Source organism: Thauera sp. 28 (assembly GCF_000310145.2).
Lineage (GTDB): Bacteria > Pseudomonadota > Gammaproteobacteria > Burkholderiales > Rhodocyclaceae > Thauera > Thauera mechernichensis.
In genome coordinates, this window is the sequence record NZ_AMXA01000009.1 from 57,672 (window position 1) to 115,342 (window position 57,671).

The 57,671-nt window shown below is 64.2% G+C and carries 43 protein-coding genes, 3 tRNA genes, 3 rRNA genes and 2 riboswitches (2 of these 51 cut by a window edge); of the genes, 21 read left to right on the plus strand and 28 right to left on the minus strand.

What is annotated here, in order from left to right; translation table 11 throughout:
- Together C662_RS08845 and C662_RS08850 are read left to right on the plus strand one after the other, a co-directional pair.
- Window positions 1-77, plus strand: partial view of a sulfotransferase family protein gene (locus tag C662_RS08845; protein WP_157354489.1) — the final stretch only. The gene continues 1,054 nt to the left of window position 1, outside the view; the window shows 77 of its 1,131 coding nt (coding positions 1,055-1,131); its start codon lies off the left edge, out of view; it ends in the stop codon at window positions 75-77.
- A gap of 11 nt (window positions 78-88) precedes the next feature.
- Window positions 89-682: a hypothetical protein gene (locus C662_RS08850; RefSeq protein WP_232433247.1), complete on the plus strand. Its 594-nt coding sequence runs from the start codon at window positions 89-91 to the stop codon at window positions 680-682.
- Window positions 683-838: 156 nt separating this feature from the next.
- On the opposite strand, the gene C662_RS08855 is transcribed toward C662_RS08850, so the two are convergent.
- From C662_RS08855 to C662_RS08865, 3 genes are all read right to left on the minus strand, one after another.
- Window positions 839-1,843: an EDSAP-1 family PEP-CTERM protein gene (locus C662_RS08855; RefSeq protein WP_232433248.1), complete on the minus strand. Its 1,005-nt coding sequence runs from the start codon at window positions 1,841-1,843 to the stop codon at window positions 839-841.
- 231 nt (window positions 1,844-2,074) lie between these two features.
- On the minus strand, window positions 2,075-3,166 hold the full coding sequence (locus tag C662_RS08860; protein WP_002927625.1) for a nitroreductase family protein: 1,092 nt from the start codon (window positions 3,164-3,166) through the stop codon (window positions 2,075-2,077).
- Window positions 3,153-4,046: a ThiF family adenylyltransferase gene (locus C662_RS08865; RefSeq protein WP_002927626.1), complete on the minus strand. Its 894-nt coding sequence runs from the start codon at window positions 4,044-4,046 to the stop codon at window positions 3,153-3,155. The genes C662_RS08860 and C662_RS08865 overlap by 14 nt, the downstream gene beginning before the upstream one ends.
- 68 nt (window positions 4,047-4,114) lie before the next feature.
- Between C662_RS08865 and C662_RS08870 the strand changes: the two genes are divergently transcribed.
- Genes C662_RS08870 through C662_RS08880 form a run of 3 tightly spaced genes read left to right on the plus strand, consistent with a single transcriptional unit; the run spans window position 4,115 to window position 7,341 of the window.
- Window positions 4,115-5,356, plus strand: a complete 1,242-nt coding sequence (locus C662_RS08870; RefSeq protein WP_002927627.1) for an ABC transporter permease — start codon at window positions 4,115-4,117, stop codon at window positions 5,354-5,356.
- Window positions 5,357-5,362: 6 nt separating this feature from the next.
- Window positions 5,363-6,577, plus strand: coding sequence for an ABC transporter permease (locus C662_RS08875; protein ID WP_002927630.1), 1,215 nt, complete (start codon window positions 5,363-5,365; stop codon window positions 6,575-6,577).
- Window positions 6,578-6,579: 2 nt separating this feature from the next.
- Complete coding sequence (locus C662_RS08880; protein ID WP_002927632.1) at window positions 6,580-7,341, plus strand: PEP-CTERM/exosortase system-associated acyltransferase; 762 nt, start codon at window positions 6,580-6,582, stop codon at window positions 7,339-7,341.
- A gap of 87 nt (window positions 7,342-7,428) precedes the next feature.
- On the opposite strand, the gene C662_RS08885 is transcribed toward C662_RS08880, so the two are convergent.
- The 4 genes from C662_RS08885 to C662_RS08900 form a co-directional block, all read right to left on the minus strand.
- Window positions 7,429-8,541 carry a PEP-CTERM sorting domain-containing protein gene (locus C662_RS08885; protein ID WP_002927643.1) on the minus strand — a complete coding sequence of 371 codons (1,113 nt, stop codon included), beginning with the start codon at window positions 8,539-8,541 and terminating at the stop codon, window positions 7,429-7,431.
- A gap of 223 nt (window positions 8,542-8,764) precedes the next feature.
- Complete coding sequence (locus C662_RS08890) at window positions 8,765-10,657, minus strand: propionate--CoA ligase (protein WP_002927644.1); 1,893 nt, start codon at window positions 10,655-10,657, stop codon at window positions 8,765-8,767.
- A gap of 97 nt (window positions 10,658-10,754) precedes the next feature.
- Entirely contained in the window at window positions 10,755-11,954 is a 1,200-nt protein-coding gene (locus tag C662_RS08895; RefSeq protein WP_002927646.1) for a GGDEF domain-containing response regulator, read from the minus strand.
- 26 nt (window positions 11,955-11,980) lie between these two features.
- Entirely contained in the window at window positions 11,981-12,976 is a 996-nt protein-coding gene (locus C662_RS08900) for an oxidoreductase (RefSeq protein ID WP_002927648.1), read from the minus strand.
- 173 nt (window positions 12,977-13,149) lie between these two features.
- On the opposite strand from C662_RS08900, the gene C662_RS08905 reads away from it, so the two are divergent.
- The 3 genes from C662_RS08905 to C662_RS08915 all read left to right on the plus strand — a co-directional run bounded on the left by C662_RS08905 (window position 13,150) and on the right by C662_RS08915 (window position 15,668).
- Window positions 13,150-14,019, plus strand: a complete 870-nt coding sequence (locus C662_RS08905) for an HDOD domain-containing protein (RefSeq protein ID WP_002927650.1) — start codon at window positions 13,150-13,152, stop codon at window positions 14,017-14,019.
- Window positions 14,020-14,125: 106 nt separating this feature from the next.
- Window positions 14,126-14,701, plus strand: a complete 576-nt coding sequence (locus C662_RS08910; protein WP_002927652.1) for a LemA family protein — start codon at window positions 14,126-14,128, stop codon at window positions 14,699-14,701.
- A gap of 64 nt (window positions 14,702-14,765) precedes the next feature.
- Complete coding sequence (locus tag C662_RS08915) at window positions 14,766-15,668, plus strand: hypothetical protein (RefSeq protein ID WP_002927655.1); 903 nt, start codon at window positions 14,766-14,768, stop codon at window positions 15,666-15,668.
- 42 nt (window positions 15,669-15,710) lie between these two features.
- Here the strand turns inward: C662_RS08915 and C662_RS08920 are convergent, their stop codons facing one another.
- Window positions 15,711-17,636, minus strand: a complete 1,926-nt coding sequence (locus C662_RS08920; protein WP_002927658.1) for an ATP-binding cassette domain-containing protein — start codon at window positions 17,634-17,636, stop codon at window positions 15,711-15,713.
- A gap of 187 nt (window positions 17,637-17,823) precedes the next feature.
- Here C662_RS08920 and C662_RS08925 point away from each other — a divergent pair, with 187 nt between their 5' ends.
- The 3 genes from C662_RS08925 to C662_RS08935 all read left to right on the plus strand — a co-directional run bounded on the left by C662_RS08925 (window position 17,824) and on the right by C662_RS08935 (window position 20,675).
- Window positions 17,824-19,851, plus strand: a complete 2,028-nt coding sequence (locus C662_RS08925; protein ID WP_002927660.1) for a site-specific recombinase — start codon at window positions 17,824-17,826, stop codon at window positions 19,849-19,851.
- A 17-nt stretch (window positions 19,852-19,868) separates the two neighbouring features.
- Window positions 19,869-19,943: transfer RNA gene (locus C662_RS08930), tRNA-Arg, on the plus strand.
- A gap of 72 nt (window positions 19,944-20,015) precedes the next feature.
- Complete coding sequence (locus tag C662_RS08935; RefSeq protein ID WP_002927664.1) at window positions 20,016-20,675, plus strand: HAD family hydrolase; 660 nt, start codon at window positions 20,016-20,018, stop codon at window positions 20,673-20,675.
- Window positions 20,676-20,691: 16 nt separating this feature from the next.
- Here C662_RS08935 and C662_RS08940 read toward each other — a convergent pair whose 3' ends face one another.
- The 6 genes from C662_RS08940 to C662_RS08965 all read right to left on the minus strand — a co-directional run bounded on the left by C662_RS08940 (window position 20,692) and on the right by C662_RS08965 (window position 30,247).
- Window positions 20,692-21,501: a S1 family peptidase gene (locus tag C662_RS08940; RefSeq protein WP_002927667.1), complete on the minus strand. Its 810-nt coding sequence runs from the start codon at window positions 21,499-21,501 to the stop codon at window positions 20,692-20,694.
- Window positions 21,498-22,400 carry a transglycosylase SLT domain-containing protein gene (locus C662_RS08945; protein ID WP_002927668.1) on the minus strand — a complete coding sequence of 301 codons (903 nt, stop codon included), beginning with the start codon at window positions 22,398-22,400 and terminating at the stop codon, window positions 21,498-21,500. The genes C662_RS08940 and C662_RS08945 overlap by 4 nt, the downstream gene beginning before the upstream one ends.
- A gap of 176 nt (window positions 22,401-22,576) precedes the next feature.
- Window positions 22,577-25,360, minus strand: coding sequence for an XrtA/PEP-CTERM system TPR-repeat protein PrsT (gene prsT, locus C662_RS08950; RefSeq protein ID WP_002927669.1), 2,784 nt, complete (start codon window positions 25,358-25,360; stop codon window positions 22,577-22,579).
- A gap of 17 nt (window positions 25,361-25,377) precedes the next feature.
- A complete protein-coding gene (gene prsR, locus C662_RS08955; RefSeq protein ID WP_002927670.1) occupies window positions 25,378-26,742 on the minus strand; it encodes a PEP-CTERM-box response regulator transcription factor in 1,365 nt (454 codons plus the stop codon).
- Between the two features lie 33 nt (window positions 26,743-26,775).
- Window positions 26,776-28,818 carry an XrtA/PEP-CTERM system histidine kinase PrsK gene (gene prsK / locus C662_RS08960; protein ID WP_002927677.1) on the minus strand — a complete coding sequence of 681 codons (2,043 nt, stop codon included), beginning with the start codon at window positions 28,816-28,818 and terminating at the stop codon, window positions 26,776-26,778.
- A 46-nt stretch (window positions 28,819-28,864) separates the two neighbouring features.
- Window positions 28,865-30,247: a TIGR03013 family XrtA/PEP-CTERM system glycosyltransferase gene (locus tag C662_RS08965; RefSeq protein WP_002927680.1), complete on the minus strand. Its 1,383-nt coding sequence runs from the start codon at window positions 30,245-30,247 to the stop codon at window positions 28,865-28,867.
- 257 nt (window positions 30,248-30,504) lie between these two features.
- Here C662_RS08965 and C662_RS08970 point away from each other — a divergent pair, with 257 nt between their 5' ends.
- Window positions 30,505-30,954, plus strand: coding sequence for a MaoC family dehydratase (locus C662_RS08970; protein ID WP_002927682.1), 450 nt, complete (start codon window positions 30,505-30,507; stop codon window positions 30,952-30,954).
- Between the two features lie 142 nt (window positions 30,955-31,096).
- Here the strand turns inward: C662_RS08970 and rrf are convergent.
- The 5 genes from rrf to C662_RS08995 form a co-directional block, all read right to left on the minus strand.
- A 5S ribosomal RNA gene (rrf, locus tag C662_RS08975) occupies window positions 31,097-31,210 on the minus strand.
- A 118-nt stretch (window positions 31,211-31,328) separates the two neighbouring features.
- Window positions 31,329-34,215 (minus strand): 23S ribosomal RNA (locus tag C662_RS08980).
- 311 nt (window positions 34,216-34,526) lie between these two features.
- Window positions 34,527-34,602 (minus strand) — tRNA-Ala (locus tag C662_RS08985).
- A gap of 27 nt (window positions 34,603-34,629) precedes the next feature.
- Window positions 34,630-34,706: transfer RNA gene (locus C662_RS08990), tRNA-Ile, on the minus strand.
- 77 nt (window positions 34,707-34,783) lie between these two features.
- Window positions 34,784-36,320 (minus strand): 16S ribosomal RNA (locus C662_RS08995).
- Together the 16S, 23S and 5S rRNA genes with 2 tRNA genes alongside form the textbook arrangement of a ribosomal RNA operon.
- A 535-nt stretch (window positions 36,321-36,855) precedes the next feature.
- Window positions 36,856-36,944, plus strand: a riboswitch (glycine riboswitch).
- Window positions 36,945-37,078: riboswitch (glycine riboswitch) on the plus strand.
- 55 nt (window positions 37,079-37,133) lie between these two features.
- On the opposite strand from C662_RS08995, the gene gcvT reads away from it, so the two are divergent.
- The 4 genes from gcvT (at window position 37,134) to C662_RS09015 (ending at window position 43,386) form a co-directional block, all read left to right on the plus strand.
- Window positions 37,134-38,225 carry a glycine cleavage system aminomethyltransferase GcvT gene (gene gcvT, locus C662_RS09000; RefSeq protein WP_002927684.1) on the plus strand — a complete coding sequence of 364 codons (1,092 nt, stop codon included), beginning with the start codon at window positions 37,134-37,136 and terminating at the stop codon, window positions 38,223-38,225.
- 98 nt (window positions 38,226-38,323) lie between these two features.
- Window positions 38,324-38,710 carry a glycine cleavage system protein GcvH gene (gene gcvH / locus C662_RS09005; RefSeq protein WP_002927686.1) on the plus strand — a complete coding sequence of 129 codons (387 nt, stop codon included), beginning with the start codon at window positions 38,324-38,326 and terminating at the stop codon, window positions 38,708-38,710.
- Between the two features lie 2 nt (window positions 38,711-38,712).
- Complete coding sequence (gene gcvP / locus C662_RS09010) at window positions 38,713-41,607, plus strand: aminomethyl-transferring glycine dehydrogenase (RefSeq protein ID WP_002927691.1); 2,895 nt, start codon at window positions 38,713-38,715, stop codon at window positions 41,605-41,607.
- Window positions 41,608-41,769: 162 nt separating this feature from the next.
- Complete coding sequence (locus C662_RS09015) at window positions 41,770-43,386, plus strand: glycoside hydrolase family 17 protein (RefSeq protein WP_002927693.1); 1,617 nt, start codon at window positions 41,770-41,772, stop codon at window positions 43,384-43,386.
- Here the strand turns inward: C662_RS09015 and C662_RS20030 are convergent.
- Window positions 43,321-43,716 carry a hypothetical protein gene (locus C662_RS20030; RefSeq protein WP_232433249.1) on the minus strand — a complete coding sequence of 132 codons (396 nt, stop codon included), beginning with the start codon at window positions 43,714-43,716 and terminating at the stop codon, window positions 43,321-43,323. The genes C662_RS09015 and C662_RS20030 overlap by 66 nt on opposite strands.
- 256 nt (window positions 43,717-43,972) lie before the next feature.
- Here C662_RS20030 and C662_RS09020 point away from each other — a divergent pair, with 256 nt between their 5' ends.
- Entirely contained in the window at window positions 43,973-46,585 is a 2,613-nt protein-coding gene (locus C662_RS09020; RefSeq protein ID WP_198291887.1) for a glycosyltransferase, read from the plus strand.
- A 9-nt stretch (window positions 46,586-46,594) separates the two neighbouring features.
- Here C662_RS09020 and C662_RS09025 read toward each other — a convergent pair whose 3' ends face one another.
- From C662_RS09025 to C662_RS09060, 8 genes are all read right to left on the minus strand, one after another.
- A complete protein-coding gene (locus C662_RS09025; protein ID WP_002927696.1) occupies window positions 46,595-47,932 on the minus strand; it encodes an SLC13 family permease in 1,338 nt (445 codons plus the stop codon).
- 52 nt (window positions 47,933-47,984) lie between these two features.
- Window positions 47,985-49,241, minus strand: coding sequence for a 6-phosphofructokinase (locus C662_RS09030; RefSeq protein ID WP_002927697.1), 1,257 nt, complete (start codon window positions 49,239-49,241; stop codon window positions 47,985-47,987).
- A 145-nt stretch (window positions 49,242-49,386) separates the two neighbouring features.
- Complete coding sequence (gene adk, locus C662_RS09035) at window positions 49,387-50,040, minus strand: adenylate kinase (protein ID WP_002927699.1); 654 nt, start codon at window positions 50,038-50,040, stop codon at window positions 49,387-49,389.
- A 90-nt stretch (window positions 50,041-50,130) separates the two neighbouring features.
- Window positions 50,131-50,901 (minus strand): 3-deoxy-manno-octulosonate cytidylyltransferase, encoded by a 771-nt coding sequence (gene kdsB, locus C662_RS09040; RefSeq protein WP_002927701.1) that lies wholly within the window; start codon window positions 50,899-50,901, stop codon window positions 50,131-50,133.
- A gap of 14 nt (window positions 50,902-50,915) precedes the next feature.
- Complete coding sequence (locus C662_RS09045) at window positions 50,916-51,119, minus strand: Trm112 family protein (RefSeq protein WP_002927703.1); 204 nt, start codon at window positions 51,117-51,119, stop codon at window positions 50,916-50,918.
- On the minus strand, window positions 51,100-52,098 hold the full coding sequence (gene lpxK / locus C662_RS09050) for a tetraacyldisaccharide 4'-kinase (RefSeq protein ID WP_002927705.1): 999 nt from the start codon (window positions 52,096-52,098) through the stop codon (window positions 51,100-51,102). Before lpxK ends, C662_RS09045 begins: the two co-directional genes overlap by 20 nt.
- 10 nt (window positions 52,099-52,108) lie before the next feature.
- A complete protein-coding gene (locus tag C662_RS09055) occupies window positions 52,109-52,534 on the minus strand; it encodes an ExbD/TolR family protein (protein ID WP_002927707.1) in 426 nt (141 codons plus the stop codon).
- Window positions 52,535-52,546: 12 nt separating this feature from the next.
- Window positions 52,547-53,155, minus strand: a complete 609-nt coding sequence (locus C662_RS09060) for a MotA/TolQ/ExbB proton channel family protein (RefSeq protein WP_002927711.1) — start codon at window positions 53,153-53,155, stop codon at window positions 52,547-52,549.
- A 366-nt stretch (window positions 53,156-53,521) separates the two neighbouring features.
- On the opposite strand from C662_RS09060, the gene xseA reads away from it, so the two are divergent.
- From xseA to tal, 4 genes are all read left to right on the plus strand, one after another.
- Window positions 53,522-54,841, plus strand: coding sequence for an exodeoxyribonuclease VII large subunit (gene xseA, locus C662_RS09065; RefSeq protein ID WP_002927714.1), 1,320 nt, complete (start codon window positions 53,522-53,524; stop codon window positions 54,839-54,841).
- A gap of 204 nt (window positions 54,842-55,045) precedes the next feature.
- Window positions 55,046-55,630: a superoxide dismutase gene (locus tag C662_RS09070; RefSeq protein WP_002927715.1), complete on the plus strand. Its 585-nt coding sequence runs from the start codon at window positions 55,046-55,048 to the stop codon at window positions 55,628-55,630.
- Between the two features lie 96 nt (window positions 55,631-55,726).
- Window positions 55,727-56,506, plus strand: coding sequence for a pseudouridine synthase (locus tag C662_RS09075; protein WP_002927716.1), 780 nt, complete (start codon window positions 55,727-55,729; stop codon window positions 56,504-56,506).
- Between the two features lie 142 nt (window positions 56,507-56,648).
- A protein-coding gene (tal, locus tag C662_RS09080; protein ID WP_002927717.1) for a transaldolase crosses the window boundary here: on the plus strand, window positions 56,649-57,671 show its 5' portion. Its footprint extends 54 nt past the window's final position; the window shows 1,023 of its 1,077 coding nt (coding positions 1-1,023); its start codon is at window positions 56,649-56,651; its stop codon lies off the right edge, out of view.

Sequence of the window (57,671 nt, forward strand, 5' to 3'; positions counted from 1 at the left end):
AGTCGATTCGGGAGCGGTTTGCGGACTACATGAGCACCTTCGACCTAGGGCCGGGCAAGCCAGCCAGCTCTGGTTGAGGCTTCGTCGCATGAGACGCTGGACTCGCATGGCCCTGCCCCCAAAAGCCCTCGACCGGCTGGCGGTACTCACACCCTGCACCATACTGCTGAGCGCCGGGCTGGCACTGGCTGCAGCCCCCTTCGAAAGCGCCGTCCTGCCGACGGCGGGTCTGGCCAGCCTGTGCATCTGCACGCTGCTGGCGCACGCCTGGCGACGCGCCCCGGAGCTGGCTTGCCAGCGCACCGGATCAGACGTCCGCTGGGTCAAAGCCCACATCATCACTCACGTCGTCCCAGTGGGATTCGCGTTTGCGCACTTGAGCACGGGAACAACCCCGGCACCGGACCCAGCATGGATCGTCGGATTCGCGCTGTTCTTCTACTCGGGGCGGCGCACCTGGCTTGCACTGGAACAGGCGTTCAAGCGCCCGCTCTACGTCATCTTTAGACGCGGCAACAGCGCCATGCTGATCACCACCACCACGCTCGCGGTCGTTGCGCAGCTCGCCGACGCCAACGCGATCAGCAGCTTCGTCGCGCGTGTCCTATCGATCTACCTGGTCATTCACCTCGCCCTTACCGGCCTGGCCGTTGCCCGTATCGATCGCGATCTGGGGCGATGAACGAAACAGGGGGGCCGGTCCGAACGGGGCACAAGGACGTACGAACAACTGCGCACGCACCGCGAACGCAAAGAAGCCGCGGCTCCCTGAGGAACTCGCGGCTTCTTCCACTTGGCGACCTTGCTTCAGGCTGCCAAGCCAGCACCGATCACAGGATCAGGCGGCCACTTTCTCTTCGCGACGACGACGCAGGCCACCCACACCCAGCGCAGCCAGCGCGCCGCCGAGCAGCACCAGCGTACCGGGTTCCGGCACCTGGGTGACGTTGACACTGGTCAGCGCCGCCAGCGTGAGCGAGTAGCGACCTTCCGTCAGACCCTCTGCTCTCAGCGAGAAGTTGGTGCCAGCCGTGCCCAGGCTGTGCTGAGCGGTCTCACTCGCCGGGCCAACACCCAGGGTAATGTTCAGCGACTCGCCCTCAGCAGCCGTACAAGTCAGGCCAATGCCGCACAGCAGGCCGGTACCGGCGCCGTTCGGGCTCCAGACGACGAGCGGGGCACCTTCACGCGACAGCGTGAAGTTCGTCGTCAGGTTGGCTTGGGCCAGACCCGAGGTGAAAGGCGGGATGAGCGTGACATCGGCCTTCATCTCCGGATTGGCGACAAAGCTCAGGTTCATCACCGCCAGGTTGGTGTCGATCACGAAATCGAACGTCCAGGTGGTGTTCGACTGGATGTTCGACGATGCCTGACCTGCACCCGAAACCAGAAGCTCGGCCTCGGCAACCTGCTGGCTTTCCGACGGGAAGCCATTCACCAGTTGGGCGGTGCTGATCTCGGCGTTCGAGTTGGCGTAGGTGCCGTTACCCTGACCGAGCAGCGTGTAGTCGTTGTTGGCGCGCGTGAGGCTGCTGCCCGGCGCGTTGGCGGCATTGACTGCCAGCACCGGCGGCACGGCGCTGCAGTTTTCCAGCAGGCTGCTGCAGGATGCGGCAAAGGCCTGGGTCGAACCGTTCAGCGTGGCGGAATCTTCCACGTTGAAGGTGAAGTTCGGGCTCAGGTTGGTGATGACAGCGCCAGTATTCTGGTTCACAAAACCGATCACCAGGTTGCTGACATCCAGCGACGAACCCGCGTAGACACTCGCCGAGGCCTGGCCCGCCGCACCCATTGCCAGGGCTGCCACCAACGCCGTCGCGAGCGATGTTTTCTTAAGTTTCATAATGTCCTCCGTTATTCAAGTAGTACCGCAGGTATCGAGCGCTCGCGATCAAAGCTACCTTGCCAGCACTGCCGAACCGCTCGGACAACATAAAGCAATCAGCATGCCAGATTTACAAACCCCTTTTCTTTCATCCACTTGAGAAAGCGGCATTACTCAAGCAAACCCTCCAGGCATGATGAGTGTAAAAATTCCCGACACTCACTCGACCAGCCTGAAGGCATGGTGGACCTAGCCCGGAGCCTCCGGGCGCTCGCCAAGCAAGCGTGCCAGGGGCAAGCGCAGCGAGCGCGCATGCGGCGTTGCCGAGCGGCCCACGCGGCAGAAGAACATGAAGGCATCGTCGGACGCAGCCGGGACCAGTTGCTCGAACCGCTCGGCGAGTCGTGCAGCCGCAGCATCGATGCCAGGGTGGGCGGAAAACGAACGTCCGGCACGCGCGTACCAGCGAAAGATGACCGGCGTCATCTCAGGCTGCAGGTGCAGCCCCTGCGCCTCCGCCGCCAGCCACAGCCGCTGCATCGCCACGCCGGCGGCGAGGTAGTCCTCGATACCTTGGGGCGAGCGCGGCGGCAGCAAGAGGATATGGGCAGCGCAGCCGAGCGCAGGCAGCAGGTCAAGCTGGATGCGCGGCGCCACGGTGCCAAACAGATAGCGGTTGAAGAAATCCACCCGTTGCCAGCTCTGCATCACCCAGCGCATCAGCTTGGCGGTGGCGGGATCAACGCCGACCGCCTGATCGGGGATGCGATCGTCGCTGTACCGGGCGTTCCATTCAATGATGCTGCGATGAACCTCGAAGGCCTCGGGCGTGGTCAGCCTGATATGAGCGTTGGCCCACAGCAACCTGCCGACGGCCAGACGCTCGGCGAAGCGCTCGAACAGGCGCAGCCTGAAGGCCGGGCCAACGGCATCGACCAAGGCAGCACGCTGAGCGTCGGTGAGCGGCGTGGTGCGCATCGGCCGGCGCTGAACGACTCGGGTTTCGATGTAGCGCGCGAGCGGATCGGGCTCCACACTGGCATCGGCGAAGAAGCGCACATCGTAAACGGGGGCATCGTCCGCGCAACCGGGCCGGACGGACCATTCGGTGCGCAACCCTTCGCAGCTGGCCGCCAGGCGCAGGGTCTCGAGCAGCGCGCCATGGGCAATCTGGCTGGCACGACCATCGAAATCATAGAGGACGTGGTCGCGGGTATCGAACCCACGCACCACCACATGGCCCTCGGCCGGGATCTCGAAGCGCCACGGTTGGGTGTTGTCGCCACTGGGCGCCCAGCGCGCGCGTTCGAGAATGCGGTGCAGCTGTTCACGACTTGCCATGCTTGAGCGCCTCCTGCTTCATGCGTTGTAGCTGCATGCGACCAAGCCAGAGGCCGATGCGCTGCAGCGGATTGCGATGCCCACCCGGGCGCCAGGTGCGCTTGAGACGGCTCTGGTAGGCATCGAACTGATACCCCCAGGGCGCCTTGAAGACCTTGCCGCGGCCGAGCAACAGTTTCAAAGCCTCGACTGCGGTGATACCGGCGCACAGCTGGCATGCGGCGATGGTCGAAGGCCCCTTGCGCGCAGCCAGGTCAACCCGCGACGGATCGGCCAGGTAGGCGCGCTGGAGCATGCCCGGCGACAGGCCAAGCAGGAATCGCAGCGCCATCTCATCCTCATCGCAGCCCTCGAGACCAAAATAGTCCTCGAACGACATGCTGTCGGGCGCAAACACGAGCACGGCAGCCCCCATGCCGAGCGGGGCTGCCGTCACCGCTGGAATGCCGCGACGATGACAGGCGGCGAAAACGGCTCGCCGAGCGGCAAAGGCAAAGAAATCCAGACCGTCGACGTAGAGGTCGACGTCCTCCAGGAAGGCATCGAGGCTATCCTCGCCGACTCCCTCGGGAAAGCAGCGCAGATCGACAAGGGGATTGATGTCGCGCGCCATGCGCGCCAGGGCATCAACCTTGGGTTCGCCCAGCGTGCTCATCATCGCGCCGGCCTGGCGATTGAAGTTGACGATGTCGAAACGGTCAAAGTCGGCGATGCTGAATGCACCGATGCCAAAGCGCGCGAGGGTGAGCAGATGAACGCCACCAACCCCCCCCATGCCGGCAATGGCGATGCGCCGCGAGCGCAAGGTCTGCTGCTCGGCCTCGGTCACCCAGCCGATGTTGCGCGAGAATGCCGCGCTGTAGTCGAATTCTGGCCGCATCTCGGCCCCCTCGTTCCAAGTCCGCCGAGAGGCTATCATAGACTTACTTTTCGACCACACGAACGAGCATGCTCAACGAAGCCGCAAATCGCGCCGCGCGTGCGACGCTGGTCGCAGCGCGCAACCTGTTCCGGCAGCGGCGGCGGGCATTGCTCGCAATGCTCATCATCTGCGGTGGGGTGGTCACCTTCGTGCTGGCGGGCGGATTCATCCACTGGCTGCTCGACAACATGCGCGAGTCGACCATCCATTCGCAGCTCGGCCACATCCAGGTCATCCGTCCGGGCTATTTCAAGAAGGGGCTGGGCGACCCCTACAGCTACCTGCTGCCGTCGGGCACGGAAGCGGTGAGCGCGCAGCCGCCGCAGGGCATGGTCACGATCACGCCACGCTTGTCCTTCAACGGTTTGCTCAGCAGCGGCGACAACACCATTTCATTCATGGGCGAGGGCATCGACCCCGAGCGCGAGGCATTGGTGGGGCGCTCCATCCGCATCGTCGCCGGCAGCAACCTGGACGGCACGAATGACAACACCGTGCTCGTGGGGCGCGGGCTGGCTGCCAACGTCGGCGTCCAGCCCGGCGACACCGTGGTGCTGCTGGCGACCACAGCCGAGGGCGGACTCAACGCCGTCGAACTGACGGTGGCGGGCCTGTTCGGCACCACCGTCAAGGCCTACGACGACGCAGCGCTGCGCGTGCCGATCGAGACTGCACGCAAGCTCATGCGAGTCGAGGGAGCGACGAGCTGGGTCGTGCTGCTCGAACGCACGGCCGACACGGACGCTGCACTCGCATCATTGAAGGCGCGACTCCCCGCCAACGAGTTCGAACCGATTCCCTGGTACGACCTGGCTGACTTCTACAACAAGACCGCGGAGCTGTTCACCCGCCAGGTCGGTGTGGTGCGCATCCTGATCGCGCTGATCGTGGTGCTGAGCATTTCCAACACCTTGTCGATGGCGGTTGTCGAGCGCACGGGAGAAATCGGCACGGCAATGGCGCTGGGCGTGCGCCGTGCGGGCATCCTGCGCATGTTCCTGACCGAGGGGGCGCTGCTCGGAGTGATCGGCGGCGCAGTCGGGGTCGGTCTCGGCTTTCTGCTCGCCACCGCGATTTCGGCAGTGGGCATCCCGATGCCCCCCCCGCCGGGCATGGAGACCGGTTTCACCGGCCGTATCTCAGTTCCCCCGACGCTGGCATGGGAGGCCTTCCAGCTCGCCTTTGCGACCACCCTGCTCGCGAGCATCCTGCCAGCCTGGAAGGCATCGCGGATGAACATCGTCGACGCACTCCGCCACCAGAGGTAAGGCCGCATGCTGATCCGGCTCGCCATCCGCAACCTGCTGCGCCAGAAGATCCGTACCGCGATGACGCTGGCCGCGATCATCTTCGGCGTATCCGGCCTGATCGTGTCCGGCGGCTTCGTGCAGGACATCTTCGTGCAGCTGGGCGAATCGATCATCCACTCGCAGACCGGGCACGTACAGGTGTTCCGCAAGGACTTCCGCGAGAAGGGTACCCGCCAGCCGGAAAACTACCTCATCCCGGACCCCGAGGCCCTGGCCGCACGCATCACTGCGTTGCCCGAGGTCAAGGAGGTCTCGATGCGGCTGAGTTTTGCCGGTGTGCTCAACAATGGCCGGCGAGACCTGGGCATCGTTGGCGAAGGCATCGAACCCGACAAGGAAGCACGCCTGGGTACCGCGCTGGAGATCCTCGCCGGCCGCCAGCTGCGGGATGACGACCTGTTCGGCGCAGTCATCGGCCAGGGGGTGGCGCACGCCATGAGCCTGGAGGTAGGCGACTCCATCGTGCTCGTGCTCAACACGGCCGAAGGCGCGGTCAACACGCTCGACTTCGAGGTGGTCGGCATCTTCCAGAGCTTCTCGAAGGAGTTCGATTCGCGCGCCGTGCGCGTTCCGCTCGCCGCCGCACGCGAGCTGCTCTACACCGACGGCGCCAACATGCTGGTGACGACCCTGCACCGCACCGAGGACACCGCGCGCGCCTATGCGGCAGTAGCCGCGCTGGTCGACCCAGCTCAGTTCGAGGTCTTCGACTGGAAGATGCTGTCGGACTTCTACGAGAAGACGCTCGGGCTCTACGAGCGCCAGTTCGGTGTCCTGCAGGGCATCATCCTGGTGATGGTGCTGCTGTCGGTCGCCAACAGCGTCAATATGGCCGCATTCGAGCGCCAGGCCGAATTCGGCACCATGCAGGCGCTCGGCAACCGCAGGCGCGACATCTTCCGCCTGCTGGTCGTGGAGAACACGGTTCTGGGGCTGGCCGGCGCCGTGCTCGGCGCGCTGATCGGCATCTTCCTGGCGGTGACCATCTCGGCAATCGGCATCCCGATGCCGCCGCCGCCGAATGCCAATGTCGGCTACACCGCCATGATCCGCGTCGTGCCCTCCGTCGTGCTGGGTGCATGCCTCGTCGGCCTGGTCGCCACCACTCTCGCCGCACTCTTCCCGGCACGACGCGTCGGCGCCACGCCGATCGTCGACCTCCTCAGACAAGGAAACTGAACATGGCTCTCCTTGACCGCTTCAACCTGGGTCACGGCTTCAAGAAGTACTTCGAGCTGATCCCGGCGACCGACCAGGCGACGCGCGATCTCGTGTTCGGCATCCGGCACGAGGTCTACTGCTCCGACCTGCACTTCGAGCCCGAGCGCCCGGACAAGCGGGAGATCGACACCTACGACGCGCACAGCCTTCACTGCCTGCTGCGCACCCGGGACGAACCGCACGAACCCGTGGGCTGCGTACGCATCGTGCTCACCGACCCGGACGATCCCGCCAAGCCCCTGCCATTCGAGCACACCTGCGCCGAGGTGCTCGATCGCCGCATCATCGACCCGGCCGCCCTGCCCCGCGGCCGCATTGCCGAGGTTTCCCGTCTCGCCGTGCGCTCGCGGTATCGCCGCCGGCGCGGCGAAGACCGCGAGGCAGCGCCGATCAACGACGACGACTTCGGTTCGCGCGAACAGCCGCGCTTCCCCTACATCCCGATCAGCCTGTACATGAGCGCCATCGCACTGGCGCACCGTCACGACATCGACACCTTGTTCGTACTCACCGAACCGCGCCTGGCCAGCCACTTCGCCAAGCTGGGCGTGGACATCCGCCGCATTGGCGACGCGGTCGAACATCGTGGTGCGCGCGTCCCCTCGGTACTCGACGTCAATAGCGTGATCAAGAACATGCGTTTCATCCTGCGCCCGATCTGGCGTGTCGTGCAGCAGGAAGTCGATGCCGGTCTCGAGCGCGCTCGATCAACTACCGCCTGAGCTGCACAAACCCAGCTGTCCAAAAGGAACGGGGCGCCAGAGCGCCCCGTTCCTCAATGATGTCGGCCCACGAACTCGTTGGGATGTTCAGCCCACCAGCTTGCGGCGACGCAGGCTCGCACCCACACCGAGAAGCCCAAGGCCCATCAGTGCCAGCGTCGCCGGCTCTGGGACATTGTTGAAACTCGACTTCGACGACGCCAGGAAGAGTTGCTCGAAGCCGTTGTCGATCTGCAGGTTTTCACAGGTCACGGCTGCGATCCGAGGATCGCAGCCGAGCCACAGCTCGAGATGCATGCTGTAGCTGGCAAGGTTAATGGTGTCGTCGGCCTTGAGCACATTCAACCACTCGTTGAGCAACGGAAGTTCGCCGACATAGGCGACCTGGTTGGCGCCGAGGTTGTGACTGAACCGCTCGATGCCCGCCGCATTCGAACAGGCGACCACCGGATTGCCCGGCTGCGTCGTATCCAGACAGACATCCCCACCGGACAGCACGTAGTCGGTGGGCAGGCCAGCCGCCGGAGTGAGACCCGGGGCAGACAGGTCACCCGGGTTGTAGAGCGCTGCATCGCCGTTGAGCTGTGCAGGCGAGAGCGTGCCGTAGTTCCGGCCATCATTGCTCAGATAGAGGTGACGCCCATACAGATCGCCATTCCCATCAGTCAGCCAGAGCTTGGCCCAGATCGCAAGATTCTGGTCTGCACGCGTCTCGTTGTTGTTGAACAGGAACAACGGATTGCCGCCATCGAGGAAATTGACCAGGGACTGCACGTTGGCATCCCAGGTCGCGGCGTACCTGGTGGTGATGTCCGCAGTGTTCTGGTTGGTCGGAGCAGTCATCTCGACCGGTCCGTTGGTCGACGCAAAGGGCCCCTGGGAGCCACTTGGCGTACCGTAGGCATGCTCGAAACCGTCCGCATTGGTGGTGACGTCCGAGCCCGAAGCGCCCGTGTAGATGACGACGAGATCCTTGATTGCACCGGGCGTCGAGGCAATGTAGTAGGGGTTGCCCGGCCCCGTGCCACCACCATTGATTTGTGCATACTCGAATGCCGCGATCGGCATGGAGTACACGTTGGTGTTGCCGTAGGTAACGTAACCGACCCCCGCAAGGTCGAGCAAGGCAGCCTGCGCACCACCCACAGCGGCAAGGCCGAACAGGCCGGCAATAGTCTTATGCAGAATTCTGGTTTTCATAGCGTCCTCCGCTCACCCAAGTTCGAGAACCTTACGATTCGGTAACGGTTCAGCAAATTTCGGGCCATAGACGCCAATCCATTGTTTTCAATAAATTACCCAAAACAGGCACCCCATCACGAGAGCGCCGCTGTAAAAAAGGCCGACACCCGCGTTGCGGATGCCGGCCCCTGGACCACACGCCGTCGCCACGCTCATTGGCAGCGCGGCCTGCAAGCTTTACTCAGCCTTTCAGCGCCACCTTGATCTGCTCGAGCGTGCTCGGGTCGTCGATGGTGGTCAGGTCGCCCGCGTCGCGGCCTTCGGCCAGCGCCTGAATGGAGCGGCGCAGCATCTTGCCCGAGCGCGTCTTGGGCAGGCCGTTGATGAAGTGCACTCGGGCTGGACGGGCGATGGCACCGAGGCTCTCGTCCACCTTCTTCATCACCTCCTTCTCGAGCGCAGCGCGCTTCTCGGCGGTGTCGACCGTGCTGGCGTCCTTCACCACCGCGAAAGCCATCGGCATCTGGCCCTTGAGCTCGTCGTGCACACCGACCACGGCAACCTCGGCGATCGCCGGGTGGGTCTGCACCGCCTCCTCGATCTCGCGGGTGCCGAGGCGATGGCCGGCGACGTTGATGACGTCGTCCATGCGGCCGAGGATGGTGTAGTAGCCCTTGTCGTCACGAATACCCCAGTCGGAAGAAGAGTAGACGACCGGGTCCTGGAAGGTGGAGAAGTAGGTCGACACAAAACGTTCGTCCTGGCCCCACACGGTGGACAGGCAGCCCGGCGGCAGCGGCGGCACGATGCCGACGATGCCCTTCTCGTTGGCGCCGCACTCGCTGCCATCCTCGCGGAAGATGCGCAGATCGTAGCCATACACCGGGAAGGCGGGCGAGCCGAGCTTGATCGGGCTGTCTTCCACGCCGCGGCAGATGGCGAGCATCGGCCAGCCGGTCTCGGTCTGCCAGTAGTTGTCGATGACCGGGATGCCGAGCTCACGCATGATCCACTCGTGCGAGGTCTCGTCGAGCGGCTCGCCGGCCAGGAACAGGTGCTTGAGCGAGGACAGGTCGTACTTCTTGAGGAAGGCCGGGTCCTGCTTCTTGAGCACGCGCACCGCGGTGGGCGCCGAGAACATGACGCTGACCTTGTACTTCTCGACGATCTGCCACCAGATGCTCGCGTCCGGACGCAGCGGCGTGCCTTCGTACATGATTGTGGCCATGCCGCCGATGAGCGGGCCATAGATGATGTAGCTGTGACCGACCACCCAGCCGATGTCGGAGGTCGCGAACATGGTCTCGCCGGCTTCGCCGGTGAAGATGTGCGGCATGGTCGAGGCGAGCGCGACCAGGTAACCGCCGGTGTCGCGCTGCACACCCTTGGGCTTGCCAGTGGTGCCGGAGGTGTACAGGATGTAGCTCGGCTCGGAAGACTCCAGCCACACGACCGGCACCTGGGCATCCATGTGCCGGGCGCGCAGTTCGGCGTAATCGACGTCACGGCCCTCGACGCGCGGGAAGCCCTTGTCCAGGCCGCGGTCGACGATCAGCACCTTGGCCGGCGGGAATTCGGCCAGCTTGCAGGCCTCGTCCACGAGGTGCTTGTAAGGCACCGGCTTGCCGTTGCGCATGCCGGCGTCCGAGCTGACCATCAGCACCGGCTTGGCGTCATCGATACGAGTGGCGAGCGAGCCGGCGGCGAAACCGCCGAACACCACCGAGTGGATGGCACCGATGCGTGCGCAGGCGAGCATCGCGAAGGCCGCCTCGGCGATCATCGGCATGTAGATCAGCACGCGGTCTCCGCGCTTGACCCCGAGGTCCTGGTAGATCGCCGCCATGCGCTCGACCTCGCGCTGCAGCTCGGCGAAGGAATACACCTTCTCTTCGTTGGTCTCGGTCGAGATGTACACCAGCGCGCGGTCGTTGGGGCGCGTGGCGGCGTGGCGGTCCACTGCGTTGAAGCAGAGGTTGGTCTCACCGCCCTTGAACCACTTCACGAACGGCGGCTTCGAAAAGTCGCAGATCTGCTCAGCGGGCTTGTTCCAGTGCACGAGCTGGGCCTGCTCGGCCCAGAACCCGTCGCGGTCTTCGATGGAACGGCGGTGGAATTGCTGGTAATCGGTCATTGCTTCCTCTCCCTTCTATTTTCCCTGTACTGCAAATGACGTGTTGCCTGCACCGCAGCGCCGGGACAGCGCAGCGAAACCTGCGACCACTCCTGCTTCAGATGGAGGTCCGGGTGGACTCCCCGTCATCATCATCACCATCGGCTGCGCTTCTGTTCTTGAGGGCATCGAGATGCCTGAGCGGCAGTCCGCAGTGAGTCTTTGATTCTATCAATTCGAGCAGCGGCATCAGCGCCGCGATGATCTCGGGCAACTGGCGCTCGACCTCGTCGCGCGCACCCGCTCGCACCTGCCTGAGCGCGCCATCGATGCTGACGAGGCGGCCGAGCGCACGCTCGATGGAGTCGGCATCCACCTCGCCGGCATCGGCGACCACGCGATTGCCCCCCGCGGCGCGCGCGGCCGCGGTACGCTCGAGCGCCAGGCCCAATAACTCGCTGACCGCACTGCGCCCGTCCACCACGGCGTTGGCAACGCCTATGCTGAGCGTGATGCGGATGCGCTCCTCGCGGTAGCCCATCACCAGCTTCTCGACGCTGCTGCGCAGGCGCAGCGCAAAGGCACAGCTCGAAACGCGATCGATGCCGGGCGACAGCAGTGCGAACTGCGAGGCCGAGTGCTGCGACAGCGTGTCCTCGGCGCGAATACGCCCGGTGAGCATCTTCGACAACTTGCGCACGATGAGTTGCACGACGTGCGCGCCGTAGCGATCGACAAGCTCGTCGAACTGGTCGAGCTCGATGACCAGAGCGGCAATGTCGGTCTGGCGGCGCAGCGACTCGGCCTCCACCTGACTGGCACGATGCTGCAGGTAGCCCTCGCTTGCGAGCCCGGTTTCCGGGTCAACCGGACTCTGGCGGGCGAGCGCGGCACGGCTGCGTTCGAGCTCGAGCTGGGCCTTCGACAGGCGCACCAGCGAGGTCAGGGTGGCGAGGAGCTCGACACTGCCCGCCCCTTTGGTGACGAAGCCGTTGGCACCCAGGGTGAGCGCCCGCTCACGGGCAGATTCGTCCTCGTCGCCGGAAATGATGACCACCGGCAGCTCGCGTACCCGCGCCACCTTCGATGCCCGGATGCGCTCGAGCAGGCCGTAGCCATCCAGGCGCGGCATTCCGATATCGGTGAGCACGAGATCGATGCCCGGATCGACCAGCAATGTCTCCCATCCGGCTTCGCCGTCGGGCTCCTCGCGCACTTCGAAGCGGCCGCGAATGAGCTTGACGATCGTCGCCCGCACCATGCGCGAGTCGTCAACCACGAGGATGCGTGGCAGCTTGTCGTCTTCGCTCGTCACCACCTCGCCCCCGTTTTACCTGTGCCCGCTCAGGCGCCGATGCGGACGACAGTGCGGCCCTTGACGCGGCCCTGGATGAAATCGTCGAAAGCCGCTGGCAAGGCATCGAAGTCGATCGTGCGAGTGACTGCCGCGAGATGACGCGGCTTGAGGTCGGTTGCGAGGCGGTCCCACACGCGCTGGCGGGTCGGAAAACCCATGTAGCCTGAATCGATGCCGAGCAGGCTGACGCCGCGCAGGATGAAAGGGAACACCGTGGTGTCGAGCTTGAAGCTGGCCGCATTGCCGATGCTCGCCACCGTGCCCGCCTGCTTCATGGTCGCCAGCACCCAGTGCAGCACCGGACCGCCGACGTTGTCCACCGCCCCCGCCCACTGCGCGGCTTCGAGCGGGCGCACCTTGTCGAGATCGATCTCCGATCGCAGCTTGATCTCGGCCGCACCGAGCATCTTCAGGTAGTCGGCCTCGGCCTCCTTGCCGGTGAGTGCGACCACGTGGTACCCGAGGTTGGCCAGCATGTCGATCGCCAACCCGCCGACGCCACCGGTGGCCCCGGTGACGATGACCGGGCCGTTGGCAGGCGCGAGGCCGTTGTCCTCCATGCGCACCACGCCGAGCGCGGCGGTGAAGCCCGCCGTACCAAGGGCCATGGCTTCGAACAGGTCCAGCCCTGCAGGCAGGGGCACGACCCAGCCCGCGGGCACGCGCGCATATTCCGCATAGCCGCCGTGATGCGCGACACCGATGTCGAAGCTGGTGGCGATGACCTTGTCACCGGCCTTGAAGCGCGCATCGGCGCTGTCCACAACCTCGCCACACAGGTCGATGCCGCCCACGCAGGGAAAGCGCCGGATGATCTTGCCCGCCCCGGTAGCCGCCAGCGCATCCTTGTAGTTGATGCTAGAGTAATGGACGCGGATGGTCACCTCGCCAGCGTCGAGCTGCTCGGGCACAAGCGCACCCATGCGGCTGACAACCTTGCGGTTCTCGTCCTGGTCGATCACGAAGGCCTTGAAGGGGGTCATGCGGACGTCTCCTGTGTGTTCGTAGCGTGGCCGTGAGGCCATTTCGACGCCGTAATTATAGCTCCAAGCGACGGGCGGGCCATTGGCCTGCCGCATGCCCCCAGGCAGCCCTTCAGTTCCGCCCGCCGGAGGCCGATAATGCAGCACAACACACGCCTTCTGCAGAGGTCCGCATGTCTTCGCTGTCACAGGCCCTGCCATCCGTGCAGGCCTATGTCGATCATTTCTCGGCCCAGCCCCTGCCGGTGCTGCGGCGGACGATGCTCGACCTTGCCGCGCTGCGTGACAGCGGGGAGTCTGTCGGTGCCAAGCAGCTCGCCAGCGTGGTGCTCTCCGACCCGCTGCTGACGATGCGACTGCTCACCCACATCGAACGCAACCGGCGCGAATCGCAGAACCACGACATCACCACCATCGAACGCGCGGTGATGATGCTCGGCATCGAGCCTTTCTTCAGCACCTTCGGCGACCTGCCGACTGTCGAGGCAACACTGGCAAGCCAGCCCAAGGCCCTGGTTGGAGTGCTCAAGGTGATCGGGCGCGCGCGCCGGGTCGCCGACTACGCACGCGATTTCGCCATACAGCGCCGCGATCTAGACGTACAGGAAATCACCGTCGCCGCCCTGCTGCACGAAGCGACCGAGATCGTTTGCTGGATCCACGCTCCGGCTCTCGCCCTGAGGGTTCAGGAGCAGCTGGTGGCATCTCGCGGTCTGCGTAGCGCAGAAGCCCAGCGCGATGTGCTGGGCGCCACCGCCGCACAGATCCAGCTCGGCTTGACCCGTGCTTGGCGCCTGCCGCAACTCCTCGTCCAGCTGCTCGACGACAGCCAGCAGGACAACCCGAGGGTACGCACGATCAAGCTCGCCGCCGACCTTGCCCGGCACCTTGCCCGTGGCTGGGACGACCCTGCCCTGCCCGACGACCTGGCCGCCATCGAAGCCCTGCTGCACCTCGGCCGCGAACCCCTGCTCCTGCGCCTCGGTGCACCTGAGGAGGCGCGCGCACGCCTGCTGCCTCCAGAGCCCGCGGAGCCTGCCTGACGCACACGCCACCGTGCCCGCGCCGTTGCGCGGCAGGCGTGTCATGTGTAACAGGATTGTTCATGCCAGCGATCTACAATGGTATGAATAACACAGGAGTCGTCCAATGAGCATTGGCAATGCGGTCTTCCTCGCCCTGATCGTCCTTGCGCTGGTCTGGAGCGTGGTGGTCTACAACGGCCTGGTACAACTCAAGCACAACATCGCCAAGGCCTGGGCGAACATCGACGTCCTCCTCAAGCAACGCCACGACGAACTGCCGAAGCTGGTGGAGGTCTGCCGCCAGTACAAGCAGTTCGAGCAGGAAACGCTGGCCCGTGTCACCGAGGCGCGCGCACGTGTCGCCAGGGCGCGCGAAGCCCACGACGTGCCCGCGCTGGGCGCTGCCGAGAACCTGCTGCGCGCGGGCCTGGGGCAGATCTTCGCGGTTGCCGAAGCCTATCCGGAGCTCAAGGCCAACGAGCACTTCATGCAGTTGCAGACACGCATCACCGCGCTGGAAAACGGCATCGCAGACCGCCGCGAGTGGTACAACGAATCGGTCAACGTGCACAACGTACGCATCGAGCAGTTTCCGGACCTGATCATTGCGCGCCTGTTCAACTATGTTGCCCAGCCGTTGCTGCAGTTCAGTACGGCGGAAAAGGCCGACGTCGACCTCAAGGCGCTCTTCAATGCCTGAGACGCGGCCGACGCGCAGCGTGCGCTAGGCTTTCGCCCCCCGCCCGCAGCACCACGACCGCCTGATGCTGGTCCAGCTTCGTCATCGACCGACGGACGTCATCCTGCCCTTCGTGCAGTTTGGCGCCGTCGTGCTCGCCCTCAGCGCAGGCGAAGGGCCGGGTGCAGTGACCGGATTGGGTGTACTGCTGGCCACCGGACTGATCGGCTGGAAGCGCGCGCTGCGCCACGCACGCCTGATCGCCGACACACCGACCTCGCGCATCGCCTCGGCGGCCCAGGGCTATACCGAGCTGCGAGGACGCGGCCAGCCGCTCGACGGTACGCCGCTGCGTTCGCCGATCAACGGCTTGCCCGTGCTCTGGTACCGCGTGCTGATCGAGCAACGCCAACGCGACGGCAAGTGGAAACGGGAGACCGTAGACGAGAGCGATGCCTCCTTCCTGCTCGAGGATGCAAGCGGGCAGTGCGTGGTCGACCCCGAGGGCGCGGACATGATGGTCAAACGCTGCGACGTCGTACGCCGTGGCGACATGCGCTATACCCAGTGGTCGCTGATCCGCCACGATCGCATCTATGTGCTGGGCGATTTCGCCACCTTGGGCAGCGTCAATACCGACTTCGATTTCTCGGCCCAGGTGCGCGAGCTGCTGGCCAGCTGGAAGGCCGACCACCCCGGCCTGCTGGCGCGCTTCGACCTCGATGGCAATGGCGAGATCGATGTACGCGAATGGGAGCTCGCGCGTTCCCAGGCTCGACGCGAGGTACGCAGGCTACACGAGGAAGTGATGGCAGCGCCCGAGGTCCATGTGATGCGTCGGCCGACAGGCCGGCGCCTTTACCTCATCTCCGATCACGACCCCGCCCGGATCGCGCGCAGGTATCGCGCGCTGGCGATCTTCCATGCCGCAGTGGTCATTGCTGCAGCGGCGGCCACGGCCTGGTTCGCCCAGATCGGGGTGTTCTGAGCTCGCATCGCCAGCTGGCCGCCGACGGCAGGCCAGGCATGCTCAACCTGCGGCGCGCGACTCCAGCGCCTCCCAGCGCAGCATCGCCGCCTCGATCTCGCCTTCGATCGCCTCGAGCCGCGCCTTGACCTGCGCAACCTCCTGCGGTGCGTCCTGATACAGCGCGGGGTCTGCCATGCGCGCATGCAGGCGCGTCTGCTCGTCCTCCAGGGCGGCGATGCGGTCGGGCAAGGCGTCGAGCTCGCGCTTCTCGTTGAAGGAGAGCTTGGTCGGGCGATTGGCGGCCGGCTTCGCCTCGGCCGCGCGCGGCTTGTCGACTGGCGCCGTGGCACGGCGAGCTTGTTGCTGGGCGGCGGACTGCGCCTCGGCACGCATGGCCTGTACGCGCTGCCAGTCGCCGTAGCCGCCGGCATACTCCCCCCACAGCCCATCACCTTCGGCCGCAATCACCTGGGTAACCACGTTGTCCAGGAAAGCACGGTCATGGCTGACCAGGAACAGCGTGCCGTCGTAACCGGCAAGCAGCTCCTCGAGCAGGTCGAGGGTCTCGATATCGAGGTCGTTGGTCGGCTCGTCCAGCACCAGCACGTTTGCCGGGCGTGCGAACAGACGTGCCAGCAGCAGGCGGTTGCGTTCGCCCCCCGAGAGCGACTTGACCGGCGAGCGCGCTCGCTGGGGGGCGAACAGGAAGTCGCCGAGGTAACCGATGACGTGCTTCCTGTCGCCCCCGATGTCGACATAGTCCGACCCCGGGCTGATGACCTCGGTGAGCGGCAGCTCGGGATCGAGTTGCTCGCGCAGCTGGTCGAAGTAAGCCACGCTCTGGCGGGTGCCGCGGCGTACCGAGCCCTGATCGGGCTCCACGTCGCCGAGGATGAGCTTCAGCAAGGTGGTCTTGCCCGCACCGTTGGGGCCGATGAGGCCGATACGGTCACCACGCATGATGCGGGTCGAGAAGTCGCGTACCACCAGCTTGTCGCCATAGCGCTTGGATACGTGGGTGAGTTCGGCAACCATCTGCCCGCTCTTGTCTCCCGTATCGACCGCCAGGCTGACGCTGCCCAGGCGGTCGCGGCGCGCCGCGCGCTCTCGGCGCAAGGCTTCGAGGCGGCGCACGCGGCCCTCATTGCGGGTACGGCGGGCCTCCACGCCCTTGCGAATCCACACCTCTTCCTGGGCGAGGAACTTGTCGAAGCGTGCCGCGGCCTTGTCCTCGGCGTCGAGTTCCTCCGCCTTGCGGCGCTGGTAGTCGGAAAAGCGCCCGGGGTAGCTCGCCAGACGGCCGCGGTCGAGCTCGATGATGCGGGTCGCGACGTGGTCGAGAAAGACGCGATCGTGGGTGATGACGATGACCGCACCGCGAAAGTCGCGGATCAGCTCTTCGAGCCACAGGATGCCATCGAGGTCGAGGTGGTTGGTGGGCTCATCGAGCAGCAACAGATCGGGCTCGGCCACCAGCGCACGCGCCAGCGCGACGCGCTTGACGCCGCCCCCCGACAGACTGGAAACCTTTGCCGCGGGATCGAGTCCGAGGCGGGCGACGACCTGCTCGACGCGCTGGTTCAGGCGCCAAGCGGCGGCGGCTTCGACCGCATGCTGCAGGGCATCGAGCCGTGCCAGCGCCTCGGGCGTGGCATGCTCGGCGACCGCAAGCATGGCCGCGTGATAATCGACCAGCAGCTTCGCGGCGCCACCGAGTCCGTCGGCGATGGTCTCGAAAACGTCGCGCTCGAGGCCGAAGTCGGGCTCTTGAGGCACATAGGCCGTGACCATCTCGGCCTGCCGCCAGACTGTGCCATCATCGAGCGCGGCCTGGCCGGCGAGCACCCGCAGCAAGCTGGATTTGCCCGAGCCGTTGCGTCCGATCAAGGCGACACGCTCGCCTGCATCGAGCTGGAAACCGACGCGATCGAGCAGGTCGACATGACCGAAGGCGAGACAAGCGTTATCGACTGAAAGAAGAGGCATCTGCGCGGTTGCGGCAATCGGCCGCGGGTTCGGGAGAGGGGCGTCGATTTTAGCCGGCTGCGGGCGCTCAGGGCGGATTACCGCATAATGCAGTGCACAAATCCGCCCAAGGCGGCAATTTCGCGGGCGTGGCAAGCTCATCGCGGCACGCCCGACGGCAACACGGAACAGCATCAGGAAAAGACATATGGAACGATTGCTCGAACGCTTCGGCGACCACGACGAGGATCAGGTCGCGTTGTGGGCAAGCCTGGTGGGGAAGTTGCGTCCGGCCAGGGCCGACCAGGCCGACGAAGCCATCGAGAACCTGCGCGCGCTGCAACGTCTGCTGTCGCGGCGGGCGGACCTGCTCGCAAACCTGCGCGCCGCATGCCTGCGCCTTTTCAACGAGCGCAAGCAGGTCACGATGTACGTCTCGTCGGGCCTGCTGCCTTCGACGGGCTTCTTCTCCGAGACCTCTCACCGCATCGGCAACCGGCTGCTGCCGGAGGTGGTGGACACCACGCACCTGAAGGATTTCCTGTCGGCGATCTTTCACCGCGTGGATGACGAGCAGTGGGTCAATGCCATCCCGGACGACGACTGGGTGGCGTTCCTGGGTCTGCTCGTCGGCCACCAGTCGCCGATGTTCGAAGAAGATGCCAACGCACTGCCCCAGGCCGTGCGCGAGGTACTCGAGGCGTTGCGGGTGCTGTCCTTTCATGTCTCGGCGATCGGCCTGGACCGCGAACTGGTGCGCATCGACCCCAACCTGGAGGAGCACGAGTCGCCCTTCCTTGCCCAGAACGCCGAACTGCTGAGCTACATCCAGCATTACAGCGACTGGTGGACGACGCCAGGCGCACTGATTGCCGATGACAAGCACCTGATGGTGATGCTGCATCAGTGCGACGAGATCCTGCAGCGGGTGCGCAAGCGTGCCACCCGCATCGGCACCAGCCTTACCCTCACCTTCAAGCTCGAACGCCTGCGCCAGCACCTGGAACGCATCAACGAGTTGGTGGCCCTGCTCGGTGAGCTGCGCACCCGGCGCGTGGTCGAAGACGCCGCGCCGCGCATCGTGCGCCTGTTCAAGACCCTGGTACGCGCCGAGTGCCGCAAGAACATCCTCTCCGACTACTGGGGCAAGAACGTCGAGCTGCTGTCGCTGCGCATGACCGAGAGCGCCAGCAAGACGGGCGAGAAGTACATCACCAATTCACGCGGCGAGTACTTCGGCATGCTCGCCTCGGCCGCACTCGGTGGCCTCATCATCGCCTTCATGGCGGCCAACAAGATCGTGCTCGGCAGCCAGGGCTGGGCACCACTCAACGAGTTGCTGTCGTTCTGCCTCAACTATGGCCTGGGCTTCGCCCTCATCCACATGCTGGGCGGCACGGTGGCGACCAAGCAGCCGGCAATGACGGCCAACGCCATCGCCGCCTCCATCGGCGAGGCCAAGGGCAAGGGGCGCGACCTCGATGAGCTTGCCGACCTCATCGTACGCACCATCCGCAGCCAGGCCGCAGCGATCGCGGGCAACATCGGCGTGGCCATCCCGATCGCGCTGGTGGTGGGCCTGATCATCCACTTCGCCACTGGCAGCCACTTCGTGTCGCCCGAGAAAGCCCACCACCTGCTCGACGAGATCGATCCGCGTGGCGGAGCGCTCTTCTTTGCGGCCATTGCCGGGGTATGCCTGTTCATGTCGGGACTGATCGCCGCCTTCTACGACAACCTGTCGGCCTACAACCGAGTACCGCAACGCCTGCGCCAGTTGCGCTGGCCCAGGCGACTGCTGGGTGCAGCGCGTGCCGAACGACTGGTGAGCTATATCGAGAACAACCTTGGCGCGCTGGCCGGCAACGTCTTCTTCGGCTTTCTGCTCGGCGGTGCGACCGCCATCGGCGTGCTTTTCGGCCTGCCCATCGACATCCGCCACATCGCCTTCTCATCGGCCTATCTGGGCTATGCATCGGTCGCACTCGATTTCGCCGTGCCGCTGACCACGGTGGCCATCGCATTCTCGGGCGTACTCCTGATCGGGCTGGTGAATCTGCTGGTCAGCTTCACGCTGACGCTGAGCGTGGCGATGCGCGCGCGCCGCATCACCTTCGAGCAAGGCCGCAGCCTCGGCGGCCTGTTGCTTCGCCGCCTGCTGCGTGCGCCGCGCGCCTTCCTGCTCCCCCCGCGCCCGGGCGACGCCGCACTTGGTCAGGCGCCACCAAACGGCTAGAATGCGCGCCCTGAGTCCTCGTCATAGTTCAATGGATAGAACGGGCGCCTCCTAAGCGCCAGATCCAGGTTCGATTCCTGGTGACGGGACCAATTCGACAATTCAACCCCTCCGCGCTGCACGGCTGCGGCACGCCGTGCGCGGCACATTGGTCCCCGGCCTGCATGCTCCGTTACCCGCACGTGCTGTTCGACCTCGACGGCACCCTGATCGATTCAGCCCCTGCCATCCTCGCCAGCTACCGCGAAGCGTTTGTGGCTGCGGCTTGCGAGCCCGTGATGCCGATCGACGCCGGCATCGTCGGCCCCCCGCTGCTCGAGACCCTGCAGATGCTGACGGGCAGCAAGGACAGCGCACTGCTCGACACCCTCGCCGGGCACTTCAAGGCCAGCTACGACAACACGGGATACCGCCAGACGGCGGCCTACGGCGGGGTGACGGAAATGCTCGAGCGCCTGACGGCGGCAGGCTGTACGCTGTCGATCGCCACCAACAAGCGCCTGCACCCGACACGGCTGATTCTCGACCACCTGGGCTGGAGCCGTCATTTTGCTGCCGTTTATGCCCTGGACGCATTCGAGCCACGCCTGCCAAACAAGGCCGCCATGATCGCGCGCCTGATGCAGGACCGTGCGATTCCCCGCGACCAGGCGATCTACGTGGGCGACCGCAGCGAGGACGGCGAGTCTGCAGACGCCAATGGCCTGCCCTTCCTGGCCGCCACCTGGGGCTACGGCAGCCTGGAGGCCGGCGAGATGGCGCCGCACTGGCGCGCAGTGTCCACCCCCGCGGCGCTGGCCGAGGACATCCTCGCACCGGCCTGAACGCCAGGCTTCCAGCCTACCTCACCTCGCCGAGCAGGCGGTGCAGATGCTCGACGGGAATCGCGTAACTGATGCCCGAGGGGTCGGACAACACGCTCTCCTTCGTACCCTTGACGAACACCATGTTGAGCACGCCCAGCACAGCGCCGCTTGCCGGATCGTACAGGGGGCTACCGCTGTTGCCTGGATAGGCGGTGGCGTCGAGCTGGTAAACACGAAAGACGTCGTTTGCCAGGCGGCGAACCAGGGCCGGATTGAGGTCGCGGGCATTGGCCTGCGGAATGCCGATCGGCGTAATCGCGGAGACGATGCCACGGTGCGTGACCGGCGTCATGCCGAGCACGTTGCCGATCGGAAAGCCGGTAAAGGCGATTTCCTGCCCTTCGCGTACGCCGCCACTGGCAGCCAGACGCAGAGCGGGTAAGGCCGGCCCTGCGCCGAGCTTGAGTACGGCAAGGTCACGACCGCGATCGGTCGCGGCGACGCTGGCCGTGCGCACGGTGCCGGTCTGCCCGTCCCCCGGCAGCACGATGACGAGGGCCTCCATGTTGGCCGTATCGAGACGCTCGGGCAGGACGTGCGCATTGGTGGCGACGAGCTGCCCATCGCCAACGACGAAACCCGTGCCGCGAAACTGGAAAGCCGGGCTGCGGGTACGCTGGTAGGTGCCCACCGCCACGATCGAGGGCTTGATACGCGGCACCGTGGCGACGAGATCGGCACGTGCGCCCGTCGGCAGGAACAGCGCCCCAGGCAGGGCTAGCGCGGCCGCCAGCAGGCGGCGACGGGTCGGATCGTGCCGCGGTGACGGGCGGCGCGCGTTCATGAGTCGTGATCCTCCTGGCTCGCCAGGCGCAGGGTCTTGAGGCGTGGACTGGGCGCAACCACGCGACTGTCGTACGGATGCCGCCCCTGCCCGACATGGCGCAGGATGCGCTCGACATAGGCCTGCGTTTCCCGGTACGGCGGCACGCCGCGAAAACGGTCCACCGCACCCTCGCCCGCGTTGTAGCCGGCCGCAGCCAGTGCAACATCGCCCTCGAAGTAGGCGAGCAACCAGCGCAGGTAGGCAAGTCCCCCGCGAATGTTCTGCTCGGGATCATAGGGCTTGGTGACCTTGAAGCGCGCTGCCGTCTCCGGGATGAGTTGCATGACCCCCATGGCGTTCTTGGGCGACAGGGCTTGCGGGTTCAGTGCCGACTCGGTGAGTGCGATCGCTAACGCCAGTTGCGGCTGAATGCCGTAGCTGGGCGCCAGTGTGATGAGCAGGCGGGCAACCTCCTGCCGCTCCGCAGGCAGGCGCGCCACGAGCGCCTCGACCGGCCAGCGCGGCGGCATGATCTCGGCCGGCGTATGCAGGCAGCTCGGCACATCGCCCGCCGCCTCACCGGTGAAGCGCAGCATGCGCTCGGCGTGCGCATGGCCGAGCTTGGCAGCCATTGCGAACAGGGTGCTCGCATAGGCGTCGTTGCGCTCCACGCCGCGCCCGTTGGCGTACATCCAGCCAAGGGCGTACATACCTTCGGCATCACCGAGTCGAGCCGACTCGCAGTACAGCCGCGCTGCATAGACCTGATCGCGGGGCACGCCCTCGCCATGCTCGTAACCCAGCGCCTCCTCGGCGAGGTAGCGCGCCTGCTGCGCGAACGCCGCCGCGACGACATCGCTGCTCACCGCGCCAACAGGCGCCGTACCGACACCGGCGAGGCAAACCCCCACAAGCATACGGCGCAGGCGTGCGCGCCACTCACCCTCACTGCGGCATGTGGAGGACCTGCGTGTGAGACCGAATGCGCTATCGACCATGATTCATGTATGGCAGATCTCTGTCATCGACGCCAGCCGGATACGCAAGTCTGACGAAGCGCACGCTCGCCGCGCCCACAACCCCGTACCTGCGCTCACAGCGACTTCCGCAGCTCGCTGGCCTCAGCGTGAATCGGCGTCCCATCCTTGAGGCGTGGCAGGAGGGCATCGAGCTGGCTGCGCGCATCATTCGCACGCCCGGCCTTGACGTAGGCGCGGGCAAGGTTGAGATGCAGCGGCAGCAGATCCGGCCCCAGCTTCACCGCGCGCTCGAGATTGGTCACCCCGGCATCGAAGTCTCCGCGCTCGACCTGGATCATGCCCACGGTGTCGATGATCGCGGGGTTGTCCGGCGCCAGGCGCAAAGCCTGCTCGGCGTACTCGAACGCCTTCGGATCCTTGACCTGGCTGGCAGTCCACGCGAGGTTGTTGAGGATGAGCGCGTTCTGCGGCGCCATCTCGTGCATGCGCGCGAAGAGGTCGTGGGCGTCACGATGCCTGCCATCGACGAGCGCCCGCTCGGCAAGGTATCCGCGCACGGCGATGTCGGTGGGGTTCTTCTGCAACCAGTCTGCCGCCAGGCGGTCAGCCTCGGCCTTGCGCTCGGCAAGCAACAACACGGTATGTAGCCTGCTGACCACCTGGGCGCCGCCGTTGCGCTCCAGCGCCTTGCGGAAAGCGGCCTCCGCGGCCTTCCAGTCGCGCCCGACACCATGGATTTCGGCTTCGAAGAAGTACCCGATGGGTGCATCGGGCTGGCCAGCCTGGATGTCACGGGCAATACGCAGCGCCTCAGCAGCGTCGCCGCGCGCCATCACAGCGGCGATCAGACGCTGCTGGATGTCAACCGCGGCGGGCGCAATGGAGAGTGCGCGGCGCAACGACTGCTCCGCCGCCGTCTTGTCGCCCAGCATGGTGTAGACCTCGGCAAGGAACAAGTGCGGCTGCGGCGAACGCGGCATCAGACCCGCTAGCCGGTTGAGCGAGGAGATACCCTGCTGGCTGTCACCCGCAGCGACCTGCGCCCGGGCAAGGGCTTCGACCGCACGCACCTCGTCAGGGTGCGCGGCGGCCAGCTTCTGCGCAACCTGCAGCGCACGCGGGAATTCGCGCTGCTGCAGGTGATGTGACACCAGGGCGAGATTGGCCGCTACACCGCCCGGTGCGGCACCGTCGGCGCGCTCCAGGGTGGCAAGTACTTCCGCAGCAGCTGCGCCGGTGGCGCGCTGCAGTTCGGCCAGTGCAAGGTGTGCTTCCACGTTTCGCGGATCGCGCTGGATGACCGCCCCGATCCGTGCCAAAGCGCCCTCCGGCTGACGCTCTGCGAGATCCAGACGCGCAAGGTTGACCGCTGCGGCAAGATAACCCGGCTGCAGCGCGAGCGCCTTTTCGAACGCGGCACGTGCCGCGGGAACGTCGCGCTTCGCGAGCATCAGGCCACCGCGCAGATTGTGCACCAGCGGGTTGTCGGGCTGCTTCTGTTCGAGTTGCAGTTGCGCCTCGAGGGCCTTGTCCGCCTCCCCCCTGCGCAGATGCGCCACGACAAGGGCAAGGTCGGCCTGAATCGCAGCCTGATCCATCTGTGCGGCGGACTCCAGGTCGGCAAACGCGGCATCGGCATCGCCGCTGGCCATGCGTGCCACCCCCAGGCGCAAGCGCGCGCGGGCATCCTCCGGGGCAGCCTCGGCCGCCTTGGCGAAATACTCCTCGGCACGCTGGTAGTCGTTGTTGGCAATGAACACCTGCCCGGCCAGCGCCAGTACGCGGGGGCTCGGATCGGGCATCTGCAGCATGGGCTGGAGCAATTCGAGCGCGCGCGTCGCGTCGCCGGTGGCGAGATGCGACGCGATGAGCATCTGCCTCGCCATCAGCTGTCCGGGCGCGCGCTCCAGCACTCGCCCGAGATGTGTGCGCCCGAGCACATGCTCGTTCATGCGCACCATCACCGTGCCGGCGAGGAGCTCAGCGGGAAGATAGTTCGGTGCCTGCTTGAGGACCTGCATCAGGCCATCGCGCGCTTCGCTCAGGCGCTCGGCGCGGTAATCCATGAAGGCACGCAGGTAGCGCGTGGTCGGATGGGCAGCCGCAACCGATTGCATGGCGGCCAGTGCCCGCTCGGCTTCTTCGAACTGCCCCTTGCGCATCAGCAGAGAGACGTGATTGAAGTGATAGTGGACGGTCCCGGGCGAGGCCTTGAGCGCAGCCTGCAGCGCCTGCACCGCCGCATCGAGGTCTCCCTTGCTGACGAGAATGTCGCTGAGCACTGCATGTGCCTCTGCATGCGCCTCGGCACGGGCGATCGCATCCCTGGCCTGAGCCTCCGCAGCATCGAGTTCGCCCTTTACCAACAGGGCACGAGCCAGCCCGACGCGGGCATCGGCCTGGGCCGGATCGGCCGCGATCGCATCGCGGTAGGCCTTGAGCGCCTTGTCGACATCACCCTTGCCAAAGTGGGCGTCGCCAAGCGCGCCAAACACTACAGCCTGCGCTCTTGCGTCGGGCAGGCGGGTGCCTTCGAACTCCTTGAGCACCGCGTCGAACTCGCCGGCGCGGACCATCGCCTGAAGCAATAGCGGAATGACCTCCTCGCGCGCATGCCCCAGCTCGCTGGCACGGCGCAACTCCTTGACGGCACCTGGAATCTCGCCCTGCTGGAGATTGATCTTGCCCAGCAGGAAACGCGCCTCGGTCAGGCTGCCATCTTCCTGCAGCGCATTCTTGAGCTGGATGCTGGCCGCGGTGAGGTCGTTCTTTGCGATGTAGTCCTTGGCCGACCCGAGCATCTCCTCGGTACTGGCGCCGCAGCCAGTCAACAGGGCGGACACCAGCGCGGTCACCGCCAGCCCACCCGCAGCACGCGACCAGCTGCTACGAGGCATCGAGTGGTTTTCTTGACTCACGAACCATTCTCCTTCTTGAGGCCGAAGCGGCCCAGCAGATCATAGAGCGAGGGCCGGCTCACGCCGAGTATCTCGGCTGCGCGGGCAACATTGCCGTTCGTACGTGCCATCACCTTGAGCACGGCACCGCGCTCGGCCTCATCGCGAACCTGGCGCAGGTTGAGGTGCTCGAGACTATCGTCGGGCGTCTGCAGTCCGAGGTCGGCTGCGGTGATGCAGTCGCCCTCGGCCATGATGACGGCGCGCTTCATGCAGTTCTCGAGCTCGCGCACGTTGCCGGGCCAGCGATGCGCCTCGATCGCCGACAACGCATCATCGGCAAGTACGAGCGAACGCCGTGCATTATCACGCGCAAAACGTTGCGCGAATGCGTGCGCAAGCAAGGTCGCGTCACCCTCGCGCTCACGCAACGCGGGAATCTCCACGACGATCTCGGCCAACCTGTAGTAGAGATCCTCGCGGAATACACCGGCGTGGATCTGCGCCTTCAGGTCACGGTGCGTTGCACATACGATGCGCACGTCGACCGGTATCTCCTCGCGCCCACCGATGCGCTCGATGCAGCGTTCCTGCAGGAAGCGCAGCAGCTTGGCCTGCAGAGGAAGCGGCAGATCGCCGATCTCGTCGAGGAAGAGCGTGCCACGGTGAGCGGTCTCGATCTTGCCTTGGGTCTGCTTGACCGCGCCGGTGAAGGCCCCCTTCTCGTAACCGAAAAGCTCGCTCTCGAGCAAAGCGTCGGGGATGGCGGCACAGTTGATCGCCACGAAACGCTCGTTGGCGCGCGGCGACAGTGCATGCAGGCCGCGCGCAAGGATCTCCTTGCCCGTCCCGCTTTCTCCAAGCAGGGCAACCGTCACCGAGGCCGAGGCCAGCTTCTCGATCGTTCGGCAGATCTTGAGCATCGCCGGGTCGCGCGTGAGCAGACCGGACAGGGGCCCCGCCTGCAGCGCAGACAGGCGCGCATTTTCCATCTGCAGGTCGTGCATGCGGAACGCGCGATCGATGGTGAGGATCAGCAGTTCGGGCTCGAAGGGCTTCGCAAAGAAATCGTAGGCCCCCATTCCTACCGCCTTCACCGCATTCTCACGGTCATGCTGGCCGGTGAGTACGATGACTTTGGTATCGGGCGCAAGCGTGAGGATCTCTCGCAACAGCCTGAAGCCTTCAGTGACATCATCGGGCGCGGGCGGCAGGCCAAGGTCCATCGTGACGACCGCAGGCTCATGCTTGCGCAGTTGCGCAATCGCACTCTCACGATCACCGGCCACAACCGTGTCACAAGCGTCGAGCGCCCAGCGCATCTGTTTCTGCAGCGCCGGGTCGTCCTCGACGATCAAAAGCGTTCGCTGCTTGTCTGACATGGGATTCCGTTACTCCTGCACCCGATACCGGGATCACTGGCCGCGCTGATTGCGCGGCAGGGTTATCGTCACACGCGTCCCCTTGCCCACTTCGCTCTCGAAACGGACTTGACCACCAATCTCACCGAGATACTGGCGTGTCTCGAACACACCGATCCCCATGCCGCTCGTCTTGGTCGTCTGAAAGGGTCGCGACAATCGCTCGCGAAGAAAGTCCGCGGTCATGCCACAACCGCTGTCCTCTACCACAACCTGCAGCGCATCGCCGGCCTCGGTTACGGTCACGGCCACCTTACCATCCTCATCCGTGGCATCCAGTGCATTTTGCACGACATGCCCAATGATTCGCTCCAGCCGCTGCGGATGCGCATTGACCTCGAGCGGCGCTGCCGCTTCGAGCCGCAGTTCGACCGCTGGCCGCAGTGCCCGCCTCGAATGACAGACCGCCTCGAGGAGCGTGACAAGCTCGACTGGCCGCGGGGGATCGATCGAGCGCTTCTCCTGGAGTTGTGTCATCAGCCCGCGCATGCGCGTCTCAACATGGGCAACGGTTTCGAGCATGTCCTGCTGGAACTCCGGGTTGTCTCGATGCCGCTCGGCGTTGCGCAACATCAGCGAGAGCTGCGCAACGAGGTTCTTCAGATCGTGCACGACAAAGGCCGACATGCGATTGAAGGAATCGAACTTGCGCGCCTCCAGTAGCGCCTCGGCGGCGAGCATCCGCTCAAGATAGCCCGCAGCTTGTCGCTGTGCGGTCTTCAGCAGGTCCAGCACCTCCCAGTCGATCTCGAACGGCGTACGCGGCGAGCCAAGCACGACAAAGCCGATGAGCTTGTCCGAAGCCTTGAGGGGAATCACCAGCCACGCGTCACCAAGATCGGACAAGCCAGAGGGCAGCACCAGGCCCTCGTAGTGCCCCGGCCGCGCACGGAACTCCGCCAGGTTGATGACCCATTCGCGCTCATCCAGGAAGCGGACAAAAACGGAATCCTGCGCCTCGACCCAGTCGGACGCGGGCTGATTGAGGCGCGAATGCATTGCAAAGTTGCCAAACGCGTCGCGCAACCAGAGCCCCCCTCCCGGACTCTCGACGAGGTCACACAGCGCCTTGACCACCGATTGTCCAAGATCGAGCCCCGAATCGCTCGATGACAGCGCCTGGGTGAAGCGCAGCCACTCATTGCGGTAGTCGTAGCGGTACGAGAACAGGTGCTTGCTGATCAGGACGCGCAAGCGTGCTCGCAAGCTGCCCGAGAACAACAGAGCGCCAAGCAGGACCATGCCGGCGAACAGCAGGGTCATCTGCAGCGCCCGGCCCCAATCACCGCCGAAGTAGCGCACGTAGTACGCTGCCCCCGCGATGACCAGCAGATAGACCCCGGCTCCAGCCAGCGCTGTCGAGTGAAAGACCACCTCGCGCGAAACGGACATCCTGAGCGTCCACGACGGACTGCGGATACCCGCAAGCACGATCAGCGGAATGAGCAAGGCATGTACGAGACCGCGAACCGCCCAGACGTCGAAATCGATTCGCGAGAACAGGAACGCGTCGGCGAAAAGATAAAGGTAAAAGATGTACCCTGCCGCCAATGCCAGACAAAGCGGCTTGATACCCCACCGCGAGTTGGCCGGAAGTCCCCGGTACAGCTGCTCGACCAGCATCAGACCAATAACCGCGTGCGCGAGCCAGGCCACCAAGGCCGGCTGTACGGGCAACGCTGCGCGATCGACGACAGCCTCGGTCGCGAGCGCGGCGAACTGGGCCACCAGCACGGCAAGCGCGAGCAGCGCCGGCCAGCGCAGACGCCGCCCCCACAATGGCAGGGAAAGAATGATCAGGAATGCAAACCAGGCACCACCACGCAGCACGTCGAGCAATGCAGCCGCGAGCAAGCCCGCCACGCCCTCGCCGGCAACATTGAACGACGACGCGATCGCCCAAGCACTGGACAGCACGACCGCGGCGAGCAATACACCGCCAGGCAACCCTCCCCGCCAAGCGACGAAGATATACAGCGCGAAAAGCAGATAGGCGGCACCGGCAATTCCGTAGCCCCACGTCGCGATCTCACCCAAGATCAGGCCTCCTCACCTGCCCCGGGCCGGCGCTGAACGGTTGCACTCAGTGCGCACCCTCGCCCGTCAGCACGACGCGCACGGTCTCGAACAACACCAAGGTGTCGAGGATGAGCGTGTGATTCTTCACGTAGTACAGGTCGTACTGCAGCTTTTCGGCCGAGTCATCAACGGACGCACCATACTGATAGCGCACCTGCGCCCAGCCGGTCACGCCCGGCTTGACGCAATGCCGAACCGCGTAGAACGGAATCTGCTGAGTAAGCTGATCAACGAAGTAGGGACGCTCGGGGCGCGGCCCCACCAGACTCATGTCACCGACAAGCACATTGAAGAGCTGCGGCAACTCGTCGATGCGAAGCTTGCGGATCACCCGACCCACGCGGGTCACGCGATCATCGTTCGAACTCGCCCAACGAGGCTTGCCATCACGCTCCGCATCGCGGCGCATGCTACGGAACTTGATCACACGGAATGGCTTTCCGCCCAGCCCCACGCGCTCCTGGCCATAGAACACTGGCGCACCATCCTCAAGCAGGATCAATATCGCAGTGATGATCATCACTGGCAGGGCCAGAATCAGGAGAAGCGAACCAACCACAAGGTCGAACACCCGCTTGATGAACGTCCGCGCCCACCCCTGACGAAAGCCATCACCGTAGATCAGCCAACTCGCACGCAGCGAATCCAGCCGAATCTGACCGAGCGAGCGCTCGAAGAAAGTGGACAGGTCCAGGATCCGGATACCACCAAGCTTGCAATCGAGCAGTTCGCGCAGGGATAGAACTCCACCTCGCCGCTCGCGCACAGCGACGATCACCTCGTCTACACGGAGCTTGCCAGCAACGTCAAGCAGGCTACCCGGAGGCAAAACCTGACGTGGCTCGACCTCGACACGCTCCTGCCCACCCACAGGAAGGAACCCCACGACATCCACGCTGCGCTGCAAAGGCCGCGTCAGATCCCTGTACACAGCCAGGGCATCCCGTCCGGTCCCCACGATCAGGACACGCGGCACGAAGAAACCTGCAGCCTGGCGCTGATTGACCACCACCCTGAGCATCAGCAGCGAGCACAACAAGACAAGGATGCTCACCTGCATCGGGTGCGGCGCGATCTCCGGCCAGGGCATCAGGCCAAACGTCACGTACGCCACCGGCACACTGACGACGAGGGAGAGTGCCACGCGCGCAAATGCCTGCCTGCGGCAACGCTGATACACAGGCCGGTACAAGCCCATCGCGGCATTGAGACCGATCATGGATGCCGCGAACACCAGCGCGGCAGGCACCCAGGCCGCCCAGTCAAGGGCACCGGGCGCAGCCTGGAAGGCAACAGCCCCCAGCACCACGATGAACAACAGCGCAGCATCGAACAAGACCTGATGCAGCGTATGCGTTGGTAGGTAATGGCTGAAGATCTTCAGCATGGAGAACCTCTGCGTCCGTGGTCGTGTTCGTCGGCTAGACCTTCCGGTCTGCCAGGTTGCCACCAAGATAGCTGATCGACCCATGCACGCCTATTAAATCGATCACGCTCATCGACCAAGAGTCGAAGTTAAAAAATCAATCGAAACAACAGATTCAAGCAAAACCGCAGATCGACACATCCCGCGAGCATTGATTTTAGCATGTGGAGACGGTAGCTTTCCGAGGCTAGACCCCTCACCCACCCCAGGAGAAAAGCATGAGCAGCACGGCCCGCGATTTCGCTGAAGTTTATGGATATCGATTCGAAGACCTCACCGTTGGCATGAACGCCGCAGTCTCACGCACCGTCAGCGAAGCGGACATCCTGCTGTTCGCTGGCGTTTCGGGTGACACCAACCCAGTACACCTGGACGAAGAGTTCGCTGCCAGCACGATGTTTGGCGGACGTATCGCGCACGGCATGCTCTCCGCAGGCTTGATCTCCGCCGTCTTCGGAACCCGCCTGCCCGGTCCCGGCTGCATCTACCTTTCCCAGAACCTCAAGTTCAAGGCACCGGTCAAGGTCGGTGATACGGTCGTTGCGCGTGTTACGGTCAAAGAGCTGAAAGTCGAAAAACGCCGCGCCGTTTTCTCGACGGTTTGCACTGTGCGAGGGGCAGTCGTTCTCGACGGCGAAGCCGAGCTGCTCGTACCGGCACGCGACTGACTCATCCCCCACTACGCGCCCGACCGAACGTCAGCCTTGCCGCGTTTTCGAGCGCGTTGTGGGTGGCGTTTATGTTTATTCGGCGCGTTGACGTAACAAAGCCCTGCTTTCTTTTGAGAGCAGGGCTTTGTTTTGTGGGTTAGTCTGACGATGACCTACTTTCACGAGGGCGGACCTCACTATCATCGGCGCATGTGCGTTTCACGGTCCTGTTCGGGAAGGGAAGGGGTGGTTCCACACAGCTATGGTCGTCAGACTTTGACTTGTTCTTCAGCGTATTGAGCTGAAGCAAAGTTAGGAAGAAGTGTTGTGTGATTGTCTGGTGTGTTGATGCTGTCACCAGAGAGTCGAGTTCGTTTTGTGTTGAAGGTTATAGGATCAAGCCACACGGGCAATTAGTACCGGTTAGCTGAACGTGTTGCCACGCTTACACACCCGGCCTATCAACGTTGTGGTCTTCAACGACCCTTCAGGGGGCTCGAGGCCCCGGGGAAGTCTCATCTTGAGGCGAGTTTCCCGCTTAGATGCTTTCAGCGGTTATCTCTTCCGCACATAGCTACCCGGCGATGCGACTGGCGTCACAACCGGTACACCAGGGGTGCGTCCACTCCGGTCCTCTCGTACTAGGAGCAGGCCCTCTCAAACTTCCAGCGCCCACGGCAGATAGGGACCAAACTGTCTCACGACGTTTTAAACCCAGCTCACGTACCACTTTAAATGGCGAACAGCCATACCCTTGGGACCGGCTACAGCCCCAGGATGTGATGAGCCGACATCGAGGTGCCAAACTCCGCCGTCGATGTGAACTCTTGGGCGGAATCAGCCTGTTATCCCCAGAGTACCTTTTATCCGTTGAGCGATGGCCCTTCCATACAGAACCACCGGATCACTATGACCTGCTTTCGCACCTGCTCGTCTTGTTGGACTCGCAGTCAAGCCACCTTTTGCCATTGCACTATCAGTACGATGTCCGACCGTACCTAGGTGACCTTCGTACTCCTCCGTTACCTTTTGGGAGGAGACCGCCCCAGTCAAACTGCCCACCATGCACGGTCCCCGACCTGGATTCACAGGCCTGGGTTAGAACCTCAACGACACCAGGGTGGTATTTCAAGGTTGGCTCCACCGGAACTGGCGTCCCGGTTTCATAGCCTCCCACCTATCCTACACAAGTCCCGTCAAAGTCCAATGCAAAGCTACAGTAAAGGTTCATGGGGTCTTTCCGTCTAGCCGCGGGGAGATTGCATCTTCACAAACATTTCAACTTCGCTGAGTCTCAGGAGGAGACAGTGTGGCCATCGTTACGCCATTCGTGCAGGTCGGAACTTACCCGACAAGGAATTTCGCTACCTTAGGACCGTTATAGTTACGGCCGCCGTTTACCGGGGCTTCGATCAAGAGCTTGCACCCCATCACTTAACCTTCCGGCACCGGGCAGGCGTCACACCCTATACGTCCACTTTCGTGTTTGCAGAGTGCTGTGTTTTTAATAAACAGTCGCAGCCACCGATTCTCTGCGACCCCGTTCCGCTCCGGCCGCGAGGGCCTTCACGTACCAGGGGCATACCTTCTCCCGAAGTTACGGTATCAATTTGCCGAGTTCCTTCTCCTGAGTTCTCTCAAGCGCCTTGGTATTCTCTACCAGCCCACCTGTGTCGGTTTGCGGTACGGTCACTCTTAGACTGAAGCTTAGAGGCTTTTCCTGGAAGCCGGGTATCACTCACTTCGGATCCGAAGATCCTCGTCATCACGCCTTAGCTAAGCCACGCGGATTTGCCTACGCAGCACGCCTACACGCTTAAACCACCTATTCCAACAGATGGCTGAGCTAACCTTCTCCGTCCCCCCATCGCATCTAAGAGCGGTACAGGAATATTGACCTGTTTCCCATCGACTACGCATTTCTGCCTCGCCTTAGGGGCCGACTCACCCTGCGCCGATGAACGTTGCGCAGGAAACCTTGGGCTTACGGCGAGGGTGCTTTTCACACCCTTTATCGCTACTCATGTCAGCATTCGCACTTCCGATACCTCCAGCATCCCTTACGAGACACCTTCGCAGGCTTACGGAACGCTCCCCTACCACGTGTCAAAGACACATCCGCAGCTTCGGTTCATGGCTTGAGCCCCGTTACATCTTCCGCGCAGGACGACTCGACTAGTGAGCTATTACGCTTTCTTTAAAGGGTGGCTGCTTCTAAGCCAACCTCCTAGCTGTCTATGCCTTCCCACCTCGTTTGCCACTTAGCCATGCATTTGGGACCTTAGCTGGCGGTCTGGGTTGTTTCCCTCTTGACACCGGACGTTAGCACCCGATGTCTGTCTGCCGTATATCACTTTGCGGTATTCGGAGTTTGCTATCGCGGGGTAGATCGCAATGACCCCCCCAACGATTACAGTGCTCTACCCCCGCAAGTGTCCGTACGACGCACTACCTAAATAGTTTTCGGGGAGAACCAGCTATTTCCGGATTTGTTTAGCCTTTCACCCCTATCCACAGCTCATCCCCTAACTTTTCAACGTTAGTGGGTTCGGACCTCCAGTACCTGTTACGGCACCTTCATCCTGGCCATGGATAGATCATCCGGTTTCGGGTCTACGCCCAGCGACTAAGTCGCCCTTATCAGACTCGCTTTCGCTACGCCTCCCCTATTCGGTTAAGCTCGCCACTGAACGTAAGTCGCTGACCCATTATACAAAAGGTACGCAGTCACCCCTTACGAGGCTCCCACTGTTTGTATGCATGCGGTTTCAGGATCTATTTCACTCCCCTCCCGGGGTTCTTTTCGCCTTTCCCTCACGGTACTGGTTCACTATCGGTCGATCACGAGTATTTAGCCTTGGAGGATGGTCCCCCCATCTTCAGACAGGATTTCTCGTGTCCCGCCCTACTTGTCGCACGCTCAGACCCGCCACCGGCTTTTCGCATACGGGACTATCACCCTGTATCGTCGGACTTTCCAGACCGTTTTGCTAAGCTGATGGTTTAGTCGTGCAGGCTGCTCCGCGTTCGCTCGCCACTACTTGCGGAATCTCGGTTGATTTCTGTTCCTGCGGCTACTTAGATGTTTCAGTTCGCCGCGTTCGCCTCCTCAGACCTATGTATTCAGTCTGGGATACCCCTTGCGGGGTGGGTTTCCCCATTCGGACATCGTGGGATCAAAGCTCTATTGCCAGCTCCCCCACGCTTTTCGCAGGCTTACACGTCCTTCATCGCCTGTGATCGCCAAGGCATCCACCACATGCACTTAGTCGCTTGATCCTATAACCTTGGATCCTCTCCGATCTTGCGATCTCGAAGACCCTTCGTACAGGAACGAACTCGTTTGTGCGATCCGGCACTACGCTGACAAGCTCAGCACCGGATCAATGCAATCACACAACTTGCAGTACGCACCGGCTCGGTACGTACTACACTTCTTCCACTTTGTTAAAGAGCGAACCTCAAACAACCGACAACCGACTCGAACCGAGTCGCCCATCGATCAAGAAGTCAGACATGACGACATCGATCACCATGTCTGACTTCTCGAACGCCTACTTGCAGCACCTGCTTTCATGCCGCACGAGTTCTGGTGGAGCTGGTCGGGATCGAACCGACGACCTACGGCTTGCAAAGCCGCCGCTCTCCCAGCTGAGCTACAGCCCCCTCTCGTGTCGAGCAACCAAAAAGACTTGGTGGGTCTGGTTGGGTTCGAACCAACGACCCCCGCCTTATCAAGACGGTGCTCTAACCAGCTGAGCTACAGACCCTCTCATATGCTTCGAGGCTCTTCGCCTGAACAACCGATAAGCTGTGGATACTTGGCAGACCGTGATCTGTTCTCTTGAAAGGAGGTGATCCAGCCGCACCTTCCGATACGGCTACCTTGTTACGACTTCACCCCAGTCATGAATCTCACCGTGGTAAGCGCCCTCCCGAAGGTTAAGCTACCTACTTCTGGTGAAACCCACTCCCATGGTGTGACGGGCGGTGTGTACAAGACCCGGGAACGTATTCACCGCAGCATGCTGATCTGCGATTACTAGCGATTCCGACTTCACGTAGTCGAGTTGCAGACTACGATCCGGACTACGATCGGCTTTAAGGGATTGGCTCCACCTCGCGGCTTGGCAACCCTCTGTACCGACCATTGTATGACGTGTGAAGCCCTACCCATAAGGGCCATGAGGACTTGACGTCATCCCCACCTTCCTCCGGTTTGTCACCGGCAGTCTCACTAGAGTGCCCAACTAAATGATGGCAACTAGTGACAAGGGTTGCGCTCGTTGCGGGACTTAACCCAACATCTCACGACACGAGCTGACGACAGCCATGCAGCACCTGTGTTCTGGCTCCCGAAGGCACCCTCGCCTCTCAGCAAGGTTCCAGACATGTCAAGGGTAGGTAAGGTTTTTCGCGTTGCATCGAATTAATCCACATCATCCACCGCTTGTGCGGGTCCCCGTCAATTCCTTTGAGTTTTAACCTTGCGGCCGTACTCCCCAGGCGGTCGACTTCACGCGTTAGCTGCGTCACTCAGTGCATTGCTGCTCCGAACGACTAGTCGACATCGTTTAGGGCGTGGACTACCAGGGTATCTAATCCTGTTTGCTCCCCACGCTTTCGTGCATGAGCGTCAGTACAGGCCCAGGGGGCTGCCTTCGCCATCGGTGTTCCTCCTGATATCTACGCATTTCACTGCTACACCAGGAATTCCACCCCCCTCTGCCGTACTCTAGCCTTGCAGTCACAAACGCAGTTCCCAGGTTAAGCCCGGGGATTTCACATCTGTCTTACAAAACCGCCTGCGCACGCTTTACGCCCAGTAATTCCGATTAACGCTCGCACCCTACGTATTACCGCGGCTGCTGGCACGTAGTTAGCCGGTGCTTCTTAGTCCGGTACCGTCATCCATGTCCTATGTTAGAGAACACGATTTCTTCCCGGCCGAAAGAGCTTTACAACCCGAAGGCCTTCTTCACTCACGCGGCATGGCTGGATCAGGGTTGCCCCCATTGTCCAAAATTCCCCACTGCTGCCTCCCGTAGGAGTCTGGGCCGTGTCTCAGTCCCAGTGTGGCGGATCATCCTCTCAGACCCGCTACGGATCGTCGCCTAGGTGAGCCTTTACCTCACCTACTAGCTAATCCGACATCGGCCGCTCCAATCGCGCGAGGTCTTGCGATCCCCCGCTTTCTCCCTCAGGACGTATGCGGTATTAGCGTACCTTTCGATACGTTATCCCCCACGACATGGGCACGTTCCGATGCATTACTCACCCGTTCGCCACTCGCCGGCAGGCCGAAGCCCCCGCTGCCGTTCGACTTGCATGTGTAAAGCATGCCGCCAGCGTTCAATCTGAGCCAGGATCAAACTCTTAAGTTCAATCCAGCAAAGTACTCAAAATACTGACTTTAATCAGCATGAGCACCTAATCATTGTGAAACCAAAACGACCGAAGTCGCTTTCGACCACAACCACCAAGCACCCACACTTATCGGTTGTTCAATTTTTTAAAGAGCGCTGCATTCGCTGCAGCAGAGAAACGAGATTATGATCAGCTTCAAACTCACTGTCAAGCATTTCGTGAATCTTTTTTTACCGCCGCCCGGCTACGCCGAACAAAGATCCACCAAACACCCACCTCACTTCCCAACTCCACCGCCGCCTGCACTTCCGAAGAAACCGCTGCAGCGCTGAAGAGGTGCGCATTATAGACACCCAATCCATACCGTCAAGAAAAATAACGATCAAGGTTTTAAATGGATGCATGAGCACAGCACCTGATCGCCACCTTTCCTTCCTTGATATGGCTAGCACATGCCGCCGCGACTCGGGCTCGCACCCATCCATGTACATCGAGGCGGCGAGACCCTGCAAAGGCGCGGTTGCCGTTCTGCGGCCAGCAATGTTATCGTCCGCGCGTCACGCGGGAGAGAACTCCCGTATGGAGTCGCCGAAGGCGCAACCCCCCGGAACCGCTCAGGCACAACGGACCGCGTGCGAATCACAAGTCTGGAGAGCGATACGGCCGCAGGCGCGGCAGGCGTATCCACCGAAGGGGCACCCGCCCTGACGCGTACTTACATATATGTATACGCGCAGGACGAAATCTCTCAGGTACAAGGGACAGATGGGGCGAACCTGGCTGACGGCCGCGTTCGCCCTTTTTTCGTTCACCACGCGGAGCCCACTCTAATGAACACACCTGCCAAGCAGACCCCACTGCACGCCGCCCATATCGCATCAGGTGCACGTATGGTCGATTTTGCCGGCTGGGACATGCCGGTCAACTATGGCTCCCAGATAGAGGAACATCACGCCGTTCGCCGCGACGCCGGTATGTTCGACGTGTCTCACATGCTCGCCCTGGATCTCGCAGGTCCGGACGCCACGTCCTTTCTCCGCAACCTCCTCGCCAACGATGTGAGCAAGCTCAAGGATGCTGGCAAGGCCTTGTACAGCTGCATGCTCAACGAGCAAGGCGGTGTGATAGACGACCTGATCGTCTATCGGTTCAGCGATGCCGACTACCGCATCGTCGTGAACGCCGGCACGGCGGACAAGGACGTTGCATGGATGCGCAAGCGCATCGCGACCATTGCCGCCAATGTCACACTGCAGGCGCGTCGTGACCTGGCGATGATTGCAGTTCAGGGGCCGCGTGCGATCGAGCGCGCACAAGCGGCCTTGCCCGAGCTATCAACCTCGCGAGGCATACCATCACCCTTCAGCGGGGTGAGGGCGGGCGACCTGCTCATTGCCCGCACCGGCTACACCGGCGAGGACGGGCTGGAGATCGCCGTCCCCGCGAGCCGCGTCGAGGCAATGTGGAATGCCCTGCTCGCGGCCGGGGTCAAGCCCTGCGGCCTTGGCGCACGCGACACCTTGCGCCTTGAGGCGGGCATGAACCTCTACGGCCAGGATATGGACGACGGCGTATCGCCGCTGAACGCCGGCCTGTCATGGACGGTGGACCTCAAGGACCCGGAGCGCGACTTCGTCGGCCGCGCGGCACTCGATGCAAACCCCGGCACCCAGCGACTGCTCGGCCTTGTACTGGAGGACAAGGGTGTGCTGCGCTCGCACATGAAGGTCTTCTCCGCTGCCGGCGAGGGCGAGACCACCAGCGGCAGCTTCTCGCCTACGCTGGAGAAATCGGTCGCCTTCGCTCGCATGCCGCTCGCAACCGCAGCCGGCGAAGAGGTCGAAGTCGAAGTGCGCGGCAAGCGCCTCAAAGCTCGCACCGTCAAGCTGCCCTTCGTGCGCAACGGACAGATCCTTGTCTGACGCCGCGTCAGGCCGACGTGGGCCCCAGCCTTACCTGCCTGAAGAATCAACCCGACCGGGCGTCATCGCATGACCGCCCCCAACACCTGGAGAAGAGAATGAGCAAGGTTCCCGCAGAACTGAAGTACACCAAGTCCCACGAATGGATCCGTGCCGAGGCCGATGGCACGCTGACCATCGGCGTCACCGACCACGCCCAGGAGGCGCTCGGCGACGTGGTCTTCCTCGAGCTGCCTGAAGCTGGCCGCAATCTGAGCGCAGGCGAAGCATGTGCCGTGATCGAGTCCGTCAAGGCCGCCTCCGACATCTACGCCCCCGTGGCAGGCGAAGTCATCGCCAACAACCAGGATGTGGCCGACGCCCCCGAGAGCGTCAACGCCGACGCCTACGGCGCCTGGCTGTTCAAGCTCAAGCCCGCAAACCCGGACGACGTCGGCGCCCTGATGGATGCTGCCGGCTACGAAGCGGAAATCGCCCAGGCCTGACCATGACCGACACCCTGCTTTCCGCCCCGCTCGCTGCACTGGAGCAGCGCAACGCCTTCATCGGTCGCCACATCGGCCCCGATACCGAGCAGATCGCCCGCATGTGCGCGACGATCGGCGTGCGTGACATCGACGCGCTGATCGCGCAGACCGTCCCCGCCGGCATCCGCCTGGCGCAGGCGCTCCCGCTGGCGCCCGCAGTCCCCGAGCATGAAGCGCTCGCCAGGCTCCAGACCATCGCTGCCAACAACGTGGTCAGGAAGTCCCTGATCGGTCAGGGCTACTACGGCACCCACACGCCGGCAGTGATCCTGCGCAACGTGATGGAAAACCCGGGCTGGTACACCGCGTACACACCCTACCAGGCCGAGATCGCCCAGGGCCGCCTGGAGGCACTGCTCAACTACCAGCAGATGGTGATCGATCTCACCGGGCTGGAGCTTGCCAATGCGTCCCTGCTCGACGAGGCCACAGCTGCCGCGGAAGCAATGACCATGGCGCGCCGGGTGTCGAAGTCCAAGTCGAACGTCTTCTTCATCGACGAAGCCTGCTTCCCGCAGACCATCGACGTGGTGCGCACACGTGCGCACTACTTCGGTTACGAGCTGGTGTTCGGCAAGGCGCAAGAAGCCGCCGCACACGACGCCTTTGGCGCCCTGTTGCAGTACCCCAACGCACGCGGCGAGGTGATCGACCTGTCGGCCCCGATCGCCGCACTCAAGGCGAAGGGCACAATCGTCGCGGTGGCCAGCGACCTCATGGCGCTGGTCCTGCTCAAGAGCCCGGGGGCAATGGGCGCAGACATCGCACTCGGCTCGGCGCAGCGCTTCGGCGTACCGATGGGTTTCGGCGGCCCGCACGCGGCCTTCTTCGCCACCCGCGAAGCCTTCGTGCGCTCGATGCCTGGCCGCATCATCGGTGTCTCGAAGGACGCCCGCGGCAAGACCGCGCTGCGCATGACGCTGCAGACGCGCGAGCAGCACATCCGGCGCGAGAAGGCCAACTCCAACATCTGCACCTCGCAGGTCCTGCTCGCCAACATGGCGGGTTTCTATGCCGTGTATCACGGTCCGCAAGGCCTGCGCACGATCGCAGCACGCATCCATCGCCTGACGGCACTGCTCGCCGCAGCGCTGCGCGAGGGCGGCTTCACCGTCAATGCCGACGCCTTCTTCGACACCATCCAGGTCGATGCAGGCGCACGCACGCCGGCCATCGCCGCTGCAGCCGCAAATGCCGGCTACAACCTGCATGTCGCTTCGGGCACGACTCTCGGGCTGGCCGTGGATGAAACAACCACCCGCGACGACCTCGTCCGCGTGCTCGAGTGCTTCGGCCTCCACGCCGACCTCGCGGCGCTCGACGCCCGTCTCGCCCAGAGCGGCGGCAACCTGCCCGCCGAGGTGCTGCGCACCGACCCCATCCTGGCGCATCCGGTATTCAACACGCACCACACCGAGCACGAGATGCTGCGCTACCTCAAGAAGCTGCAGAACCGCGACCTTGCGCTCGATCACTCGATGATCTCGCTCGGCTCGTGCACGATGAAGCTCAACGCCACCAGCGAGATGATCCCGGTGACCTGGCCGGCATTCGCCAACCTGCACCCGTTCGCACCCCGCGAACAGGCTACCGGCTACCTCGAGATGATCGAGGGCTTGGCCGACTACCTGCGTGCCGTCACCGGCTTCCCGGCGATCTGCATGCAGCCCAACTCGGGCGCGCAGGGCGAGTACGCCGGCTTGGTGGCGATCGCGCGCTATCACGCCAGCCGCGGCGAGGCGCATCGCAACGTGTGCCTGATTCCCAAGTCTGCCCACGGCACCAACCCGGCCACCGCGCAGATGTGCGGCATGCAGGTGGTGGTGGTCGAATGCGACGACAACGGCAACGTGGACGTCGCCGACCTCGAGGCCAAGGCCGAAAAGCACGCTGCCCAGCTGGCAGCGCTGATGATCACCTACCCGTCCACGCACGGCGTGTTCGAGGAATCGATCCGCGAGATCTGCGCCATCGTCCATGCCCATGGTGGCCAGGTGTACATGGACGGCGCCAACCTCAACGCCCAGGTCGGCCTTACCTCCCCGGCAACGATCGGTGCCGACGTGTCGCACATGAACCTGCACAAGACCTTCTGCATCCCGCACGGCGGCGGCGGTCCGGGCATGGGGCCGATCGGCCTCGCCGCACACCTCGCGCCCTTCATGGCCGACCACGTGGTGCAGCCCACGGGCGGCGCTGACCGTCCCAACCTGGGCCAGGGCGCAGTCTCGGCCGCGCCATTCGGCTCCGCCAGCATCCTGCCGATCTCGTGGATGTACATCACGATGATGGGCGGAGAGGGCCTCAAGCGCGCGACCGAGGTAGCGATCCTCAACGCCAACTACCTCGCCGAGCGCCTCAAGGACCACTACCCGGTGCTCTACACCGGCAGCCAGGGCCGCGTCGCGCATGAATGCATCCTCGACATCCGGCCGATCAAGGCCGCGACCGGCATCTCCGAGGTCGACATCGCCAAGCGCCTGATGGACTACGGCTTCCACGCGCCGACCATGTCCTTCCCGGTGCCGGGTACGATCATGGTCGAGCCTACCGAGTCCGAAGGCCTCGATGAACTCGAGCGCTTCGCAGCCGCGATGATCGCGATCCGCGACGAGATCCGCCAGGTCGAGGCCGGCGTCTGGCCGGCCGAGGACAACCCGCTGAGGAACGCCCCCCACACCCAGGCCGACTTCATCGGCGAGTGGCCCCGCCCGTACTCGCGCGAACAGGCGGTGTTCCCCCTGGCCTGGGTCGCGGAGAACAAGTTCTGGCCGAGCGTCAACCGCATCGATGACGTCTATGGCGACCGCAACCTGTTCTGCGCCTGCGTGCCGATGAGCGACTACGCGGACTGAGCCCGATCCTGGGGCCATGCCCCAGGCACTCGACTGCAGCAAAGCCACGCCCACGAGCGTGGCTTTTTTTTGCCCTGCGGGTCCGCCGCCTCGAACTCGGGTGCGCAAGTGGCCTATCATGAAGCCAAAAAAGAAGACCCCACTCGCTCACTCACCCGACTCATGCTCACCCCACTCACGCACCGTAACCTGCTCTGGTCGGCCCTGCTGGCCGCCAGCGTCGCCCTGCTCATCCTGTTGTTTGCCGGCCTGCTCGCGCAGATGCGCCCGGTTTCCATGCACGACCTGCACCTCGGGGCTGGCGAGAAGCTCAAGTGTGTCTCCTACGCCCCCTACCACCGTCCCGGACAGACTCCGCTCGACCCCGACACCCGCATCGAGCGCGAGCAGATCGCAGCCGATCTTGCCGCCCTCGCAGAGATCACCCGCTGCGTGCGCCTCTACTCGGTCAGCCAAGGCCTCGAGCACGTACCCGAACTCGCCCGCCCACTCGGTCTGCAGGTGCTGCTGGGCGCCTGGATCGGCTACGACGTGAGCGCGAACGCAGCGGAACTCGAGCGCGCGATCACGCTCGCAAACGACAATGCGGACGTCGTGCGAGCGCTGATTGTCGGTAACGAAGTATTGCTGCGCCGTGAGCGCACACCAGCCGAGATGCAGGCCTTGATCCGCGACGCGAAGGCTCGCACGCAGGTACCGGTCACGTACGCCGACGTCTGGGAATTCTGGACTCGCCACGATGAACTCGCAGCGGAGGTCGATTTCGTCACCGTACACATTCTTCCGTTCTGGGAGGATGAGCCGGTCGATATCGACCACGCCCTCACTCACGTGGCCGACATTCGCCGCCAGGTCGGCATCCATTTCGGCACCAAGCCAGTGCTGATCGGGGAGACCGGTTGGCCGAGTGCGGGACGCCAAAGAGAGCAATCCCGCCCATCCCTGGTCAATCAGGCGCGCTATATCCGCGAGTTCGTACACCAGGCGCAGCAGGAGGGGTGGGACTACAACATCATCGAGGCCATCGACCAACCCTGGAAACGCCGTCTGGAAGGCACGGTCGGCGGCCATTGGGGCCTGCTCGAAGCGGGCAGCCTGCACCCCAAGTTCGCACTTGCGGGCGCTGTCGCCGAGCGCGAAAGCCTGTTCGGCCCCATCGGCGGTGCCCTGCTCGGAGGCCTGATCGCCTGCCTGCTCGCAGCCACCGGACGCAGGACGCGCTGCCTTCGCGTCAGCGCTCTGACGGCCTGCGGCGCAGTCGGCGGCGTGATCTCGGTACTGCACTGGGAGCACGCTCATCTCGCCTACCGCGACGCGCTCGAATGGAGTGTGCTCGGTGGCATCGCTGCACTTGCAGGCCTGCTGCCGCTGGTACTGGCGCGCTGGCATGGTGAGCCGATACCCGATACCGCGAGCGCCGCCCGCAGCTTGTGGCGGGCCGAGCGCATGCGCTCCAAGGCGCCGTCGGTCGGCTTGCTGCGCGGCCTGTTCCTGTTCGCCGCGGCAGTTGCAGCGCTGCTGCTGTGGGTGGATCCTCGCTATCGCGACTTCCCCACCTGGCTCTATCTTGCGCCTGCTCTGGTATTCGGCGTGATCGGCTGGTGGCGCAGCCGCATCACCATCGCAGAGCGCACCTGCGCAGCCGTCATCGTTATTGGCGTAATTGCACGCTGGCTGAGCGAGCCCGCAAACCCGCAGGCCATCGCCTGGCTGTCATGCGGCCTTGCGCTCGCCGTGCCGGTGCTGGCGCTGCGCAGCCACGAGCACCAACAGGGATAGCAGGGTGCCAACAGCAGCCGGATCATAACTGTAGAACACCAGTCCCAACAGGCCACTGACCCATCCCAGCCAGGCAAGGCGACGGCACCCCAGCACGAAGGCCGCACTCCCCGCCGCCAGGCTCAACCAACCGACGCGCTGGTGCATGAAGCCCTGTACCAGCGCGTCCTTGAGCAGGCACAACAGCGGCTCACCGCCACTGGTGCAGTCGCGCGGCAACAGCCCCGCCTCCAACACGCCGTGTCGCAGCCAGAGCGCTGCCCCGGCAACTGCACAGGCCACGAGCAAGACCTGCCGAAGTGCATGTTTGTCGAAATCTAATGGCTTCAATCCGGGCTTATCCTTAAAAATCATGGCCGCAGCGCGGCACAAACCTGCTGTTGCAAATTCGCATCGTGCGTCGCTCGTAAGGGACTGAAATGGCGCATAAAATGCGCCCGGCTCACCGTCCGAAGGGACGCGCCCGATGTTCGCGATTGTGTCACAGCAACGGCACAAGCGACATTTGCACGTGGCGCGACCACGCGACGCAGACGAGGGCAAGGCCACCACGCCGCACGATCACAGCAAGGCTCCAGACAAGAATATGAAACACGCCGCTTCGTTCGCAGTCCGCCTGGCCGTCGCCATCGCGATCGCCGCCATGGTCGCCTTCGCTCAGTACTGGATCTGGCAGCAGTTCAACCGTGGGGTCGAGTTCATCGGCACCAACCAGAGTATCAAGGGCTTCGCCTACAACGGCTTCCAGCGTGACCAAAGCCCGCTCCGCGGCAGCTACCCTGCCCGCCAGGAGGTCGCCTCCGACCTCGACCTCCTCGGGCGCATGTCGGACGGCCTGCGCACCTACGGCGTGTATGACCTGCCCGACCTGCTGGCGCTGGCGGGTGAGCGCGACATGATGGTCACGGCCGGTGCCTGGCTCGATGGCGACAAGGACAAGAACGCTCGCGAGATCGACGGCCTCATCGACGCCGCCCGCAGCATGCGCCACATCGAGCGCGTGATGGTCGGCAACGAGGCCATCCTGCGCGGCGATTTGCGCGTCGATGAGCTCATCACCTACCTCGACCAGGTACGCAAGGCAATCCGCAAGCCGGTATCCACTGCCGAGCCCTGGCACGTGTGGCTGCGTTACCCCGAGCTCGCCAAGCATGTCGACTACATCACCGTGCACTTGCTGCCTTATCACGAAGGCCTGCCGGTCGAGGAAGCGGTCGAGTATGCTTTCCAACGCTACGATGAAGTCGCCAAGGCGCACCCACGCAAGAAGATCGTCGTCGGCGAGGTCGGCTGGCCGAGTCGTGGCCCTACCATCGGCGCCTCGGTCCCCTCGCTCGACAACCAGGCTCGCTTCGTGCGCGAATTTCTCGCCCACCCGCGCACCCCACGCATCGACTACTTCCTGATGGAGGCCATCGACCAACCCTGGAAGGTCGATGTCGAAGGCTGGGCGGGTCCTTACTGGGGCATGTTCAATGCCGATCGCGAGCTCAAGTATGCGCTCGAAGGCCTCGTCGAGCGGGATCCCTACTGGTCGCAAAAGGCAAGCAACGCCGCTGCACTGGCATTCATTCCGATGATGCTGGCAGCCTTCTTCCTGCCCGGCTGGAGCGTGTTCGGCCGCCTCTTCCTCGCTGCGCTGATCCAGGCCTGCGTGTCCACGCTGATCATCGGCATCAACGTCCCGGTAGACTATTACCTCACCCAGCGCGACCTCATCGGCCTGGTGCTGCTCATCGGCGCGACCTGCATGACAGCAGCGGTGCTGCTGTCGCACGGCTTCGAGTTCGGCGAGGTGCTGTTCAAGAAGAAATGGCAGCGCCGCTTCATGCCGCTGCCGCCGCACGCCCCCGACCAGCAACCCTTCGTATCGATCCACCTCGCCTGCTACAACGAGCCGCCGGAGATGGTGATCGCCACCATCGATAGTCTGGCGAAGATGAACTACGAGAACTTCGAAGTCCTCGTGCTCGACAACAACACCCGCGACGAGGCGCTGTGGAAGCCGCTCGAGCGCCGCTGCGCCGAACTTGGCCCGCGCTTCCGCTTCTTCCACCTTGCCAATTGGCCCGGCTTCAAGGCTGGCGCCCTGAACTACGGCCTCAAGGTCACCGATCCGCGCGCCGAGGTGGTGGGCGTGGTCGACGCGGACTACGTGGTCGAGCCCGACTGGCTGGCCTGCCTGATCCCCCACTTCGACCAGCCCGACGTCGCCGTCGTACAAGCACCTCAGGCCCACCGCGACTGGGAGACCCAACCCTTCAAGCGCATGTGCAACTGGGAGTTCGACGGTTTCTTCCGCATCGGCATGCACCACCGCAACGAGCGCAACGCGCTGATCCAGCACGGCACCATGACCCTGGTGCGCCGCCTTGCGCTCGAAGAGGTCGGCGGATGGTCCGAATGGTGCATCTGCGAGGACACCGAACTCGGTCTGCGCCTGATCGAGAAGGGCTACGACACCCGTTATGTCGACCATATCCTCGGCCGTGGCCTGACACCCTCGGGCTTCGCAGCGATCAAGAGCCAGCGCTTCCGCTGGGCCTTCGGCGCAATGCAGATTCTCAAGGCCCACCTGCCGCAGATGATCGGCCGCAGCAACCTCAACCTCGCTCAGCGCTACCACTTCCTCACGGGCTGGTTCGCGTGGCTGGGCGACGCCCTGCAACTCGTGTTCGCGTTCGGCAGCCTGCTGTGGACGCTGGGCATCCTGCTGTTCCCGAAGGCCTTCGGCCTGCCGGTGATCGCACTCGCGCTGCCCATCCTCGGCTTCATGGCCTTCAAGGCGGCGCTCGGCCCCATCCTCTACCGGCGCACCATGGATTGCCCGTGGAAGGACATCCTCGGTGCCTCGATCCTGTCGGTAGGCCTCGCGCACGCGATCGCGCGCGGCGTGTTCGCCGGCCTGGTCAAGAAGAAAGGCGTGTTCGTCGTCACCCCCAAAGGCTGGCGCGGCGGCGGCGCACTGGCCTTCTTCAATCCGATCCGCGAGGAGATCGGCATGCTCGTCGCCCTGCTCCTCGGCGCGGCAACCCTCGTCGCGCAGCGCGGCGCAGACAACCTGGAGACTCAACTGTGGGTCGGCATCCTATGCCTGCAGTGCATTCCCTACGTTGCCGCAGTGCTCTGCCAGGTTGCCGCCTACATGCCGGAGCGCAAGCCCGCTGCGGCGGCGACGGTGCTCCAGCCGCAGGCCTGAGCGCTTCGCTCAGTAGAGGACCAAGCCGATCGCCGCAGCGACGATCAGGGCGGGATAGACGATCAGTGTCACGCCCAGCCCGCCCTTGATCATCACCTTCTGCGGTACGTGGCCGCTACCGAACACGATGGCGTTGGGCGGTGTCGCCACTGGCAGCAGGAAGGCGCAGGACGTGCCCACCGCCACCAGTACGGCAAGCGGCACACTTTCGACCTGAGGCGCCAGACCAAGGAACAGCGGAATGAGCAGCGCCGCACTGGCGGTGTTGCTGGTGACCTCGGTGATGATGAGCGCGAAGAGGATCATCAGCCCCAGGCAAAGCAGCACCGGCATGCTTTGCAGGGGACCGCCGAGTTGGGCGGCAAGCCAGGCGGCGGCGCCGCTCTCGGCCAGCGCCTTGCTCAGCGTCAACCCGCCCCCGAACAGCAGCAGCACGCCCCACTCGGTACTGCGCTCGACATCCCGCCAACTGGCCAGCCCAAGCCCATGCAGAAGGACAAGCGCGAGGATCGCGACCGCCGCATCGTAACCGCGTACCAGACCAAACATTGCACCCAGCGGCGCACCAAACACCCACAGTGCGACGGTCAGCCCGAACACCCCAAGCATCGCCTTCTGCGGCCCGGTCCACGCTGCGGGCGGCGGCGGCGAAGTCAGCACGATGTCGAGCCTGGGCTTCAGCGTACGACGCAGCGCAAACTCCATCAGTGGCATCAGCACGAGCACCAGCGGCAACCCCCAGGCGAGCCAGCCAGCGAAGCTCAGGCCCACGTTCGAGGCCGCGATCGCATTGGGCGGGCTACCTACCAGCGTGCCGATGCCACCGATGTTGGCCGAGAAGGCGACGCCAAGAAGCACGTACATCCAGGTGCGCCGGTACTGCTCGACCGGCAGGGGCGACAGCAATCCGAGCGCCAACGGCAGCATCATCGCGGCCGTGGCCGTGTTGCTGATCCACATCGACATGAAGGCAGTGAGCCAGAACATCCAGCGCACGGCGCGACCGAAGTGCGCCCCGGCACGCCGCATCACCAGCCCCGCCATCCATCGATCCAGTCCCTGGCGCTGCAGGCCCGCAGCAAGCGCGAAACCACCCAGAAAAAGGAAGATTACCGGATCAGCGAACTGCAACAAGGCCTCGTCGAAGGCAAGCACACCGCTCGCCGCTGCCAGCAGCGGCACCAGCAGCGCGGTGACGCTGACATGCAGCGCTTCGCTCATCCACAACCAGGCAATCGTCGCCACGAGGGCCAGCCCGGCGCCGGCGGCGCCGAGTCCCGAACCGAGCCACGTGTTGAGACCGACGAACAACAGGCCAGCGATGAGCAGATTGATCGATCGAGACAAGTGGATACCCTATGGACAGTGACTGGGGAAACGGCGCCGAGCAGCCAAGCGCTCAGCCAGCCCAGGCTGGCAGCAGACGCGCCAGCCTGGGTAGCTCGAAGGCCCGGTAATCCGGCAGGCCGCCACGCACCGGCTGGGTGAACTCCCCCTCGATCAGCGGACGTATGTAGTCGCAAGCAGCCTGGGTGACGTGGAGTCCGTCTGCGCTCAGGAAGGCAGACGGCAGGGCACGCTCGAGATTGGCGATCGGACGCGTGTCCACCGCGACCACATCCCAGCGGTAAGGGGCATCCTGAAGGCGGCGGATGGCAGACATCTGGCCACCGCCGCCCGCAAGCGCATACTCGACTGCCGCCCGACCGACTGCCATCGCCTGCTCGCGATCGGTCGCCGACAGCCAGTGCCCGCTCGCACGCTGCAGGTAGTCCGGGATCGCCCAATGATGCTTGTAACCGAGTTGCTCATGGAGCAGGCGTGCGATTGCCGACCCTGCGCCGCCGAGCTGGACGTAACCACGCGGGTCGCGCGACTTCTCCATGAGCAGACTGCCGTCAGCGCGACGGATGCCCTCTGACACCGTCACCGTGCAATAGCCGAGCCGCTCGGTCGTCTCGCGCACACGTTGCAGGAAGCGCGCCTCATCGAACCCCACCTCCGGCAGCAGCACCACATGTGGCGCGCGCTCGGGATCGCCGTCAGCGGCAAGCGCGGTAGCCGCGGCCAGCCAGCCCGTGTTGCGCCCCATCACCTCGAGTACGAAGACGCTACCCTTGCGTCCGACCATCGATGCGATGTCGAGCCCGGCTTCCAGCATCGAGGTTGCGAGGTACTTGGCGGCAGAACCGAAGCCCGGGCAGCAGTCGGTGCCGACGATATCGTTGTCCACCGTCTTCGGAACGCCAACACACTGCAGAGGATAGCCACGGCGCAACGCTTCGTCATGCAGGCGCGCCACCGCGTCCATCGAACCGTTCCCGCCGTTGTAGAGCAGGTAGCCGATGCGGTGGGCGTCGAACACTGCGAACAGGCGATCCATCACTGCTCCGCCATCGTCCCGCGGCAGGTCGAACCGGCATGAGCCGAAAGCGCCGCCCGGCGTACGGGCCAGGCGCTCGAGCGCGGTCTCGTCGAGCGCATCCGTATCGATCAGATCCTCGGCGAGCACGCCACCAATACCGCGATGCGCTGCCAGCACCTTTCCGATGCGTGGTGCGTAGCTGCGCGCGGCCTCGATCACCGCCGCCGCGGTCGCGTTGATGACGGCGGTCACGCCGCCCGAATGCGCATAGAGCAGGTTCGAATGCGTCATCGCGCCAGACCTCCCGACGAAATCCCTTGCCGAAGCAAGCATCTCGCCGCAGCATCAAAACAAACGCGGCCGCCACCGAATCCGGCGCGGCCGCGCGAGAGAGCTGGCCAGTACACACACCGGCCCGCCCACGATCCAGAGTAGATTACTTGAGCGCTGCGAAAGCGTTCGCGGTAATCTCCTCGACCGGGCCGAGACCCGAGATCTTGCGCACCTTGGGAGCATTGGCGTCGCCGGAGGCGGCCCACTTGCCGTAGTACTCGACGAGCGGCTTGGTCTGCGCATGGTAGACATCAAGACGCTTCTTCACCGTCTCTTCCTTGTCATCGTCGCGCTGCACCAGATCCTCGCCGGTCACGTCATCCTTGCCTTCGACCTTGGGCGGGTTGTATTTGACATGGTAGGTGCGGCCCGAGGCGAGGTGGGCGCGGCGCCCGCTCATGCGTTCGACGATCTCGCTGTCGGGCACATCGATCTCGAGCACGAAGTCGATCGGCACACCGGCGTCCTTCATTGCATCTGCCTGCGGGATGGTGCGCGGGAAGCCGTCGAACATATAGCCGGCCTTGCAGTCGTCCTGCAAAAGGCGATCCTTCACCAGGCCGATGATGATGTCGTCGGAAACCAGGCCGCCGGCATCCATCACCTTCTTGGCCTCGATGCCGAGCGGCGTGCCCGCCTTGACCGCTGCGCGCAGCATGTCACCGGTGGAGATCTGCGGAATGCCGAACTTCTCCTTGATGAAGTTGGCTTGCGTCCCCTTGCCGGCACCCGGCGGCCCCAAAAGAATCAGTCGCATACACCCTCCCGAAATTGACGGCCCTGGACGAGGCCGATTGATTATTGATTGATGAACAGGCCGAAACTTAACCGACGCAGGTCGCGGCGGTCAAACAGCGCCACTGGCATAAATTGCCCGTACGCGCTCGAGGTCCTCCATGGTGTCCACCCCTGCTGCAGGCGCATGGTCGAGTTCGAGCACACCGATACGGTAGCCATGCCAGAGCGCCCGCAACTGTTCCAGCGCCTCCCAGTGCTCGAGCGGAGATGGCGCGAGGCTGGCATAACGGCGCAAAAAGCCGACGCGATAGGCATAGAGGCCAACGTGGCGCAGCATGGGCAGCCCGGCCGGCAACCCGGTGCGCGCCTCCGCCCAGGCATCGCGCGCCCACGGGATCGGCGCGCGCGAGAAGTACAGCGCTCGCCCCGCGGCATCACAGACAACCTTGACCACGTTGGGATTGAAAACCTCGGCCGCATCCGCGAGCGGGTGGGCAGCCGTCGCAATCGCGCATTCAGCATCCCGGGCGAGCGCTTCGGCAACGGCAGCAACGACTGCAGTGTCGATCAAGGGCTCGTCGCCCTGAACATTGACGATGATGTCCTCGTCGGCCCACGCGCACAGCTCAGCCACCTCGGCGAGACGATCGGTACCACTCGGATGATCTGAACGGGTCATCACCACGACACCGCCCGCCGCACTCACGGCATCGCGAACGCCGCCGTGGTCGGTCGCCACCAGAACCTCGGCAGCCCCCGCTGCGCGCACACGCTCGAGCACACGCACGATCATGGGCTTGCCACAGATGTCGGCCAAAGGCTTGGCCGGCAGTCGTGTCGACGCATAACGCGCCGGAACCACGATCCGAAACGCTGTCATGGCGCCCGTCCGGCTCAGCAGCGGCGGGGGTCGCGCAAAGCGTCGACCTCTTCGGCGCTCATCGCGCGTGCTTCCTCATCCAGCATGACCGGAATACCGTCACGTATGGGGTAGGCCAGGCGATCGGCCTTGCACACCAATTCCTGCTTGTCGGCCAGGAAGTCGAGCGGCCCCTTGCACAACGGGCAGACGAGGATCTCAAGCAGTCGTGGGTCCATCTTCGAGTTTCTCCAGGATGCGTGTGGCGGCATCGACGCCGATCTGCGCCTTCACCGGTAGCTCCCAGCTGTCGGCAGGCGCGAAAGCCCGGCATTTTACCGCATCCTTGGCCGTCATCAGGATCGGCCTTGCATCGCCGAACGCAAGGTCTTCAGCGACAAAGGCATGATGGTCGGCAAAGGGGTGTTCAATCACCTCCAGCCCCGCTTCGGCCAATTGATCGAAAAAGCGCTGCGGGCGACCAATACCCGCCACTGCATGCACCCTCTGCCCGCTCAGCTCAGCCAGGGTACGCGTGCGCTGTGGCTCATTCACCGCCTGCAGTACAGTGCCTTCCAGCCGCATGGCATGGACCGGAACACCATGTGCCGCCGCGCGCGTGCTCGCCGACAACTCGCCATGCGCGATCACGAGATCGACCTCGGCCAGACGGGCAAGGGGCTCTCGCAACGGCCCCGCGGGCAGCAGCCAGCGGTTGCCCAGCGTGGCCTCATCGACGACCGCGATCTCGATGTCCCGCCCCAGGCGGTAGTGCTGCAGACCGTCGTCAGCGACGATCACGTCGCAAGCGGGCGTGTTCCGCAACAGCTCCGCCGCGGCCGCCACCCGGTCCCGTCCCACCACCAATGGACACCCGGTGATCCGAGCCAGCAGAACCGGTTCGTCGCCGAACGTCGCCGGGTCACCATCGGCCGGCACTGCCGCGACGCCCTGCACGCTACCGCCGTGGCCGCGACTCACGATCCCCGGCTGCCAGCCGGCCGCGCGCAATACCTCGACCAGCCAGGCCACGACCGGCGTCTTGCCACTGCCGCCCACTGCGATGTTGCCAACGATGACCACCGGCACCGGCAGGCGCTGAGCGCGCACGCGCGCGCGCCGCCGACGCGCGAGCGCACCGAACAGCGCCGACAGCGGCCGCAACGCGCACGCGACGGGACCGCGGCCCCGCCAGAAGTCTGGCGCGCGCGCGGCCATGCTCACGCGCTCACTGCGCGGGCGCCTGGGTGGCGAAGGTGATGTGCGGCAGCCCGGCGCGCTGGGCTGCCTGCATGACATCCACCACACTCTGGTGGGTCGCCTTCGCGTCGGCATTGATGACCACCACGGGCGGATCGCCAGGCTCTCCAGGCACGGCCTTGCCAAGGGCGGCGGCAATCGCCTCGATGCTGCGGTCGGCGACCGGCAGGCGGTTGACGACGATCTCCCCCGTTGCCGTTACTGCGACGATGATCTCGCGTGCGACGACCTCACTGCCCTCCGACTCGGCGGTGGGCAGGTTGACCTCGAGCCCCGACACCTTCGAGAAGGTCGTCGTCAGCATCAGGAAGATGATGATCACCAGGACGACATCGATGAGCGGAATCATGTTGATCTCCGGCTCCTCGTTGCGGCTGCCACGGCGGAAGTTCATGCCGGCACTCCGTCAGGCCCGCCGCTCGCCATGTGCCACCTCGACAAGCTTGATCGCCTGCTGCTCCATGTCGATCACGAAACTGTCGATGAGCGCACGGAAATGCCGCCAGAAGATCATCGCCGGGATCGCGATGATCAGTCCGAGGCCGGTCGTGTACAGCGCAATCGAGATGCCCTGGGCGAGCTGCGCTGGATTGGCCCCGCTGACGCCCTGCGAAGCGAAGATGTCGATCATGCCGATGATGGTACCGAGCAGCCCCATCAGCGGGCTGATGGCGGCAATGGTGCCGAGGGTGGTCAGGAAGCGCTCGAGTTCGTGCACAACCGCACGGCCGGTCTCCTCGATCGATTCCTTCATCATCTCGCGCGGACTATTGACGTTGCGCAAGCCTGCAGCCAGCACTCGTCCCAATGGCGAATGGAGCGCAACACGCTCGATCATCGCAGCAGACGCGCCGTCCTGCTGCAGATCATTGAGCACGTTGTCGAGCAGGCCGGCAGGCACGACGCGAGCGCGACGCAAGGTGATGGAACGCTCGATGATCAGCGCGACCGCAATCACCGAAGCGAGGATCAGGGGCCAGATGGGCCAGCCTACGGCCTGAATGATTGCGAACACGCGGAGCAACCTCTTGCGGGCAAAGGCGGAACTCTAGCGCCGACGCCCGCGTGCAGCAAGCAGCCGGCATTTCACAGACCACCCCAATGAATCCACAAAAGCTGTGGATAAGTTTGTGGACATTTCGTGAAAGCGGGCCGAAAAGCCTACCGCTACAGGCATTCCTTCACTCCGATGCAAAATTGTGCAACATATTAAACACAATAAAATCAGATACTTAACAACAAACCCCTTTCCCGTCAAGCACTTGCAACATGAGTCTTGACAAGGCCTGAAGACTGTGGATTCCGCTAGAATCCCTCCATGACTTTCCCCTACGAAACGCCGGTTTCACGGCCCACTGGAATCGAGCAGACGAGCACTGCTGTGCTGAGCGTGAGCGCCCTCAACCGCCTCGCTCGCGAGGCACTGGAAACCGCGCTACCTCTATTATGGGTTGGCGGAGAAATCTCCAACCTGACCCGCGCTGCATCGGGCCACCTCTATTTCACCCTGAAGGACGCGAATGCCCAGGTGCGCTGCGCAATGTGGCGCAACAAGGCCCAGCTGCTAGCCTTCCGGCCGCAGAACGGCATGCGTGTGGAAGCCCGCGCGCTGGTCACGCTCTACGAAGCCCGCGGCGACTACCAGCTCAACATCGAGAGCCTGCGCCCCGCCGGCATCGGCAGCCTGTTCGAGGCCTTCAACCGTCTCAAGGAGAAGCTCGCCGCGGAGGGCCTCTTCGACGCCGCCGGGCGGCGCCCCCTGCCTCGTCTGCCGCGGGCAATCGGGGTGGTCACATCGGCCCAGGCCGCCGCCCTGCGCGACGTGATCATCACCTTGCGACGGCGAGCCCCCCATGTACCGATCATTGTCTTCCCGACCCCCGTCCAGGGGCCGGATGCCGGCCCCGGCCTGCTCGCGGCACTCGACGCTGCCGCCGCGCATGCTGCGCAGGAGTCGATCGACGTCGTGCTGCTGGTGCGCGGCGGCGGCAGTATCGAGGATCTATGGGCGTTCAACGACGAGACGCTCGCGCGCGCCCTGCGGGCCAGTCGCCTGCCGGTGGTGTGCGGGGTCGGCCACGAAACCGATGTGACCATCGCCGACTTCGCAGCCGACCTGCGTGCCCCGACTCCGACCGGCGCCGCCGAACTCGTCACCGAAGGGTGGCATGCAATGCGTTCGACCCTGCCCGGACTCGATGTCCAGCTGCAGCGCGCCATGATTCGGCGACTTGAAGCGCTCGGCCAGCGCCTCGACCGTGCCGCCTTGCAGCTCAAGCACCCACGCGCGCGCATGGCCGACGAGGCCAAAAGCCTGCAGGGCCTGGGCCAGCGCCTGAGCGACGCCATGAGGCGACGCCTGGCGTTCGACCGCTTGCATGCAGCGCATGTGGGGGCGCGCCTGCGCGCAGCGGTACCACGGCTGGCGCAGGACCAGCGCACAATGGACGCACTCGCGCACCGATTGCGGCGCAGCCTGCAGCACCTTTTGACCCATCAGCGCCAGCGCACCGAAGCCCTCGCGGCAAGCCTGCAGCACCTGGCCCCTGAAGCCGTGCTCGAGCGCGGCTACGCGATCGCACGCGACACGCAGGGCCGCGTCCTCCGTCATGCTGCCGAAGTGCCCGACGGCGCGACCGTAAGCGTGCAACTTGCCCACGGCAGCCTCGCCACCCGCGTCACCGGGCACCAGGACGACTGATTGAGGTCGAAACAGGTGCTCGCAGCCATCCATCAGCCAGCCTCACCCGCTTGGCCGACCCTGCGGCCCCCGACACGACCTGTTCCGCAAACCCGCGGATAGGCTTAACATTCTGGGCCCAGCATTGTCAGCACGCAGCAAACCAGACTAAAATGGTCCTGGTTTAATGCCGCCGACGGACAAATCGAATACAGGAGAAACTCCATGGAACACACTCTGCCCGCCCTGCCTTACGCCAAGGATGCCCTCGCTCCGCACATCTCCGCGGAAACGCTGGAGTTCCACTACGGCAAGCACCACCAGGCCTACGTCACCAACCTGAACAACCTGATCAAGGGCACCGAGTACGAGAACCTCGACCTCGAGGCCATCGTCAAGAAGGCGCCGGCCGGCGGCATCTACAACAACTCGGCCCAGGTCTGGAACCACACCTTCTTCTGGAACAGCATGGCGCCCAACGGCGGCGGCGAGCCCACCGGCGCGCTGGCTGACGCCATCAAGGCCAAGTGGGGCTCGTTCGAAGACTTCAAGAAGGCCTTCCAGGCCTCGGCAGTCGGCAACTTCGGCTCTGGCTGGACCTGGCTGGTCAAGAAGGCCGACGGTTCGGTGGACATCGTCAACATGGGCGCCGCCGGCACCCCGCTGACGACCGGCGACACCGCCCTGCTCTGTATCGACGTATGGGAGCATGCCTACTACATCGACTACCGCAACCGCCGCCCGGACTTCGTTGCCACCTTCCTCGACAAGCTGGCCAACTGGGAATTCGCCGCGAAGAACTTCGCCTGATCCCCAGCCGCCCGGTTGCAACCGGGCCTGCCTCACCGAAAGCGACCCCACCGGGTCGCTTTCTTGCTTTACGCCCCCTGACCAGGCGCCCCGACCATGCTCCAGGTGCTCTACCGCGACGAATGGCTCATCGCCATCGACAAACCCTCGGGACTGCTCGTGCACAGAAGCCCGATTGCCGCCCAGGAGGCGCGCTTCGCCGTTCAGCTCCTGAGGGACCAGATCGGCCAGCGTGTCTACCCGGCGCATCGCCTCGACCGTGGCACATCCGGTGTGCTGCTGTTCGCCCTCGACCGCACTGTGGCCGCTCGGCTGGGCGCACAGTTCGAGACCCGCACGGTCGACAAACGCTACCTCGCCATCGTCCGTGGCCATCCAGCACAGGCAGGCCTGATCGACCACCCGCTGGCACGCCGGCTAGACGCCATCGAGCGCGATCGCGGCGTGGGCGCAGGTAACCGCGATGGGCACCCCGAAGACCTCGAGCGCGACGAGGTGACTAGCACTGCGCTCGATGCGCGCACGCGCTTCAGGCGCCTGGCCTGTGCCGAACTGCCCCATCGGGTCGACCGCTATGCAAGCAGCCGCTACGCGCTGCTGGAGCTCGCGCCCGAAACCGGACGCCGTCATCAGATCCGCCGTCACCTCAAACACATCTCGCATCCGATCATCGGTGACGCCACCTATGGCAAGGGCAGGCACAACCGGCTGTTCGCCGAACTGTTCGACAGCCATCGCCTGCTGCTGGCGTGCACACGCCTGGCACTGCGCCACCCGGTGCTGGACACTGCGCTGGAGATCATGGCGCCGCCGGCGGATGACTTCCACAGCGTCATGCGCGGTCTGGGCTGGCCCCTGGAACTTGCAACAAGCTGAAGCGCTCGGTGCAGCCATGTGGCTCCACCGAGCGGCCGTTTCGAGGCACAATGCCGCTTCACTAAGCCGGCTGCCGTGCGCCGTCTCTGCCCGCAGCACGAATCCGGCCCTTGCTCCAATCCCATCCCACCCAGGTAGATCGATGAATCCGCTGCTCCAGGTACGTCAGTTCGGCCAGCAGATCTGGCTCGACAATCTCTCCCGCACGCTGCTCAACGACGGCCACCTTGCCCGCTTCATCAACGAGGATGGCGTCACTGGCATCACCACGAATCCGGCTATTTTCCACAAGGCGATTTCCGGGGGACGGTATTACGAGGACGACCTGGCCAGGCTCAAGCAGCAGCCGATGAGCGCCGAAGCGCGCTACGAGGGGCTCGTGATTCCCGATGTCCAGCGTGCCTGCGATCTCCTTGCCCCCCTTTTCCGGGACAGCGGCGGCGAGGCCGGCTACGTGAGCCTGGAGGTGTCGCCTGCACTCGCACACGATGCGGCAGGGACACTGGCAGCCGGCCTGCGCCTGAAGACTGCGGTCAACCGGCCAAACCTGTTGATCAAGGTCCCAGCCACCCGCGCCGGGTTGGTGGCAATCGAGGAGCTGGTTGCGGCCGGCATCAGCGTGAACGTGACCCTCATGTTCTCGCTCACCCATGTCGATGCGGTCGCCCAGGCATACGTCCGCGGACTCGAGCGCCTGCGTGCTCAAGGGGGCGACCTGCGGTCGGTCATGTCGGTCGCAAGCCTGTTCCTGTCGCGCGTCGATACGCTGGTGGACAAGCAGCTCGAAGCGCTTGCGGCGGACACCCCGGCCCGTCCGGGACGCACCGCGGTCGCACTTGCCCGCCTCGCCTACCAGCGCTACCGCGCACGCTTTCACGGCGAGGGTTTCGCGAACCTGCGTGCTGCCGGTGCGCGTCCGCAGTACATGTTGTGGGCGAGCACAGGCACGAAGAACCCGGCCTACAGCGACCTGCTGTACGTCGAACCCCTGATCGGTGCAGAGACGGTCAATACGCTCCCTGATGCAACGCTCGACGCCCTGCGCGACCATGGCAAGGCAGCGGCCTCCCTCGAACTCGAACTCGACCAGGCTCAGGCGCAATTCGCGGCCCTGGCGGCCGCCGGCATCGACCTCGAGGCCGCCGGAGAGCGCCTGCAGCAGGAA

Bases quoted from the DNA above. Each gene is read 5' to 3' on its own strand.
- C662_RS08850 (WP_232433247.1), top strand. From the start codon at position 89: ATGAGACGCTGGACTCGCATGGCCCTGCCCCCAAAAGCCCTCGACCGG.
- C662_RS08855 (WP_232433248.1), bottom strand. From the start codon at position 1,843: ATGAAACTTAAGAAAACATCGCTCGCGACGGCGTTGGTGGCAGCCCTG.
- C662_RS08860 (WP_002927625.1), bottom strand. From the start codon at position 3,166: ATGGCAAGTCGTGAACAGCTGCACCGCATTCTCGAACGCGCGCGCTGG.
- C662_RS08865 (WP_002927626.1), bottom strand. From the start codon at position 4,046: ATGCGGCCAGAATTCGACTACAGCGCGGCATTCTCGCGCAACATCGGC.
- C662_RS08870 (WP_002927627.1), top strand. From the start codon at position 4,115: ATGCTCAACGAAGCCGCAAATCGCGCCGCGCGTGCGACGCTGGTCGCA.
- C662_RS08875 (WP_002927630.1), top strand. From the start codon at position 5,363: ATGCTGATCCGGCTCGCCATCCGCAACCTGCTGCGCCAGAAGATCCGT.
- C662_RS08880 (WP_002927632.1), top strand. From the start codon at position 6,580: ATGGCTCTCCTTGACCGCTTCAACCTGGGTCACGGCTTCAAGAAGTAC.
- C662_RS08885 (WP_002927643.1), bottom strand. From the start codon at position 8,541: ATGAAAACCAGAATTCTGCATAAGACTATTGCCGGCCTGTTCGGCCTT.
- C662_RS08890 (WP_002927644.1), bottom strand. From the start codon at position 10,657: ATGACCGATTACCAGCAATTCCACCGCCGTTCCATCGAAGACCGCGAC.
- C662_RS08900 (WP_002927648.1), bottom strand. From the start codon at position 12,976: ATGACCCCCTTCAAGGCCTTCGTGATCGACCAGGACGAGAACCGCAAG.
- C662_RS08905 (WP_002927650.1), top strand. From the start codon at position 13,150: ATGTCTTCGCTGTCACAGGCCCTGCCATCCGTGCAGGCCTATGTCGAT.
- C662_RS08910 (WP_002927652.1), top strand. From the start codon at position 14,126: ATGAGCATTGGCAATGCGGTCTTCCTCGCCCTGATCGTCCTTGCGCTG.
- C662_RS08915 (WP_002927655.1), top strand. From the start codon at position 14,766: ATGCTGGTCCAGCTTCGTCATCGACCGACGGACGTCATCCTGCCCTTC.
- C662_RS08920 (WP_002927658.1), bottom strand. From the start codon at position 17,636: ATGCCTCTTCTTTCAGTCGATAACGCTTGTCTCGCCTTCGGTCATGTC.
- C662_RS08925 (WP_002927660.1), top strand. From the start codon at position 17,824: ATGGAACGATTGCTCGAACGCTTCGGCGACCACGACGAGGATCAGGTC.
- C662_RS08935 (WP_002927664.1), top strand. From the start codon at position 20,016: ATGCTCCGTTACCCGCACGTGCTGTTCGACCTCGACGGCACCCTGATC.
- C662_RS08940 (WP_002927667.1), bottom strand. From the start codon at position 21,501: ATGAACGCGCGCCGCCCGTCACCGCGGCACGATCCGACCCGTCGCCGC.
- C662_RS08945 (WP_002927668.1), bottom strand. From the start codon at position 22,400: ATGCTTGTGGGGGTTTGCCTCGCCGGTGTCGGTACGGCGCCTGTTGGC.
- prsT (WP_002927669.1), bottom strand. From the start codon at position 25,360: ATGCCTCGTAGCAGCTGGTCGCGTGCTGCGGGTGGGCTGGCGGTGACC.
- prsR (WP_002927670.1), bottom strand. From the start codon at position 26,742: ATGTCAGACAAGCAGCGAACGCTTTTGATCGTCGAGGACGACCCGGCG.
- C662_RS08965 (WP_002927680.1), bottom strand. From the start codon at position 30,247: ATGCTGAAGATCTTCAGCCATTACCTACCAACGCATACGCTGCATCAG.
- C662_RS08970 (WP_002927682.1), top strand. From the start codon at position 30,505: ATGAGCAGCACGGCCCGCGATTTCGCTGAAGTTTATGGATATCGATTC.
- gcvT (WP_002927684.1), top strand. From the start codon at position 37,134: ATGAACACACCTGCCAAGCAGACCCCACTGCACGCCGCCCATATCGCA.
- gcvH (WP_002927686.1), top strand. From the start codon at position 38,324: ATGAGCAAGGTTCCCGCAGAACTGAAGTACACCAAGTCCCACGAATGG.
- gcvP (WP_002927691.1), top strand. From the start codon at position 38,713: ATGACCGACACCCTGCTTTCCGCCCCGCTCGCTGCACTGGAGCAGCGC.
- C662_RS09015 (WP_002927693.1), top strand. From the start codon at position 41,770: ATGCTCACCCCACTCACGCACCGTAACCTGCTCTGGTCGGCCCTGCTG.
- C662_RS09020 (WP_198291887.1), top strand. From the start codon at position 43,973: ATGAAACACGCCGCTTCGTTCGCAGTCCGCCTGGCCGTCGCCATCGCG.
- C662_RS09030 (WP_002927697.1), bottom strand. From the start codon at position 49,241: ATGACGCATTCGAACCTGCTCTATGCGCATTCGGGCGGCGTGACCGCC.
- adk (WP_002927699.1), bottom strand. From the start codon at position 50,040: ATGCGACTGATTCTTTTGGGGCCGCCGGGTGCCGGCAAGGGGACGCAA.
- kdsB (WP_002927701.1), bottom strand. From the start codon at position 50,901: ATGACAGCGTTTCGGATCGTGGTTCCGGCGCGTTATGCGTCGACACGA.
- C662_RS09045 (WP_002927703.1), bottom strand. From the start codon at position 51,119: ATGGACCCACGACTGCTTGAGATCCTCGTCTGCCCGTTGTGCAAGGGG.
- lpxK (WP_002927705.1), bottom strand. From the start codon at position 52,098: ATGGCCGCGCGCGCGCCAGACTTCTGGCGGGGCCGCGGTCCCGTCGCG.
- C662_RS09055 (WP_002927707.1), bottom strand. From the start codon at position 52,534: ATGAACTTCCGCCGTGGCAGCCGCAACGAGGAGCCGGAGATCAACATG.
- C662_RS09070 (WP_002927715.1), top strand. From the start codon at position 55,046: ATGGAACACACTCTGCCCGCCCTGCCTTACGCCAAGGATGCCCTCGCT.
- C662_RS09075 (WP_002927716.1), top strand. From the start codon at position 55,727: ATGCTCCAGGTGCTCTACCGCGACGAATGGCTCATCGCCATCGACAAA.